49 protein-coding genes (2 of these 49 cut by a window edge) are annotated in these 57671 nt (G+C 29.2%); 22 read left to right on the forward strand and 27 right to left on the reverse strand.

Features of this window, described 5'->3' with window-relative positions:
• The 5 genes in view from ACFOWD_RS07065 to pyrR are tightly spaced (at most 10 nt apart) and all read right to left on the reverse strand, a layout consistent with a single transcriptional unit that may run on beyond the window.
• Window positions 1-897, reverse strand: the 5' portion of a protein-coding gene (locus tag ACFOWD_RS07065) for a ribonuclease Z (protein ID WP_377409248.1). The gene continues 21 nt to the left of window position 1, outside the view; the window shows 897 of its 918 coding nt (coding positions 1-897); its start codon is at window positions 895-897; its stop codon lies beyond the left edge, outside the window.
• Window positions 894-1214: a T9SS type A sorting domain-containing protein gene (locus ACFOWD_RS07070; RefSeq protein ID WP_377409250.1), complete on the reverse strand. Its 321-nt coding sequence runs from the start codon at window positions 1212-1214 to the stop codon at window positions 894-896. The genes ACFOWD_RS07065 and ACFOWD_RS07070 overlap by 4 nt, the downstream gene beginning before the upstream one ends.
• A gap of 10 nt (window positions 1215-1224) precedes the next feature.
• Window positions 1225-1557, reverse strand: a complete 333-nt coding sequence (locus ACFOWD_RS07075) for a hypothetical protein (protein ID WP_377409252.1) — start codon at window positions 1555-1557, stop codon at window positions 1225-1227.
• A 4-nt stretch (window positions 1558-1561) separates the two neighbouring features.
• Window positions 1562-2491: an aspartate carbamoyltransferase catalytic subunit gene (locus tag ACFOWD_RS07080; RefSeq protein ID WP_298992457.1), complete on the reverse strand. Its 930-nt coding sequence runs from the start codon at window positions 2489-2491 to the stop codon at window positions 1562-1564.
• Between the two features lie 2 nt (window positions 2492-2493).
• Window positions 2494-3033, reverse strand: a complete 540-nt coding sequence (pyrR, locus tag ACFOWD_RS07085) for a bifunctional pyr operon transcriptional regulator/uracil phosphoribosyltransferase PyrR (protein WP_377409254.1) — start codon at window positions 3031-3033, stop codon at window positions 2494-2496.
• A gap of 192 nt (window positions 3034-3225) precedes the next feature.
• Between pyrR and ACFOWD_RS07090 the strand changes: the two genes are divergently transcribed.
• A complete protein-coding gene (locus ACFOWD_RS07090; RefSeq protein ID WP_377409256.1) occupies window positions 3226-4596 on the forward strand; it encodes a tetratricopeptide repeat protein in 1371 nt (456 codons plus the stop codon).
• Window positions 4597-4633: 37 nt separating this feature from the next.
• Here the strand turns inward: ACFOWD_RS07090 and ACFOWD_RS07095 are convergent, their stop codons facing one another.
• Both ACFOWD_RS07095 and ACFOWD_RS07100 read right to left on the reverse strand, forming a co-directional pair.
• Window positions 4634-5155 (reverse strand): superoxide dismutase family protein, encoded by a 522-nt coding sequence (locus ACFOWD_RS07095; protein WP_377409258.1) that lies wholly within the window; start codon window positions 5153-5155, stop codon window positions 4634-4636.
• A gap of 6 nt (window positions 5156-5161) precedes the next feature.
• Window positions 5162-5941, reverse strand: a complete 780-nt coding sequence (locus ACFOWD_RS07100; RefSeq protein WP_377409260.1) for an MBL fold metallo-hydrolase — start codon at window positions 5939-5941, stop codon at window positions 5162-5164.
• Between the two features lie 94 nt (window positions 5942-6035).
• Between ACFOWD_RS07100 and ACFOWD_RS07105 the strand changes: the two genes are divergently transcribed.
• The 4 genes from ACFOWD_RS07105 to ACFOWD_RS07120 all read left to right on the forward strand — a co-directional run bounded on the left by ACFOWD_RS07105 (window position 6036) and on the right by ACFOWD_RS07120 (window position 10686).
• Entirely contained in the window at window positions 6036-6959 is a 924-nt protein-coding gene (locus ACFOWD_RS07105; protein ID WP_377409262.1) for a DUF368 domain-containing protein, read from the forward strand.
• Window positions 6960-7970, forward strand: coding sequence for a DUF368 domain-containing protein (locus tag ACFOWD_RS07110; protein WP_377409264.1), 1011 nt, complete (start codon window positions 6960-6962; stop codon window positions 7968-7970).
• Entirely contained in the window at window positions 7948-8703 is a 756-nt protein-coding gene (locus ACFOWD_RS07115; protein WP_377409266.1) for a shikimate dehydrogenase family protein, read from the forward strand. The genes ACFOWD_RS07110 and ACFOWD_RS07115 overlap by 23 nt, the downstream gene beginning before the upstream one ends.
• Window positions 8704-8814: 111 nt before the next feature.
• A complete protein-coding gene (locus ACFOWD_RS07120) occupies window positions 8815-10686 on the forward strand; it encodes a DUF349 domain-containing protein (protein ID WP_377409268.1) in 1872 nt (623 codons plus the stop codon).
• A gap of 50 nt (window positions 10687-10736) precedes the next feature.
• Here ACFOWD_RS07120 and ACFOWD_RS07125 read toward each other — a convergent pair whose 3' ends face one another.
• Complete coding sequence (locus ACFOWD_RS07125) at window positions 10737-11510, reverse strand: zinc ribbon domain-containing protein (RefSeq protein ID WP_377409270.1); 774 nt, start codon at window positions 11508-11510, stop codon at window positions 10737-10739.
• Between the two features lie 2 nt (window positions 11511-11512).
• On the reverse strand, window positions 11513-12607 hold the full coding sequence (locus ACFOWD_RS07130; RefSeq protein ID WP_377409272.1) for a Nif3-like dinuclear metal center hexameric protein: 1095 nt from the start codon (window positions 12605-12607) through the stop codon (window positions 11513-11515).
• Between the two features lie 52 nt (window positions 12608-12659).
• Between ACFOWD_RS07130 and lpxK the strand changes: the two genes are divergently transcribed.
• Together lpxK and ACFOWD_RS07140 are read left to right on the forward strand one after the other, a co-directional pair.
• Window positions 12660-13688: a tetraacyldisaccharide 4'-kinase gene (gene lpxK, locus ACFOWD_RS07135; protein WP_377409274.1), complete on the forward strand. Its 1029-nt coding sequence runs from the start codon at window positions 12660-12662 to the stop codon at window positions 13686-13688.
• A gap of 88 nt (window positions 13689-13776) precedes the next feature.
• The gene (locus ACFOWD_RS07140; protein ID WP_377409276.1) at window positions 13777-14292 is read left to right on the forward strand and encodes a thioredoxin family protein; all 516 of its coding nucleotides are present in this window, start codon (window positions 13777-13779) and stop codon (window positions 14290-14292) included.
• A gap of 54 nt (window positions 14293-14346) precedes the next feature.
• Here ACFOWD_RS07140 and ACFOWD_RS07145 read toward each other — a convergent pair whose 3' ends face one another.
• The 6 genes from ACFOWD_RS07145 to ACFOWD_RS07170 form a co-directional block, all read right to left on the reverse strand.
• Window positions 14347-15447, reverse strand: coding sequence for an OmpA family protein (locus ACFOWD_RS07145; protein WP_377409278.1), 1101 nt, complete (start codon window positions 15445-15447; stop codon window positions 14347-14349).
• Between the two features lie 94 nt (window positions 15448-15541).
• Complete coding sequence (locus tag ACFOWD_RS07150; RefSeq protein ID WP_298992495.1) at window positions 15542-16438, reverse strand: Ppx/GppA phosphatase family protein; 897 nt, start codon at window positions 16436-16438, stop codon at window positions 15542-15544.
• Between the two features lie 6 nt (window positions 16439-16444).
• Window positions 16445-16933: a SixA phosphatase family protein gene (locus tag ACFOWD_RS07155; protein WP_298992497.1), complete on the reverse strand. Its 489-nt coding sequence runs from the start codon at window positions 16931-16933 to the stop codon at window positions 16445-16447.
• Between the two features lie 34 nt (window positions 16934-16967).
• On the reverse strand, window positions 16968-17615 hold the full coding sequence (pdxH, locus tag ACFOWD_RS07160) for a pyridoxamine 5'-phosphate oxidase (RefSeq protein ID WP_377409280.1): 648 nt from the start codon (window positions 17613-17615) through the stop codon (window positions 16968-16970).
• Window positions 17616-17763: 148 nt separating this feature from the next.
• Complete coding sequence (locus ACFOWD_RS07165; RefSeq protein WP_377409282.1) at window positions 17764-25161, reverse strand: SdrD B-like domain-containing protein; 7398 nt, start codon at window positions 25159-25161, stop codon at window positions 17764-17766.
• Window positions 25162-25716: 555 nt separating this feature from the next.
• Entirely contained in the window at window positions 25717-27156 is a 1440-nt protein-coding gene (locus tag ACFOWD_RS07170) for a sodium:solute symporter (protein ID WP_377409284.1), read from the reverse strand.
• Window positions 27157-27256: 100 nt separating this feature from the next.
• On the opposite strand from ACFOWD_RS07170, the gene recR reads away from it, so the two are divergent.
• Entirely contained in the window at window positions 27257-27874 is a 618-nt protein-coding gene (recR, locus tag ACFOWD_RS07175; protein WP_298995013.1) for a recombination mediator RecR, read from the forward strand.
• A 7-nt stretch (window positions 27875-27881) separates the two neighbouring features.
• Window positions 27882-28583 carry an SOS response-associated peptidase gene (locus ACFOWD_RS07180; RefSeq protein ID WP_377409286.1) on the forward strand — a complete coding sequence of 234 codons (702 nt, stop codon included), beginning with the start codon at window positions 27882-27884 and terminating at the stop codon, window positions 28581-28583.
• Here ACFOWD_RS07180 and ACFOWD_RS07185 read toward each other — a convergent pair.
• Genes ACFOWD_RS07185 through ACFOWD_RS07205 form a run of 5 tightly spaced genes read right to left on the reverse strand, consistent with a single transcriptional unit; the run spans window position 28580 to window position 33006 of the window.
• Entirely contained in the window at window positions 28580-29836 is a 1257-nt protein-coding gene (locus tag ACFOWD_RS07185) for a TCR/Tet family MFS transporter (protein ID WP_377409288.1), read from the reverse strand. The two genes, ACFOWD_RS07180 and ACFOWD_RS07185, sit on opposite strands and share 4 nt — an antisense overlap.
• A gap of 31 nt (window positions 29837-29867) precedes the next feature.
• Window positions 29868-30482: a CopD family protein gene (locus ACFOWD_RS07190; RefSeq protein ID WP_377409290.1), complete on the reverse strand. Its 615-nt coding sequence runs from the start codon at window positions 30480-30482 to the stop codon at window positions 29868-29870.
• Between the two features lie 45 nt (window positions 30483-30527).
• The gene (gene hemH / locus ACFOWD_RS07195) at window positions 30528-31553 is read right to left on the reverse strand and encodes a ferrochelatase (RefSeq protein WP_377409292.1); all 1026 of its coding nucleotides are present in this window, start codon (window positions 31551-31553) and stop codon (window positions 30528-30530) included.
• Window positions 31554-31594: 41 nt separating this feature from the next.
• Window positions 31595-32113: a TrmH family RNA methyltransferase gene (locus ACFOWD_RS07200; RefSeq protein WP_377409294.1), complete on the reverse strand. Its 519-nt coding sequence runs from the start codon at window positions 32111-32113 to the stop codon at window positions 31595-31597.
• An 8-nt stretch (window positions 32114-32121) separates the two neighbouring features.
• Window positions 32122-33006 carry a helix-turn-helix transcriptional regulator gene (locus ACFOWD_RS07205; RefSeq protein WP_298995029.1) on the reverse strand — a complete coding sequence of 295 codons (885 nt, stop codon included), beginning with the start codon at window positions 33004-33006 and terminating at the stop codon, window positions 32122-32124.
• Between the two features lie 203 nt (window positions 33007-33209).
• Here ACFOWD_RS07205 and hemA point away from each other — a divergent pair, with 203 nt between their 5' ends.
• Genes hemA through hemF form a run of 9 tightly spaced genes read left to right on the forward strand, consistent with a single transcriptional unit; the run spans window position 33210 to window position 41905 of the window.
• The gene (hemA, locus tag ACFOWD_RS07210) at window positions 33210-34445 is read left to right on the forward strand and encodes a glutamyl-tRNA reductase (RefSeq protein WP_298995031.1); all 1236 of its coding nucleotides are present in this window, start codon (window positions 33210-33212) and stop codon (window positions 34443-34445) included.
• A gap of 9 nt (window positions 34446-34454) precedes the next feature.
• Window positions 34455-36044: a hydroxymethylbilane synthase gene (gene hemC / locus ACFOWD_RS07215; protein WP_377409296.1), complete on the forward strand. Its 1590-nt coding sequence runs from the start codon at window positions 34455-34457 to the stop codon at window positions 36042-36044.
• A 3-nt stretch (window positions 36045-36047) separates the two neighbouring features.
• The gene (gene hemB / locus ACFOWD_RS07220) at window positions 36048-37016 is read left to right on the forward strand and encodes a porphobilinogen synthase (RefSeq protein WP_377409299.1); all 969 of its coding nucleotides are present in this window, start codon (window positions 36048-36050) and stop codon (window positions 37014-37016) included.
• A gap of 20 nt (window positions 37017-37036) precedes the next feature.
• On the forward strand, window positions 37037-38329 hold the full coding sequence (hemL, locus tag ACFOWD_RS07225; RefSeq protein ID WP_377409300.1) for a glutamate-1-semialdehyde 2,1-aminomutase: 1293 nt from the start codon (window positions 37037-37039) through the stop codon (window positions 38327-38329).
• 23 nt (window positions 38330-38352) lie between these two features.
• The gene (locus tag ACFOWD_RS07230) at window positions 38353-38712 is read left to right on the forward strand and encodes a four helix bundle protein (protein WP_377409302.1); all 360 of its coding nucleotides are present in this window, start codon (window positions 38353-38355) and stop codon (window positions 38710-38712) included.
• The gene (hemE, locus tag ACFOWD_RS07235; RefSeq protein ID WP_377409304.1) at window positions 38712-39752 is read left to right on the forward strand and encodes a uroporphyrinogen decarboxylase; all 1041 of its coding nucleotides are present in this window, start codon (window positions 38712-38714) and stop codon (window positions 39750-39752) included. Before ACFOWD_RS07230 ends, hemE begins: the two co-directional genes overlap by 1 nt.
• A gap of 4 nt (window positions 39753-39756) precedes the next feature.
• The gene (locus ACFOWD_RS07240) at window positions 39757-40242 is read left to right on the forward strand and encodes a DUF6973 domain-containing protein (protein WP_377409306.1); all 486 of its coding nucleotides are present in this window, start codon (window positions 39757-39759) and stop codon (window positions 40240-40242) included.
• Between the two features lie 12 nt (window positions 40243-40254).
• Window positions 40255-41013, forward strand: coding sequence for an EI24 domain-containing protein (locus tag ACFOWD_RS07245; RefSeq protein ID WP_298995050.1), 759 nt, complete (start codon window positions 40255-40257; stop codon window positions 41011-41013).
• On the forward strand, window positions 41003-41905 hold the full coding sequence (hemF, locus tag ACFOWD_RS07250) for an oxygen-dependent coproporphyrinogen oxidase (protein ID WP_377409308.1): 903 nt from the start codon (window positions 41003-41005) through the stop codon (window positions 41903-41905). Before ACFOWD_RS07245 ends, hemF begins: the two co-directional genes overlap by 11 nt.
• 46 nt (window positions 41906-41951) lie before the next feature.
• Here hemF and ACFOWD_RS07255 read toward each other — a convergent pair whose 3' ends face one another.
• Complete coding sequence (locus ACFOWD_RS07255; RefSeq protein ID WP_377409310.1) at window positions 41952-43289, reverse strand: hypothetical protein; 1338 nt, start codon at window positions 43287-43289, stop codon at window positions 41952-41954.
• 44 nt (window positions 43290-43333) lie between these two features.
• A complete protein-coding gene (locus ACFOWD_RS07260) occupies window positions 43334-43912 on the reverse strand; it encodes a YceI family protein (protein WP_377409312.1) in 579 nt (192 codons plus the stop codon).
• Between the two features lie 378 nt (window positions 43913-44290).
• On the opposite strand from ACFOWD_RS07260, the gene ACFOWD_RS07265 reads away from it, so the two are divergent.
• A complete protein-coding gene (locus tag ACFOWD_RS07265) occupies window positions 44291-45634 on the forward strand; it encodes a dihydrolipoamide acetyltransferase family protein (protein WP_377409314.1) in 1344 nt (447 codons plus the stop codon).
• 157 nt (window positions 45635-45791) lie between these two features.
• Here ACFOWD_RS07265 and ACFOWD_RS07270 read toward each other — a convergent pair whose 3' ends face one another.
• Window positions 45792-48356: an ATP-dependent Clp protease ATP-binding subunit gene (locus ACFOWD_RS07270; RefSeq protein ID WP_377409316.1), complete on the reverse strand. Its 2565-nt coding sequence runs from the start codon at window positions 48354-48356 to the stop codon at window positions 45792-45794.
• Window positions 48357-48619: 263 nt separating this feature from the next.
• On the opposite strand from ACFOWD_RS07270, the gene gyrA reads away from it, so the two are divergent.
• Window positions 48620-51124: a DNA gyrase subunit A gene (gene gyrA, locus ACFOWD_RS07275; RefSeq protein WP_377409318.1), complete on the forward strand. Its 2505-nt coding sequence runs from the start codon at window positions 48620-48622 to the stop codon at window positions 51122-51124.
• 30 nt (window positions 51125-51154) lie between these two features.
• On the forward strand, window positions 51155-52405 hold the full coding sequence (locus ACFOWD_RS07280; protein WP_377409320.1) for a tetratricopeptide repeat protein: 1251 nt from the start codon (window positions 51155-51157) through the stop codon (window positions 52403-52405).
• Window positions 52406-52476: 71 nt separating this feature from the next.
• On the opposite strand, the gene ACFOWD_RS07285 is transcribed toward ACFOWD_RS07280, so the two are convergent.
• From ACFOWD_RS07285 to ACFOWD_RS07300, 4 genes are read right to left on the reverse strand one after another with little or no spacing between them, the layout of a single operon-like run.
• Window positions 52477-53259 (reverse strand): hypothetical protein, encoded by a 783-nt coding sequence (locus ACFOWD_RS07285; protein WP_377409322.1) that lies wholly within the window; start codon window positions 53257-53259, stop codon window positions 52477-52479.
• The gene (locus tag ACFOWD_RS07290) at window positions 53238-54383 is read right to left on the reverse strand and encodes a CHASE2 domain-containing protein (protein ID WP_377409324.1); all 1146 of its coding nucleotides are present in this window, start codon (window positions 54381-54383) and stop codon (window positions 53238-53240) included. Before ACFOWD_RS07290 ends, ACFOWD_RS07285 begins: the two co-directional genes overlap by 22 nt.
• Window position 54384: 1 nt before the next feature.
• Window positions 54385-55155 carry a C40 family peptidase gene (locus ACFOWD_RS07295; RefSeq protein WP_377409326.1) on the reverse strand — a complete coding sequence of 257 codons (771 nt, stop codon included), beginning with the start codon at window positions 55153-55155 and terminating at the stop codon, window positions 54385-54387.
• A gap of 10 nt (window positions 55156-55165) precedes the next feature.
• Complete coding sequence (locus tag ACFOWD_RS07300) at window positions 55166-56341, reverse strand: acetyl-CoA C-acyltransferase (protein ID WP_377409328.1); 1176 nt, start codon at window positions 56339-56341, stop codon at window positions 55166-55168.
• A 138-nt stretch (window positions 56342-56479) separates the two neighbouring features.
• Between ACFOWD_RS07300 and ACFOWD_RS07305 the strand changes: the two genes are divergently transcribed.
• Window positions 56480-57671, forward strand: partial view of an HD family phosphohydrolase gene (locus ACFOWD_RS07305; RefSeq protein ID WP_377409330.1) — the 5' portion only. It continues 872 nt past the right edge of the window; the window shows 1192 of its 2064 coding nt (coding positions 1-1192); the start codon lies at window positions 56480-56482; its stop codon lies beyond the right edge, outside the window.

The following is a 57671-nucleotide window of genomic DNA, read 5'->3' on the forward strand; positions in this document are numbered from 1 at the left end:
ACCTGGTTCAGCTAAATGTGAGTTTGTAAAAACACTCTGTGCTTCTTCTTTAAATTCGCTAATATCTTTATATCTTCCAGAATAATGCCCTAAAATGAGTTGCTTTACATTAGCGTCTTTAGCAATAGTTGCAGCTTGTTTAGTTGTAGCGTGCATCGTTTTTTTTGCTAAATCTTTTCTATCGTCTAAAAAAGTTGCTTCATGGTATAGTAAATCTACATCTCTTAATAAAGGTACTATATTGGGTTTGTAGGCAGTATCACTACAAAAAGCAAAACGCAATGGTTTTTTTGGAGGTAAGGTTAGTTCTGAATTAGGTACAACTTCACCAGAAGGTAATAATATATCTTTACCAGCTTTAATATTTAAATAATCGGCTCTATCAATTTCTGGATAGTTTTTAATATTATCTATATGAAGGTTTTTCGGTTTTTCTTTCTCTATAAATAAATATCCATTCGTATAAATTCTATGTTTTAGAGGTATGGTTTTTACGGTTACTTTATCATCATCTAAGATAACTTCACTTTCTTTAGAGGATAGCTCATGAAATTGAATTGGAAATTTAGCATGCGATTGCGTAATTTTGAGTTGCATTAAAGTCATTTTTTTAATGTCTTTTGGACCAAAAATATGCAGTTCACGTTCTCTACCTAATAAACCTAAAGTAGAGATTAATCCTATTAATCCAAAAAAATGATCTCCATGTAAATGAGATATAAAAATGTGATTTATTTTAGAAAAACCTACCTTATATTTTCGCATTTGACGTTGAGTACCTTCTCCACAATCGATTAAAAAATGATGATTATTAATTTCTAAATATTGTGATGTAGGGTAAGCTTTAGCACGTGGAGTAGCAGAATGGCAGCCTAAAATAGTTAAACGTATACTCATTTAATAACAAAACGTTTAGAAATAATTCTTTTTTCGTTCTGTATGGAATAAATATAAATACCTGTACTTAAATCTCCTTTAGAAAAAGGAATACTATTAGTACCTGTTTTTGCCTTAAAAACTTCTTTGTGTATGGTTTTGCCAAGCACATTTTTTACTACAAAAAACACATTGGTATTTTTAGAGGCTTTAAAAGTTATTTTGGTGGTTGATGTAAAAGGGTTAGGTGCAGCCGATAAATTATCAATAGATTTTTCTTGTGAAAAAACATTGATGGTAAAAACAAAAAATAAAAAAACAAGTATTTTTTTTATCATTCTTTTGGGGTTAAAATCCTAACTCTCTTTCTATGGCTTCCATTTCTAAGATGTCTTCTGCTTCAATAATTGTGGGTACAATATTAAAATCTTCAGGAAAATCTTCAATATTAGCCTTTGCATTTACAATAACAAATGATGTGCCATTGTTCTTTTTTTCTTGAGCTATATCCAAAAATAGTAAAAAATCTTCTTTTTTATAGTTAATAAAATTAGAAAGTTCAAGTATTAGATTTTCATTTTTAAAATTATCTGCCTGTTTATCAAAGTATTTATAAAATTCTTGGATTGAATTTTCTTTTGTAGAAATAAGGGAATATGTTTCTTTTTTCTCTACAATCACAATATTATCTTTTAATTTGTTGTGCTAATAAATAAATTACAGCCATTCTTATAGCAACTCCGTTTTCTACTTGGTTTAAAATAATAGATTGGTTAGAATCTGCAACATCACTAGTAATTTCTACACCTCTGTTTATTGGTCCTGGGTGCATGATTACAATTTTTTTATCTAGGTTATCTAGTATCTCTTTATTTATACCAAAAAGCTGTGTATATTCTCTTGTAGATGGAAAGTATTTAATATCCATACGTTCATGCTGTACACGTAAAACGTTAGCAACATCACACCACTCAAGTGCTTTTTTAAGATTGGTTTCTACTGTAACTCCTAAACTAGAAATATACTTAGGTATAAGTGTAGTAGGACCACAAACTTTTACTTCTGCTCCTTGTAATTGTAGAGCAAAGATATTTGATAAGGCAACTCTTGAATGTAAAATATCACCTACAATCACCACTTTTTTTCCTTTTACAGAGCCTAGTTTTTCTCTTATAGAATAAGAGTCTAATAAAGCTTGTGTGGGATGTTCGTGAGTACCATCTCCAGCATTTATAATTTTAGCATTTACATGCTTAGATAAGAAAACACCAGCACCAACATTTCCATGACGCATAACAACAATATCTACTTTCATAGATAAAATATTGTTTACAGTATCTATAAGCGTTTCTCCTTTTTTAACAGAGGATTGGCTAGCAGAAAAGTTAATTACATCTGCAGAGAGTCTTTTTTCTGCAAGTTCAAAAGATAATTTTGTTCTTGTACTATTTTCAAAAAACAAGTTAGCAATAGTAATGTCTCGTAAAGAAGGAACCTTTTTAATAGGTCTATTAATAACCTCTTTAAAACCATCTGCTGTTTTAAATATGAGATCAATATCATTTTTATTTAGATATTTTATGCCTAGTAAATGTTCTACACTTAGTTGATCCATATTTATCGTTGTTCTATATAAACTGCGTCTTTTTTATTAGTTTCTTTCCAAGAAACTAATACTTTTTCTTGATTTATAGCATCTACTTGTCTACCTCTATAATTCGGTTGTATAGGTAAATGTCTACTAAAACGTCTATCAATTAGTACTAAAAGTTCAATATTTTTTGGTCTACCATAAGACTCTAAAGCAGTTAAAGCTGCTCTTACACTTCTACCAGAATATAAAACATCATCAATAATCACTACTTTTTTATCTTCTATTAAAAAGTCAATTTCTGTTGATTTGGCAGACAAAGGTTCGTCTCTTCTTCTAAAATCATCTCTGTAAAAAGTAATGTCTAATAAACCAAATTCTAAGTTCTTTATTTGGTATTCATTTTTTAATAAATCTACTAGTCTATTGGCTAAATAAGAACCTCTAGGTTGTAAACCTATCAATACAGAATTAGAAAAATCATTATGATTTTCGATTAACTGACAAGCTAATCTGTGTAAAATAATTTCAATATCTTTTGAGTTAAGAAGTGTTTTTTTGCTCATAAGAAACCTATCAAATTTTAGTTGATAGTTATTGAAAATCAAAATTAACGTAAATAAATGTATATGCAAAATTTATAGTAGCTAAATGCATTAATGATTTTGTTAATTAAATTGTTGAAAACAAAAACCTGATTTTAAAAAGAAAGCAAAGACTTATAGTACATTTAAAATAACAAATCTTATCTCTTAGCTATGTCTTTAGTGAAATTTGAAAAAATGCTCAAAACCAATAATATCTACTTTTTTGATTTGGTTGAGTTCGAAGAAATAATCATTCATTATTTAGATGTTGGTAAACATGCTTTAGCTAAAAAAGCAGTTAAGTTAGGTTTAGAACAACACCCACAATCAGTAGATTTAAAATTATTACAAGTAGAGCTATTTATTTTTGAAGACGATTTAGAAAAAGCAACTACGTTGTTAAAGGTAATTGAAAACTTAGAACCTAATAACGACGAAGTTTTCATTCAAAAAGCAACCATTTCATCAAAATCAGGTAATCACAAAGAGGCCATAGAAAATTTGAAGAAAGCATTACAGTTTACTAGTGATAAAGTAGATGTTTGGTCATTAATGGGTATGGAGTATCTTTATTTAGATGATTTTGAAAATGCTCGATTAAATTTTGCCAAGTGTATAGATGTAGATTACGAAGATTATTCTGCACTTTATAATATTGTCTATTGTTTTGACATGGAAAAAGAGCACGAATCTGCTATTAAATATTTAAACAGTTACATAGATAGAAACCCTTATTGTGAAGTAGCTTGGCATCAACTAGGGAGACAGTATTTTATGTTAGATATGTTTAAAGAAGCTTTAACTGCTTTTGATTATGCTGTTTTAATTGACGAATCTTTTATAGGAGGATATTTAGAAAAAGCAAAAACTTTAGAAGAGTTAGGTAACTATAAAGAAGCTATAGAAAATTATTCTGTAACTCTTGAGTTAGATGACCCAACTGCTTTTGCTTTTGTTAGAATAGGGGAATGTTACCAAAAGTTGAATGATTTTGATAATGCTATTATTTTTTATAAAAAAGCAGTTCATGAAGATCCATTATTAGATAGAGGTTGGATTTTATTGACCAATCTTTACTATGATGTTAAAAATTATCAAAAAGCATCTTATTATATTTCAAAAGCTTTAAAGATAGATGAAGATAATTCTTTGTACTGGAGACGTTATTCAGAAATACAGATTAAACTAAACTTTTATGAAGAAGCAATTGAAGGATTTAGAAAATGTTTACAATTAAACGATCATGCTTTAGAAGTATATATTGCTTTAGTAGATGTATTATGTTTTGTAGGTGAATTTAATGATGCTGTTGCAGTATTGTTTAAAGCTCAAAAAATTTACAAAGATTTTGCAGAAATTGAATATAGATTAGCAGGTTTGTTTTTTTTACTAAATAAAATAAAGTATGCTAAAAACCACTTAATTGCAGGTATGAAAATAGATTATGATTATCACATAATTCTATCAGAAATGTATCCTGTGGTTTATGAAAACCAAGAAATACAAAAATTACTTATAAACTTTAAAAAAGCATTAGAATAAAAAAAAACCTGAAGTTTACTTCAGGTTTTTTTACTTTTTATTTTAAGGTTATCACCCCACAACCAACTCTGGCACCTGCAGCTCCTGAAGGTTGAGATTTAAAATCATCTGCACTTGCATGTACAATAATAGCATGGTTTAATATATTTTTATTTTCATCTTCACAACCAATACACCAGAAATCACTTTCTTTTTCTATAGTAGCTACTCCATTTTCATCAGCCTCTAAATTTCCAATATCCCCACTATGAAACTCGCCATGTTTCCATTTTCCATGATTGTCTTTAGTAGGATTCCAATGACCACCTGCAGATTTTCCATCATCTGAAGAACAATCTCCATTTTCGTGAATATGAATAGCATGTGTACCAGGTGTTAACCCATTTATTTTTGCTGACATCATTATTTTACCATCTTTCTCTGTAAATGTTACAGTTCCATTAACATTGCTATTACTTTTAGCAGTTATAGTAGCAATGGCTTGTTTCTGTTCTGTTTTACAAGATGTAAAAAACATTATACTTACAAATACAATACAAAGTGTTTTTAAAATTTTCATATACTTTTATTTTCTGTTAGGGTACCAATTTAATTGTACTACTTCAATCTCATTGTTACCATTATTAATTAGTTCTTTAAATTTAGATACATCACTTAACCCATTAGTACCTCTGTAATGATAAGGATAAACTTGTTTTGGCTTAAATTCTAAAACTGCGCTTGCAGCACTCTCAACTGTCATTGTGTAAGGTAGATTCATACAAACAAAAGCTTTGTCTATGTTTTTTAGTTTTCTCATTTCAGGGATATCTTCTGTATCTCCAGAAAAATAAATTCTTTCATTATCAATGGTAAAAACATATCCATTTCCTCTTCCTTTTGAGTGAAATTTAAGCGCCTCTTCTCTTAAATTGTACATAGGTATAGCTTCAACACTAAAATTATTTATTGTTTTAGATTCCCCATTATTTATAACAATAATTTCTTTTGCATTTATAGCTTGTAGTTGTTTTGCTACAGCATCTGGGGTAACAATAGTTGTGTTAGCTAAGTCAAGTTCATTAAGTGTTTTTTTATTCATATGATCTCCGTGAATATCTGTAATAAAAATATAATTAGGAGTTTTAAAACCTTCAAAAGCTTTAGCACCACCTGTTGGGTCTATATAAATAACTGTTTCACCAAATTCTAAAACTGCTGTTGCATGTGAAATAGGAGTGATTTTTGTATCACTTATTTTTACTTCTGTTTTTTCAGAAATCAAGTTATTGTTTTTTTGTTCTTCAGCTTTTTTACAAGAAAAAATTGATGCTGAAATGACTAAAAAAGTTAGGATAGTTTTCATAGTAAATAGTTTGTTTCTCAAAGATATGAATATTAATATTTGAGGGTTGTTAAGGTTTCTTTAAAATCTATTATCTTCGTTTTTAAAATAAGATATGAGTAGAAAAATTAAAGATTATATTATAATTGGTTTTAAAGGAATGGCTATGGGTGCTGCAGATGTTGTGCCTGGTGTTTCAGGAGGCACTATTGCCTTTATTTCTGGTATTTATGAAGAATTATTAGGTTCTATAAGTAATGTAAATCTTAAGCTTTTTAAAACTTTAAAAAAAGAAGGCTTAAAGGCGGCTTGGAAACAAGTAAATGGTAACTTTTTACTTTCTCTCTTTTTAGGAATATTTATTAGTGTTGTAACTTTAGCTAAAGCTATAAAATATTTATTAGAAAATGAACCTATACTTTTATGGTCTTTCTTTTTTGGTTTAGTTTTAGCAAGTATAATTTATGTAGCAAAACAAATTACAAAATGGAATTTTGTTAGTGTTTTACTTTTACTTTTATCTTCTTTTCTTGCTTATTATGTAACTACCTTAAACCCTTTGGTAAATGAAAATTCTTCTTTATTATTTTTGTTTTTGGCTGGTGCTATTGCAATTTGTGCAATGATATTACCTGGTATTTCAGGGGCATTTATTTTAGTTTTGTTAGGTGCTTATAAAACCATTTTAACAGCAGTAGATGATAGAGATTTAAAAACAATAGCTACTGTTGGTTTAGGTGCAATTGTAGGTTTATTAAGTTTTTCTAAAATTTTAAAATGGTTATTTTCTAATTATAAAAATTATACACTTGCTGCATTAACAGGGTTTATTATTGGTTCTTTAAATAAGATTTGGCCATGGAAAGAAACCTTAACTTGGCGCACAAATTCTCATGGTGTAAAAGTACCTTTTAATCAAGTTAGTGTTTCACCATTTTCTTTTGAAGGAGACCCTCAAATTCCCTTCGCAGTTTTACTTGCATTAATTGGTTTTTTATTAATTTTATTGATGGAAAAGTTAGCTGTTAAAAAACAATAAATGCAAAAAGACAGAAGTTTTTTAGATAAAATTTACCTTTTTATAAAAGGTATTGCAATGGGAGCTGCTAACAAAGTTCCTGGTGTTTCTGGAGGAACTGTGTCTTATGTTTTTGATTTTTATGAAGAGTTAATTTATTCTTTTAGAAGAATAAACATAGATGCTTTTAAATTACTATTTACAGGTAAATTTAAAAGTTTTTATAAATATACCAATGGGCAGTTTTTAACCTTGGTTATGGGAGGTAGTATCTTTAGTTACTTTAGTGTTTCTTTAATTCTTGATTATTTTTTAAAGCACTATGAACTTTATGTTTGGAGCTGTTTTTTTGGGATGATAATCGGCTCTATTTATTACATAGGTAAAGATTTTGGAAAATGGTCTAGAGTAAGTTTTGTGTTTTTGTTGATTGGCATTTCTTTAGGCTTAGCCATAAGTTTTTTAAAACCAGCCACAGAAAATGATAATCTTTGGTTTGTGTTTTTTTGTGGAATTATTGGTGTATCTGGTATGACTTTACCTGGCTTATCTGGCTCTTTTATATTAATTCTATTAGGTAATTATGTGTTATTGTTGGTAGATTCTGTTAATGTATTTTTTAATATCATTACAAATGTATTAACAGGTAATTTTGAAGTGCTTTCAGATCCTATTAAAATTAGATATTTAAAAATCATTTCTGTTTTTACAGCAGGCTCTGCTTTTGGTTTAGTAACAATTTCTCATGTTTTAGGGTATGTGCTAAGTAAATGGAATAAATTAGTAAATGCTATAATTATTGGATTTATTGCAGGTTCTTTAGGAATTGTTTGGCCTTGGAAAAAAACGATTTATGTTAAAAAAGATAATATTTTTCAAACAGATATAGCTGGCAATAAAATTGTAGAAAATTACGAACGATACCTGCCAGAATTTTATAGTGTTGAAACTTTTACAGCTATCTTTTTTATCTTTTTGGGGGTTGGGTTAGTATTGGCTTTAGATTATTATGACAAAAAATACAGAAATTAAATTATTTGGACTTTTAGGAAAAAATATATCTTATTCTTTTTCTAGAGGTTATTTTAAAGACAAGTTTAAACAATTAGGTTTAGATAACTTTAAATACTTAAATTTTGATTTAAATGAAATTAAAGATTTTAAAGACGTTTTAGAAAACAATCCAAATATTAAAGGCTTAAATATTACAATTCCTTATAAAGAAGAAATTTTTCCATTCTTAGATAAAATAGATGCAACTGCAAAAAAAATAGGTGCAGTTAATACTATTAAATTTACAAAGAGGGGTAATTTAAAAGGATTTAACACAGACGCTTTTGGTTTCGAAAATTCATTATTGCCTTTACTAAAATCAAATCATAAAAAAGCAGTAATATTGGGTACAGGAGGTGCATCTAAGGCAATTGCTTTTGTTTTAAAAAAGAATAATATAAAATTTAAGTTTGTTTCAAGAAATCCAACTAAGAAAAAAGAAATTTCTTATTCAGATATAAATAAAGAACTTCTATTAGAGACACATCTTATTGTAAATTGTACTCCTTTAGGAACTTCACCTAATGTAGAACTTTGCCCAAAATTACCTTATCAATATCTTTCTAAAAATCATTTACTTTATGATTTAATTTATAATCCAGAAGTCACTACTTTTTTATCTAAAGGAAAAGAAAAAGGGGCTACAATAAAAAATGGATTAGAAATGTTGCAACTTCAAGCAGAAGAATCCTGGAGAATATGGAATTCTTAATTCGATAATAAATATTACTTATAAATAACTATTGCTATTTATGTAAGTTGTTGTTATTTTTGATGACTATATAATTATAGTATTATATAAAGACCTTTAAACATTGTAGATATGTTAGAAAATGATGACAATAAAGCTGTCAATAAAGAAGAAGAAGCTTTAGAAACAAACAACAATCAAGAAGTAAATGAACAAGTAGATGCAACTGAAGCAATAGATGAGATTGAAAAATCTGTTGCAGAAGAAGCAGAAAAAGAAGATGAAAAAGAGGACGATTCATTACCACAGATTGACTACAGTAAACTATCTCTTGAAGAGTTAGTAGATGCATTAAAAAAGTTACTTAATGATAATGCAGCTCATAAAATTAAGTCTCAAGTAGAAAAAATAAGAAGTAGTTTTAATAAAAAATTTGGAAAACTTTTAGCAGAAAAAAAAGCCCAGTTTTTAGAAGCTGGTGGTAATACTATTGATTTTAAATTTAATAGTCCTGTAAAAGAAGAATATAATAAACTACTATCTGAATATAAAAGAACTAGAGACGCTTACTATAGTGAACTAGAGAATCGTTTAAACGAAAATTTAGAAAAAAGGTTATTAGTTATAGAGCGATTAAAAGCTTTAATTGATGAAGCAGATCCTAAAACTATGTATACCGTTTTTAAAGAAATTCAAGATTCTTGGAGACAAATTGGGCCAGTTCCAAAAACCAGATACAATGATACTTGGAAAACATATCACTTTCATGTAGAGAGATTTTATGACCTATTACATTTAAGTAAAGACTACAGAGACTTAGATTTTAAAAATAATTTAGAAGAAAAATTAAAAATTATAGCAGAAGCAGAAGCTTTAACTTTAGAAAAAGATGTGAATTATGCTGCAAAAAAATTGCAAGATTTACATAAAGCTTGGAAAGAAGATATTGGACCTGTGGCTTCTGAAATGAGAGAAGAAATTTGGAAAAAGTTTAGCAACGCTACAAAAAAAATACATGATAGAAGGCATGAGCATTACAAAGAAATGCGTTCTAAGGTTCAAGAAATTATTGAGAAAAAATTAGAAGTAATTCAAGAATTAAATAATTACGATTTCTCTAAGAATGATTCTCATAACGATTGGCAAAAAAGTATTAAAGAAATAGAAAAATTAAGGCAAAAGTATTTTGATGCTGGTAAGTTGCCTTATGCAAAAAGTGAAGAAGTTTGGCAAAAGTTTAAAGCAGCAACAAAACGCTTTAATGCAGCAAAAAATGCTTTTTATAAGCAAGAAAAAAGTGGTCAGCAAGATAACTTAAAAAAGAAATTAGCCTTAATTAAAATAGCTGAATCTTTTAAAGATAGTGAAGATTGGGAAGAAGCAACAAATACCATGAAGAAAATTCAATCTGATTGGAAAAAAATTGGGCACGTACCACGTAAATTCTCAGACGATATTTGGAAAAAATTTAAAGCAGCTTGTAATCATTATTTTGATAGGTATCATCAACAAAAAAATGCAATTAGTAAAGAACAGCAAGTTATTGTAGATGCTAAAAAAGAGTTTTTAGAGAAATTAAAAGAAACTAAAAAGGCTACTAAAGATTCTTTAACAAAAGCAATTAATGATTGGAATGATTTAGGTAGATTGCCAAGAAAATTTAGACACTTAGATGGTAAATTTAATAAACAATTAGATTTACTATTAGATAAATTATCTGTTGACAAAACAGAGTTTACAATGCTTAAATTTACGAATACAATAGATGGTCTTGCAGATGATAATGAATCAAGAAAATTAGAATCTGAAGAAATCTTTATTAGAAAGAAGATCGATGAAATTAAAAGAGAAATTCAACAATTAGAAAATAATTTAGGATTTTTCCAAAATGCAGACGAAAAGAACCCTTTAGTTGTTAATGTAAAAAATCAAGTGAAAGATTTTAAAGAAAACTTAGACGTTTGGAAACAAAAACTAAGCTACATTAAAAAGAAAGATTATTAAATAAAAAATGCCAAACTTAATGTTTGGCATTTTTTTTATTTATAATTCTATTAAGAGAAAATCTTATCTATTTTTTCTTTTTCTTCTTCTGCTAAAGCAGCATCTACAAGAATTCTTCCACTATATTCGTCTATAGTAATTTTCTTTCTATTAGCAATTTCTAATTGTACTTGAGGTGGTATAGTAAAATAAGAACCTCCAGAAGCACCTCTTTCTATAGCTACAACTGCTAAACCGTTTTTTACTTTTTTACGAATTCTTGAATAAGCAGAAAATAAATGCTCATCTAAAGACTTAGAAAACTCTTCAGATTTTTCTAAAAGTAACTTTTCTTCTTTTTCAGTTTCTTTTAAAATAGCATCTAATTCAGCTTTTTTATGACCTAAATGCTTTTCTTGTTTTTCTAATCTTTCTTTAGTAGCATCAATTACTTCATTCTTCTGAGCAATTTTTGCTTTAAATTCATTTATTCTTTTTTCAGCTAATTGAATTTCTAAATCTTGGTATTCGATTTCTTTAGATAAAGAATCAAACTCTCTATTGTTACGAACCTTCTTTTGTTGCTCATCATACTTCTTCATTAACCCTTTAGATTCTTCAATTGCTAACTTTTTGTTATTAATATCTGTTTCTAAATTGGCAACATCTTCGTTTAGATTAGAAATTCTTTTTTGTAAACCAGCTACTTCATCTTCTAAGTCTTCTACTTCTAAAGGAAGTTCCCCTCTTACATTTCTAATTTCATCTATTCTAGAGTCAATTAATTGTAAGTCATATAAAGCTCTTAATTTTTCTTCAACCGAAACTTCTTTCTTCTTTGCCATGTTTATATATAATAAATTGGATTTGTACTTTTTTCTGATAAAACGATTGCAAAATTACTAAATTTTTTTGTAAGATAATCAACTAAAAGTCTTTTTGTAAACTGCTCACTCTCATAATGTCCAATATCTGCCAAAAGAATTTTATTTTCTGCTTTAAAAAAGTCATGATATTTAAAATCAGCACTTACATAAGCATCTGCTTTTTCTTTAATTGCATTAGAAATTGCAAAGCTACCTGAACCACCTAATACAGCTACTCTATGTATTTTTTTATGCAATAAATTAGAATAGCGAACACAGTCAGTTTGCATTGTTTTTTTTAAATAAACTAAAAAGTCTTTTTCTTCTAAAGGTTTTTCTAGTTCACCAATCATTCCCATACCAATATTTTGATGCACATTTTCTGTAGTCGTAATTTCATAAGCTACTTCTTCATAAGGATGATTTTCAAATAAGGCTTCTAGAATTGCAGCTTCATTTTTTTGCTCAAAAGTGATTGTTAGTTGAATTTCTTCTTCTTTTTGTAATTCCCCTTTTTTACCTAATACAGGGTTAGAATTTTCATTCCCTTTAAATGTACCTTCTCCAATATTAGTAAAAGAGCAATGATCATAATTACCAATATTTCCTGCTTTTGCTTCAAATAGAGCTTGCCTTACTTTTTCTAAGTAATCTTTTGGTATATAGGTTGTTAGCTTTTTTACTATTCCTTTTTTTGGTATTAAAACCTTGGTGTTTTGTAATCCTAAAACTTCACAAATTTTTGCAGAAACTCCTTTGTTAGAATTGTCTAAAGCTGTGTGAGTTGCATAAATAGCAATATCATTTTTTATTGCTTTTAAAACTGCTTTTTCTACATATGAGTTACCATTTAACTTCTTTAATCCACTAAAAATTATAGGATGAAAGCTTATAATTAAATTACAATTTTTTGCAATAGCTTCATCTACAGTTTCTTCTAAAGTATCTAAAGTAACTAATACGCCTTTAACTTTGGTTTGGTAGTTACCAACTAATAAACCTACGTTGTCAAAGTCTTCTGCATAGGCTAAAGGTGCTAATTCTTCAATATAATTTGTTACGTCTTTAATTTTCATTTTATGAATTTAACAAAATCAAAGTTAACATTTTTAATGTATTTTTACCCTAATGAAATATCTAAGGTTTTTATTATTTCCGTTTTCATTTATTTATTATTTGATTACCTCAATACGTAACTTTTTGTATGATAATCAAATTTTAAAATCATATTCATTTTCTATACCTATTATTACTGTTGGAAATTTAAGTGTTGGTGGAACAGGAAAAACACCCCAAATTGAATATTTAATTGCATTATTAAAAGATACTTATAAAACAGCTGTATTAAGTAGAGGTTACAAGCGAAAAACAAGTGGTTTTTTATTGATTAGTAAAGATAATACTTATGTAGATTCTGGTGATGAACCTATGCAGTACTTTAAAAAGTTTAGTAATATTTCTGTGGCAGTTGATGAAAAAAGAGTCAGAGGAATACAGAGTTTACTACGTTTAAAAGAATCTGATGTAGTTCTTTTAGATGACGCATTTCAACATAGAAAAGTAAAAGGAAGTTATGCTATACTCCTTACTAATTATAATGATTTATTTATAAATGATTTTATTTTACCAGTTGGAAATTTAAGAGAAAGTAGGAGAGGGGCACAAAGAGCTAATGCTATTGTTGTCACTAAATGCCCAGAAAATTTACCATTAAAAGAACAAGAAGCTATAAGTAAGTTATTTAACACCTATAATGCAGCTGTTTTCTTTTCTAAAATTTCATATGCTTCAAGTATAAGAGGGATAAATGAAATAGCAATTAATGAGTTATCTAATTATAAAGTATTATTAATTACTGGTATTGCTAACCCAACATCATTATTAAGTTTTTTAAAGAGCAATAATGTCGATTTTGATCATTTAGAATATCCAGATCACCACAATTTTATTGAAAAAGATATCTTAAAAATTAAAAAAAGATATCAAGAAATTGCAACAAAGAATAAATTGATTTTAACCACAGAAAAAGATTTTGTAAGGTTAGAATTAAAACTTAATAATCTTTATTATTTACCTATTAAAACAGCTTTTTTAGAAGAGAAACAGCAAATAAATTTTGATGATTTAATTCTATCTCACATAAAAAATTTTAAATAAAAATACCAGAAATTTTAAAGAGATTAAAAAAATCTTTTAATAATGGTATATTTTTTGATATTTTTGAAACAACTTAAAACCCCCACTTATGAAAAAAACAATAATTAAAGCCACCTGGCTTTTTACTTTAATTGCTTCACTAAACGCACAAGAAGTGCGAAAGGATTCTGTTCTAGACAGCTTACACATTAAAAGTAAAAAATTAGAATTAGTAGATTCAATAAAACTGAATTGGATTTCTACTTACGATGAGGCTTTAGAAATTTCTAAAAAAGAAAAAAAACCAGTTTTGATTTATTTTACAGGTTCTGATTGGTGTGGACCTTGTAAAGTTTTAGATGAAAAATTGTTTCACACAGAAAAATTTAAAAATTTATCTGACAAAGAATTAGTATTGTTAGAGGTAGACATACCTAGAAGACAAGATTTATTATCAGATGAAAAAATTAGTGAAAATCTGTATTTACAAAAGAAATATAAAGTTAATTCTTTTCCAACTTTATTATTTGTGAATCACAGAGGAAAAAAAGTTTCTGAAAAACGTGGTTATGTATTAACAGAATATTACTATCCATATATTCAATCTGTTATTTATAATTATTAAATAAAAAAAAGAGCAATTTTAAAATTGCTCTTTTTTTTTAATATATTTTGAAAGTTATCTTTGATTCACAACTCTAAAAGTAGTTCTTCTGTTTACAGCATGTTCAGCTTCAGAACACACAACACCATCAGAACATTTGTTTAATAATCTGCTTTCTCCAAAACCTTTAGCATATAATTGTGTTGGATTAATACCTTTAGATATTAAATAATCTGTAACTGCTTTAGCTCTTCTATCAGATAAATCTTGATTATCTCTTTTGGTACCTCTCATATCTGTATGAGATTCTATAAACACAGCAACTCCATCTCTTAATATTGGTAATAATCTAGCATCAATTATTTGTTTTGCACCTTCATTTAAATTTGCACTAGCAAAATCCCAGTTGATTGGTAATGGAGTATTGTCAATTAAAGAACAGTCTACAGCTTTCCAAGAAGATAAACCTCCTTTTTTAACTAATACTTGTTTAGTAACAGATCTATATACAGCTGGCACAACAACTTCTTCTGTTCTTGCATCTCTTACTAAAACAGTTTTTGTAATTGTTAGATATTCAGGTGGAGTTTGCACTGTAGTAGTTGTAGCTTTTTTTACCATTACTTTTCTAGTGTAAGTCTTTCTAACACCAGGTACAGGAATTTTTACAACTCTAGCATCACTTGCTAATTTTTCTACTGGCATAGTTTTAAACTCAGCAGGTACTGGTTTATAACACCAATATCTACAATCATCAGGATTTGTAGATTCACAATCTGGTAATTTTTCACTCATTTCCCAGCTTGCAGTAGCAGCTCTTGTTTCAACTGTTTCAAAACCTTGTAAAAACTGAGCTTCTTCAATCTCTATTTTTGTTCCATCTTCTCTTTCGTAATAAGTAACTTCTTGAGTACCCCAAACAGCAGGAATAATTCTTATTTCTTCTCCAGCTTCTTTTATTAAAACTTTTTCTTGTATGGTTTTATATTCTGCAGGATAAGCAACTATTTTTCTGTATTCAGGTGAAACTGCCACTTGTACAGATTCGTTTTTATAAACATCTGGTGTCTTACAACGAACATAACACTTCCCAGGTTCAGGATTTTCTGGTAAATCTTGACCAAAACTTACTGATGCTGTTAATGTTATTAATAAAAAGAATAAAATTTTTTTCATGGCTTTAGACATAAAGTAATATCTATATTTAATATATATAATAAGATTCAAAAGTAATAAAAACATTTAAAAATTTCTGCTAAATAGCGATAAATTATAGCTTATTATAGAATAAACTCTTAATAATACCATCTGATAGACCAATTTTAGGAACGTATATTTTTCTAGCCCCACTCCATTTCATTGCAGATAAGTAAATTTTTGTTGCAGGAATAATAACGTCAGCTCTATCTGGGTTAAGGCTTAGCTCAGAAATTCTGTCTTGATAGCTCATTTTTTTTAAGAATTGATATTGAGCATTTAAGTAGATGTAAGAAATAGGTTTACCCTCAGTTCTACCAGACATTTTAAAAAGTTTATTAATGTTACCACCAGAACCAATAAGAGATAATCTTTTTAAATCTTTGGTATTTTTTTTAATCCACTTTTCTACGTTAGCAAAAATAATTTTGTTTTCTGATTTTTTATTATTTAGTAACCTAACTGTACCCATTTTAAAAGATTTAGAGGTTATAATTTTGCCTCCAGAAAAAATGGTAAATTCTGTACTACCACCACCAACATCTACATATAAGTAAGAATTGTCTCCCTCTATTAGAGTGTTTAAATCTGTAAAAGATATAATTGCTGCTTCTTCTTTACCACCAATGATATCTATATCTACACCAGTTTCTTCTTTTATTTTTGCAATAACTTCTTTACCATTTTTAGATTCTCTCATAGCAGAAGTTGCGCAAGCTTTATATTTTTCTACATGATGAACTTTCATCAATAATTTAAATGCTTGCATTGCATCAATCATTCTTGTAACGTTTTCATCAGAAATAATACCAGATACAAAAGCGTCTGCACCTAATCTAATTGGCACACGAACTAAAGATGATTTTTTAAATTGAGGTTCTGCATTTTCTCTAACAATAACATTAGAAACCAATAATCTAATTGCGTTAGAACCAATATCAATTGCACCGTATTTTTTAATTTCTAACACCTTAAATTATTTGTGGTTTTTAGGAAATTCAACCATAAATGTTTTTCCTTTTTTAATATTTTTCCAGTGTTTTTCATCAAACTTAAGACCAACTATACCACATGTGGTAACATGTGCAATTGGCTTATTACCAAACTTATTTACAAAAGTATTAATACCATGATCATGACTAAAAACCATAGCTGAATTAAAACCATCATCTAAAGCAAGAACTGTTTTTACTAAATAACCATCACTAAAACTGTATAACTGCTTGTTAATTTGAAGATTTGCTAAAGGATAACCTAAGTTTTCACAAAAAATAACAGCAGTATGCAATGCTCTATTTGCACTACTAGATAAAAGTAAATCTGGTCTTTGTATATTCTTAGACAAAAATTTAGACATTAAATGGGCATCATTAATTCCTCTTTTTTTAAGAGGCCTGTCTATATCATCTATACCTGAATATTCCCAAGAAGATTTTGCGTGGCGAACAATATATAAGGTTTTCATTTTAAGTTTGATGTTAGTTTTGTAAATATAAAATTTATGGAGCTAATCTTTCTAATTTCCAAGAAAAATCTTCTTGTAATGTAAATCTTATTCTATCATGAAGTCTATTGGGTCTACCTTGCCAAAACTCCATAGATATAGGTTTTACAAGGTACCCTCCCCAATGTTTTGGTCTAGGTATTTCTTTATTCTGAAACTTATTTTCGTATAATTTTAAGTTTTCTTCTAACTCTTTTCTAGAGTTTACTGTACTACTTTGATTAGAAGCCCAAGCACCTAGTTTACTTCCATCTGGTCTAGATTCAAAATAACCATCAGATAAATTTTCAGATAATTTTTCTGCTTGTCCTTTAATTATAATTTGTTGCTCTAGTGCAGGCCAAAAAAACGAAATACATAATTGATTGTTATTTGCTATTGCTTTTCCTTTTTCAGATTCATAATTGGTGTAAAAGATAAAGCCTTCCCAAGTGTATTTTTTTAGCAAAACTACTCTACTTTTTGGGAAGCCATCTAAACCTATTGTAGAAACAGTCATTGCATTTGTTTCTTCTACAGTATCTGATTCATCAGCATTAATAAACCACTTTTGAAATAACTCCATTGGGTTTTCTGGACAATTGCTTTCTAATAATTCTTCTTTTTCGTAAGATTTTCTGTAGTTACTTAGATCTTTAGCCATATCAAAATTTATATTGTAAAAATACAAATGTTTTAGATATGAATATACAAAAAAAAAGAGCTGATTTCTCAGCTCTCTTTGCACAATAGTTCTAAATTAATACCCCTAAAAATTATTTAAACTATTGATTTATTATTATACTTTTTCTTTATCTTCTAAAAAGAATTTTAGAGGTTCCGTAATTACTTTCTTTACTCGCTACTTTAAGTAAGTACATACCAGTTTTTAATGAGTTAAAGCTAAATGATAATTCATTTTTACCAGTGGTTAACTCATTCTTACCTTTATAGATTACTTTACCTGTCATGTCTGTTAAAGTAACTTCTGCTTGTGTATCTGTTTTACTAAATAATAACAAGTTTACATTTCCTTTTGATGGGTTTGGATAAGCTACAAATTCATTTTCAAATTTCTCTACTTTGTTTACAATTAACTCTTCAACTGCAACTTTAGTGAATTTTACATCAGAGATAAATAAATCTAATTTTGTGGTATTAGCTTCTACTGGTAAGAATGTAAAAGTTAAAGTAGTTAAATCGTCTGCTGTAATTGTTTCTTGAGTACCTACAGAGGTAAATGCTTCAAAAGGAATGTAATATGTTTGTTCTTCTTCTGATAAATCTACCATAATTCTGTATTGCTCTTTCCAATCTTGAATTGATGATTTTATTAAACCTAATTCCATTACTCCACTTCCTTTAGCAGTAAAAGCTAAATACTTATACTCACTGTAATCAGCAGAGATTGTTCCAGGAAGTAATGATTTATATATTGTTAAATAATCATAATCACTTTCAGCTTTAATTTCAACACTTCTATTAATAGTGTATTCATCATCTTTATACTCTCTATCAAAATCATTCCAAACAAAATATTCTTGAATAGTAGTGTATCTTTTATCATAATCTAATCCCCAGTTTCCGTCTGCGTGATAGAAAGCATCTTCTACTTCGTTGTCAACTTTAATTAAGGCATCATATTCATATCCATCTGCAATATCAAATCTTAAATCTTGTTGAATTTTAGTTGCAACAGCGCTATTTCTATGCTTAATATTATTAGCAGTCTCAGAATATAATTCTACCATATCAACATTAGCAGTATTGCCGTTTTTAGTACTTCTTAGTTGAACTACTAATTCACCTTTATCTCTAAATATTTTTGAAGCATATGTTTCTGGGAATTTTCGCTTCTCAGTTTGTGTTACAGGTATAAATGATGTTAAGTTTTTAATAATATCTGCAACTAACTTTTGAGTATCTTTTGGATTAGTAGACCAAACTTGGAAGTTATACATGTCATTAAACTTTGTGTAGTCATTTACATACCAGTTTGTTTGAATACTATATTTATCATCATTATTATTCTTAGCAGCTGCAAATGAAATTGCATATTCTACTACACCATTTCTTTGCTTGATACCTTGCATTAAGAAATCGTAACCAGCTACTTTAATTTTTTGGATGTTTAAAATCTCAGCTCCTCTTAATCTATCACAAGAGGCTTTTGTATGGTTGTATACTTTATCTGAAGTTTTAATTCCTAAAACAACACCTTTAGTTTCGCCATTTAAAGAAAAATCTACAGATAAAACTTCGTCAGCAATAGTATAATCTAAAATATCTGTTGGAGAAGTTACATTAGCTACATTACCCGCAATTAATTCTGTTGGGAACATGTCTAACATAGTTTGTCCTTTTCCTTGATAAGGTTGTTTAGCTTGTAATAATGATTTATTAAATAAGTTAGACTTATCTTTTACAAATACAGTAGGCTCTGAGTTTTTCTTTCTACCTACATAAATTTTAGAAATTGCATCACCTAAAGATTCAGATTCAACTCCACCATCATTACCTCCTGTAGTGCCTCCACCTGTTGAAAGAGAATAAGCAAAGTCTTGATCTAAGTTACTTTCTCCTTGAGCTATACTAACTGTACTAGTATTTGGAGTTCCTACACTGTCGAAATCAAAAGTTTGAATTAAATCAGCAGGAGTTTTTCCAGATGGAATTCCGTTTGTAATCGTAGTTACATCTACAGTGATTGTATATGTACCAGCAGGTAAATCAGTAAATAAGTAAAAACCATTTGCATCTGTTGTTGTTGTAACATCATCACTCGAATTTCCAGGAGTTCCAGGATCTAAAGTAACTGTAGCTCCTTCTAATCTAGGCTCTCCAGTATCTAGAATAGCATCTCCATCTGTATCAAACCAAACAGTATCTCCAATTGACCCTAAACCATTATTAGCTTTGTATCCAAAGTCTTGGTCTAAGTTATCTTCTGCTTGTGCTAAGTTTATTGCACTATAATTTTGAGTACCAACACTATCATAATCATAAGTTTGAATTAAGTCTGCAGGAGTTTTTCCAGCAGGTAATCCACCAGTTACTGTACTTACATCTACACTTATAATATAATGCCCCATAACTAAATTAGTAAATAAATAATTACCATTAGCATCTGTAGTCGTAGTTAAATCATCAGATGAATCATTTGGAGTTCCTGGGTCTAATGTAACAGTTGCTCCTTCTAGGCCTTGCTCATTTGAATCTATATTTCCATCTCCATTCTCATCAAACCAAACAGTATCTCCTATAGAGCCTAAATTGCTGTTCTCTTTATAACCAAAATCTTGATCTAAATTATCTTCTGCAAGTCCTAAGGTTAAGCTACTTGTATTTGCAGAAGTTGTTCCATCATTATCATATGTTTGAAATAAGCTGCCAATAGAAACACCAGATGGTAAACCATTACTTATTGTATTAATATTAACAGTTACTGTATAGTTACCTTGTGGTAGATTTTCAAATAAATAATTACCATTTACATCAGTAGTAGTAGTTACATCATCAGATGAATCACTAGGTGTACCTGGATCTAAAGTAACAGTTGCACCTTGTAATCTTGGTTCATTTGAATCAATTACTCCGTCTTCGTTTTCATCATACCAAACAGTATCACCAATAGAACCTAATGGAATTACAGTAAACGTTATATCATCTGAAGTTGCAGCACAGTCACCATCAGCAGCAATAGTATAACGAATTACAACAGTTGTATTCGTATTGATGTTGTCTGGAGTATAAACTCCATTAGTAATAGAACCACCACCAGAAACAATTGTAAAAGTACCTCCAGCAGGAGCTCCTGTTAACGTTTTTGTTTCGTTCTCATTAATAGAAGCAGTAGAAGTTGTATTATCAGCAACTACATCACAAACAGGTGTTACTGTAAAAGTCACATCATCAGAAGTTGAAGCACAGTCACCATCAGCAGCAATAGTATAACGAATTACCACAGTAGTATCTGTATTGATATTATCAGGAGTATAAACTCCATTAGTAATAGAACCACCACCAGAAACAATTGTAAAAGTACCTCCAACAGGAGCTCCTGTTAACGTTTTTGTTTCGTTCTCTGTAATAGAAGCAGTAGTTGTTGTATTATCAGCAATTACATCACAAACAGGAGTAACTGTAAAAGTCACATCATCAGTTGTTGCAACACAGTCACCATCAGCAGCAATAGTATAACGAATTACCACAGTAGTTTCTGTATTGATATTATCAGGAGTATAAACTCCATTTGTAATAGAACCACCACCAGAAACGATAGACCAAGTACCTCCAGCAGGAGCTCCTGTTAACGTTTTTGTTTCGTTCTCTGTAATAGAAGCAGTAGTTGTTGTATTATCAGCAACAACATCACAAACAGGTGTAACTGTAAATGTAATATCGTCAGAAGTTTCTGAACAAGTTCCATCAGCAGCAACTGTATATCTAATAGTTACATCAGTATTCGTATTGATGTTATCAGGAGTATAAACTCCATTTGTAATAGAACCACCACCAGAAACGATAGACCAAGTACCTCCAGCAGGAGCACCTGTTAACGTTTTTGTTTCATTTTCAGTAATAGAAGCTGTAGACGTTGTGTTATCAGCTATTTCACAATTTTGAGTTACTGTTATGTTAAAAGAATCTACATCAGTTAAAAAACAAGTGTTAGTAGATGTCATTATAAAAGTATCAATCCCATAAAAACCTGGATTTGGAGTATATGTTAAAGTGCTTAAGTGTGAATTAATTACTCTTGCAGTACCTGTGATTGTTATATCACCAGGTCCATTAACTGTTACAGGATTTCTTCCACTACTAATTCTAACTACAACATTTAATGTACCATTAGAAACTCTTAATCTTAAATCTTTTATTTCATCATCATCATCACTTACACTTATATTTTGAATACTTAATTCAGTATCTTCTTGTGTAGTTAAATTACCAGGAACAGTATTTATAGGATTTGTACAAATAGAAGTTACTGAAAATGTAATTTCATCAGAAGTTGCAGCACAGTCACCATCAGCAGCAATTGTATATCTAATTATTACAGTAGTATCTGTGTTGATGTTGTCTGGAGTATAAACTCCATTATTGATAGAACCACCACCAGAAACGATAGTAAAAGTACCTCCAGCAGGAGCACCTGTTAAGGTTTTTGTTTCGTTTTCAGTAATTGAAGCAGTAGAAGTTGTATTATCAGCAACTACATCACAAACAGGAGTAACAGTAAAAGTCACATCATCAGAAGTTTCAGCACAATCACCATCTGCAGCAACTGTATATCTAATAGTTACATCAGTATTTGTATTAATGTTATCAGGAGTATAAACTCCATTATTGATAGAACCACCACCAGAAACGATTGTAAAAGTTCCTCCAGCAGGTGCACCAGTTAATGTTTTTGTTTCATTTTCTAATATTGTAGCTGTAGAAGTTGTATTATCAGCAACAACATCACAAACAGGAGTTACACTGAATGAAACTAAAGAACTTGTTGAAGCACAATCGCCATCAGCAGGAAGCGTGTATTTTAATTGTACAGTTTCATTTGTATTTATATCATCTGGGGTATAAGTATCATTATTAGAAATTACACCACTACCAGAAACAATAGACCATGTACCTCCAGCAGGAGTGCCTACTAAAGTTTTTGTTTCGTTCTCATTAATTGAAGCTGTTGATGTTGAATTTGAAGCAACAGTACAAACAGGAATTACAGTAAAAATAACGTCCTCTGAAATTGCTGAACAAGTTCCATTTTCAGGAATAGTATATCTTATTTTTACAGTTGTATTTGTATTGATATTATCAGGAGTATAAACTCCATTATTGATTATACCACCACCAGAAATAATAGCCCAATTACCACCTGAAGGAGTAGCTGAAAGTGTTTTTGTTTCACCTTCATTAATAGTAGCAGTAGAAGTAGTAATATTTACAACAACTTCTGCTGGTTCTGTTATTTCTAAATCTGTTCCTAAATCTATTGGATAATCATTATTACCCCATCTTGCCCAAACATCATATGTACCTGGAGCTAAATTAGAATAAGTTACACTACCAGAATCATCTGAAACATTATTTTGGTAAGTATTACCACCATCTAAACTAAATTCGATATGAGTTCTACCAGTATTATCAGAAAAACTAAATGTTATAGAACCATCATTTAATCCAAAACAAGTAACATCAGTTTTAACAACACTAACAGTTGGTAATGCTCTAACGTTAAATGTTACATCATCTGAAGTTTCTGCACAATCACCATCTTCTGCTATTGTATATCTTAAAGTTACATTTTCATCTGATATTAAATCATTTGGAGTATATGTATTTCCATTAATTGTTCCATTACCTGAAATAATAGACCAAGTACCTCCTGATGGAGAACCTAAAAGAGTTTTAGTTTCATTTTCTACTATTGTAGCTGTAGATGTTGTATTATCAGCAACAACATCACAAACAGGAGTAACTGTAAACGTAATATCTTCAGAAGTTTCAACACATGAACCATCTGCAGCAATTGTGTATTTAATAGTTACATCAGTATTTGTGTTTATGTTATCAGGTGTATAAACTCCATTTGTTATAGAACCACCCCCAGAAACAATTGTAAAAGTACCTCCAGCAGGAGTTCCTGTTAATGTTTTTGTTTCGTTTTCAGTAATTGAAGCAGTAGAAGTTGTATTATCTGCTGTTTCACATGGAGGAGTAATACAGTCTTTAACATCTCCAAAATCCTTAGCCTCAAAAATAGCTATTTGAGAATAATCATTTCCAGCTTTTGCTAAGAATTGCTGATCTTGTAATTTATCTAAAGTATAAGAAATTTTAAAAGAACCAGCTTCACCATCACCTATATTACTTACATCATCTAATTTGAAACCTCTTTTATCAAAAGGATCATTTCTACCTGTCCCATTTTTCATTGTACCAGTTACATTACCAGAAACTTTTTCCCAACTAATATTTGAATACGTATTATCTGGTACATCTATTGAAAAATGACTTAATTCTTTACAACTACCATTGCCAGAATAAGTAACCAAAATTTCAATATCAAATTTTCCATTATTTTCTAAAACAGATGTTATTTCTGTTGTCCAACAACTACCTGCATGTACTCTAGATATTCCACAATTCTGACCAGGAGGCACTGTAATAGTATAATCTATAAAGCATCCATCTATGTTAGTAAAAATTCTTACTATATAAGTTCCTCCATTTGAAGGAGCATTGTTAAGAATGGTTGCAGGTAATGAATTTGGAATTAAGTTAGCTGCTGCTATAGTAGTAGGCCCATCATAACTACTTGAGTTTAAAGAACTAACACCATAAAATTGCCCATTTGAATTAGTGTCTAATATGATTTCTCCATTACTAGAGCTTGTTGCAGCTTCTGTACTAAAAGTAGCAGAAGGAGGTGTTGGACAACAGTCTGAGTTCGTATTTTGATTAAGCAAAACTTCTGGCTGTCTGCTATTATTTTCAGGAACTAACCAAATAACGTCTGAAGTTTGTAAAGACCCATTGTTTACCCAACCTTTTAAATCATTTGGAGAATATGTATTTCCATTTTTACCTGTCCATGTGTAGTTGTTATAGCTACTAACGTTTAAATTATCTGTATAATGCCAAACAACTATAGCTATTGCTCTGTAAAAATTACTATTAAGACTTTGTGGTAGAGTGTTTGGTGCATATGAAGAATGCTTAATTACAGACATTGTTCTTTGAACTTTATTTATAATCTGTGCATTAGTATAATTGTTATTATTAAAGCTAATGTCTGTTAAAGGTGTTAATGTTGTATTGAATATATCATCTTCTTTAGGTGCATCGTCTTGTAAACTTAAACAAAAAGAAGGTGCTCCACTATTGTTTATGGTAGATCTAGTTATACCCCATCCACTTTCTTCTGTTATTATTAATGAAGATTCTGGAGAACAAACATTGGTTCTGTTAAACGAATTATATTTATCTAATAATGATAAATCACTTAAAGGATTTTTGCTGGTTTTAGCTCTTAAACCACTTGAGTTTCTAATGCTTTCTTTGTCTGGTAAGTTTCCAGTTGATTGAGCAAAACTATTAAATGAAAATAAAACTAAAATTAATAGAAATAATTTGTTAGTTTTTTTAATTAATGATTTAGAATTAACCATTAAATTATTAGGTTGAGTAATTGTTGTTTTCATACGACTTAAAAAGTTTTAGGGCTTAACTTTTATACTCCATATAAAGGCAATAGGGGTTTATGTCTTTAGGGTACAATATCTTTGTTAGATTCTTCTATTTGTAAAATATTACAAATAGAAAAAAACTATAACTTAAGCTTTAAAGCAGTTAGTTTAAATCTAATTCAGATTTGGTTAAAAAATAATTTTGATGTTTGTTCACTAAAGGAATTAGTGAATTTTGTAGGTTTAGGGTTCTTTTTTTCATTATTGAAAAAGTTTTTAATTAGGGTTAAATACTTACTTTCAAGAACAAATATATTTTATATAGGTCTTAGGGGTTGTTGTTTTTCGATTAAAGGAAGCTTAGCTTCGATGATTAACAATAATCTAAATACAACTTACTTATTACAATTTTTTTGAGGGAAGAAAACATTAATTTGTTAAAAATCAATGAAATAAAAATACTCTAATAAGCACACAAAGCTAATAATTTATATTAAAAAAACTAATAAAAGTTGTTGAAATGATGTGTTTTTTTAATTTTTAATTATTAAGTAACTGATATTCAGTTAATTATATTTTTTTAATTTTTAGTAAGAAAAGTCCTAAAAATGTTAATAATCCATTAACAATTAATAAAGCAAAACCAAAATCAAAATTAAAATATTTAAGTAATGAAGTGTTTAATACATAAGTAGCAATAGGTGAAAAAACACAAACTAAAGGCACCCATTTATCTTTTAATTGGTATTTAGTAAATAATCCAAAAGCATATAATCCTAATAAAGGTCCATAAGTATAATTTGCGAAGGTGAATATTTTTGCTATAACACTTTCGTCTGCAATAAAATATTTAAAAATTAAAATAGTTGCAATTAAAATAAAAGAAAAAAGAACATGAATTTTCTTTCTTGTTTTTTCTTGTACTTGTTGATCTTTCTTTTTGTTAATCTCTAAAATATCTATACTAAAAGAAGTGGTTAAAGATGTTAAAGCAGAATCTGCACTTGAATATGCTGCAGCAATTAAACCTAATAAAAAGAAAATAGCTGTTGCCAGACCTAAATTGCCTTTAGTTGCAATAATAGGAAAGAGTTCATCTTTATGTGCATCTATTCCATTTTTTTGAGCATAATCTGTAAGTAAAACTCCTAATGCCAAAAAGAAAAAGTTTACAATTACTAAAACAATAGTAAACCAAAACATATTTTTTTGAGCATCTTTTAGATTTCTACACGTTAGATTTTTTTGCATCATATCTTGGTCTAAGCCTGTCATAACAATGGCAACAAAAGCGCCTGCTAAGAAACGTTTCCAGAAATAATCTCCTGTTTTTACATCATCAAAAAAGAATGTTTTAGATAGTTCACTATCTGCTACGTAAGAAAAAATATTACTGATTTGCATTTCATTTGAAATTGTATAAATACAAATGCCAACTGCAAGTAGCATAAATAAAGTTTGTAAAGTGTCTGTCCAAACAATTGTTTTAATTCCGCCTTTAAACGTATAAAGCCATATTAATAAAATAGTAATAGTTACAGTTACCCAAAATGGGATGCCAAATTCATCAAACAATAATAATTGCAAAACATTAGCAACTAAAAATAAACGAAATGCAGCACCAATAGTTCTAGATAAAAGAAAAAAACTAGCTCCTGTCTTATAAGAATTTTTACCAAACCTGTCTTCTAAATAGGTGTAAATAGAAGTCAAATTTAAGCGATAATAGAGTGGAAGTAAAACTAAACCTATAACTGCATAACCTACAACATAACCTAACACCATCTGCATATAGCTCATACTTTGTGCTTCTACCCAACCAGGAACTGATATAAAAGTAACTCCAGAAAGCGAAGCCCCAATCATGCCAAAAGCAACTAAATACCAAGGAGAAGAGTTGTTTGCTTTAAAAAAAGTTTGATTATTAGCAGATTTTCCTGTGATGTAAGAAATAAAAATCAGTACAGAAAAATAAGCAACTATTAGTAAGACAATATGAAGTGGTTGCATGTTTGTAAATTACGAATTACGATTTTTAAATTACGAATATAGGCTGTTTTTAGAGATAAAAAAATCTGTAATCTAAAAACTAAAATTGTAATTTTGCTTTATGGATTTTTCTTCAAAACTTTTAGAAAATGCAGTAAATGAAGTATCACGTTTACCAGGAATTGGTAAGCGAACAGCTTTACGTTTAGTACTTCATTTATTAAAGCAACCTAAAGAGCATACTTCTTATTTATCAAACGCTTTATTAAGTTTAAGAAACGAAGTGAAAACCTGTGAGAAATGCCATAATATTTCTGATACTGTTTTGTGTGATATTTGCCAAAATCCAAAAAGAAATCCAGAAATTGTATGTGTGGTAGAAGATATTAGAGATGTCATGGCTATAGAAAGTACAGCTCAATTTCAGGGTTTGTATCATGTTTTAGGAGGTAAAATTTCACCTATAGAAGGTATTGGACCTCAAAATTTACAAATAGATTCTTTGGTAGATAAGGTTTCTAAAGGAGAAATTAAAGAGCTTATTTTTGCCTTAAGTTCTACAATGGAAGGTGATACCACTAACTTTTATATTTTTAAACAAATCGAAAAGTTTGGAATTACGACTTCTACAATTGCAAGGGGAATAGCAGTAGGTGATGAATTAGAATATGCAGACGAAGTTACTTTAGGAAGAAGTATTTTAAATAGAATACCTTTTGAGAATAGTTTAAGAAATTAATTGATTTATGTGCTATCATGTTTCTTTAACCAAATCAAAGCCAGAAATTCAGAATAGATTTAAAACTACATTTAAAAATCCAGATTTATTTGAGCCTTACTATCACTTAAATGGATTTAGCAATGCAAATGGGTTTATAATAACTTCAGAAAACCATCAAATAGATAAAGCCAAATGGGGTTTAAAACCAGAAAATTTTACTGAACATCAGGTATTTAATTTAAATACTTTAAATGCTAAATCTGAAACTGTTTTTCAAAGCCCTTTATTTAGTGAGCCCATCATTAAAAGGAGATGTTTGGTTTTGGCAGATGGTTTTTTTGAAAGTAAACATATTAATGGTAAAAAATTTCCACATTATATTTATTTAGAAAATAATAGTCTTTTTGCATTTGCAGGCATTTATAATTATGAAAATAATGGAGCTATAAATTTTTCTATACTTACTAAAAGTGCTAATCCATTTATGGCAAATATTCATAATTCAAAAAAAAGAATGCCAATTATTATAGATGATGATTTTGAAAAAGATTGGTTAAATCATTCACTAAAAGAAAATGAAGTGAAAGAGCTAGTTACTAGTTGCTTTACTAAAAAAGAACTTAAAGCACATTCAGTTTCTAAAGATTTGCACAGAAAAAGAGAAACTAATAGTAAAGAGATTTTAAAGCCTGTGTATTATCAAGAATTAAACACTTTATTTGATTAGTTTTCTTTAATAGATACTTCTGTTAACTTATGTGTTTTGGTTATTTTCTTCTTAAACGAGTAAAAAGCCATAAAAGCACTTATTATCATCAAAATTGCAGCTAATAAAAAAGGAGCACCAGCAAACTCAAAAGGAGCATCGTCTTTGGTAAAGTAATAGAAAATTCCTGTCATTACTGGTGGGCCAACAATAGCAGAAGCACTCATTAAGCTTGTTAGTGTGCCTTGTATTTCACCTTGTTCTGTATTAGGTACTTGTATAGAAATAACAGCTTGTAAAGCTGGGCCTGCTATACCACCCAAACAATAAGGAATTAGAAAGATAAACATCATCCAACTATCTGTTGCAAATGCAAATAACAACATACCTAAACTATATAAAAAGAAACCTAAGTAAATGCTTTTTTCATTTCCTAATCTTGGGTTTATCCAACGAATTAAAACACCTTGAACTAATGCAACACAAAGTCCAATCATTCCTAAAGATAGCCCCACCATTTTTTCATCCCATTTAAATTTATACATGGTAAAATAACTCCAGTTACTTTGTATGGCATGTGATGCTACATATAAAATAAACATAGATAAAACCAAGCCAATTAATGTTGGGTATTTCTTTAATCCAATAAAACTTCCTATTGGATTTGCTCTTTTAATATCGAAAGCTCTTCTATTTTCTTTGGGTAAAGATTCTGGTAAAATAAAATAGCCATATAAAAAGTTTATAAAACATAAAACAGCTGTAGCATAAAATGGAACTCTAGCTCCATATTGTCCTAATAAACCACCAATTACAGGACCAATGATAAATCCTAAGCCAAAAGCAGCACCAATCATTCCAAAGTTTTTAGCTCTATTTTCTGGAGTGCTAATGTCTGCTATGTAAGCAGAGGCTGTAGTAATACTGGCACCAGTAATACCTGCAATAATTCTACCAATAAATAGCCATAAAATAGTTGGTGCAAAGGCTAGTAAAATATAATCTAAGGTAAATCCAAAAAGAGAGATTAATATAATAGGTCTTCGTCCATATTTATCGCTTAAATTCCCTATTAATGGAGCAAATATAAATTGAGTAATCGCATATGCAAAAGTAAGCCAGCCTCCAATTTTTGCAGCTTCACTTATGTCTCCATTAATAAGTTCTTCTATTAAACCTGGTATTACAGGAATAATAATTCCCCAGCCAATAACATCTATTAGCATGGTTATAAAAATGAAACCTAAAGCTGCTTGCTTTTTATTTTTTCTCATGGATAAAAATGAGTGGCAAAGAAAAGAAAAATTACTCGTTATTTTCTTCGAGAGAAGAATTATCATGAGTTTTCACTTCCTCTAAAACTTCTTTTTCAGCTTTGTCCCAAGATTTTTTTTCACGAATTCTTTTATATAATTTTATAGAAAGCATTAATAAAATACCAAAAAGTACAATGCCAACAACGCCCCAAACCCAACTTATTGCGTTTTTTACAGTTACTAAAAACACTACAGCAAATAAAATGATAGTAGATACTTCATTAAATAACCTCAATTTAAAAGCAGAGTATTTTATAATATCATTTTGTAATTTTTTGTAAATATTATGACAAAATCCATGATAAAAATATAAACCAAAGACAAAAGCTAGCTTTACTAGCATCCAAGATTCAGATAAGTAAAATGGTGATTCGTAGAGCATCCAAAAAGCAAAAAAACTAGCTAAAATGGCAGATGGCCAAGTTATTATATACCATAATCTTTTACTCATCAATTTATATTGTGTTTGTAAAATTGACTTTGCTGGTTCTAATTTAGTTTCTGCTTCTGTATGGTAAATAAATAATCGGACTATATAAAACAAACCAGCAAACCAAGTCACTACAAAAATGATGTGTAAAGCTTTTATGTAAAGGAAGTCCATAGTTGTTAGTTTTTGGTTTAAAAGTGTATTTAATTTTGTTAATTGTTAATTGTTTTTCCATTCATCTATCCAAGAAACCATCACATCTACCCAATCATTATTGTCATTTAAACAAGGTATTGCATAAAAGTTTTTTCCTCCTGCTTCTACAAATTCTTCTCCACCTTCCATAGCTATTTCTTCTAAAGTTTCTAAACAATCAGAAACAAAGGCAGGTGTAACTACAGCTAAATTTTCAACACCATTTTCTGCAAATTTTTCAATGGTTTTATCTGTATAGGGTTGTAACCAAGGATCATTACCTAATCTAGATTGAAAGGTAGTAAAATATTGTTCTGGTTTTAAATCTAAATACTCAACTACCTGTCTTGTAGTTTCATAGCACTGATGTTTATAACAAAATTGATGTGCTTCAGATTTGGTTTTGCAACAAATAAAATTTTGGTCTGATGGATTACAATGACTTTTTGTTACATCAGATTTTCTGATATGTCTCTCAGGTACTCCATGATAAGAGAACATAATTTTATCCCATTCTTTATCAGCCAAATAATCTTTGATACTATTCGCAAGAACTTTTATATATTCTTCTTTATGATAAAATGCTGGAATATCTGTAAACCTCATTTCTGGGAAATGTTTTTGCCTTAATTCTTCTGCTAAAACCAATATAGTTTCTGTGGTTGCCATAGCAAATTGAGGGTATAAAGGCACAATTAAAACATCTGTAACACCTTTATCTTTTAATTCTTGTAAACCACTTTTTATTGATGGATTTCCATAACGCATTGCTAATGCAACTGGTATATCTTCTTTGTGTTGTATTTTTTCTTGTAATCTTTCAGATAAAACAATTAAAGGAGAACCTTCATCCCACCAGATTTTCTTGTAAGCTTTTGCAGATTTTTTTGGTCTAAAGTTTAAAATGATTCCTTTTACTAAAATCCAACGTAAAAAATATGGAACGTCAATAACACGTTCGTCCATTAAAAATTCTCCTAAATATTTTTTTACATCCTTTGTTGATGTTGAATCTGGTGACCCTAAATTTACTAGTAAAACTCCTTTCATTTTTAAAAATTCAAGATTTATAAATTAAACTGCTTGTTGGTTTATAATTGATATTTGCTAACTGTTAACTGATTTGTAACTTCATACAAAGTTATGGCTAAACTATGAATTACGTTCATGCTAGAATTACGACCATACATGGGTATTGCAATAGTTTCATCAACTAAAGAAATATTTGCAATTCCATTTCTTTCACTACCCAAAAGTAAAACGATTTTTTCATGATTTTTAAAATCAAAATCTTGAATATTGATGCTTTTATCAGTTATTTCTATGCCAATAATTGTATTGCCTTCTTCTTTTAAATTTTTGACTACATCATTAAAATCAGAATACATTTCATAATGAATTTGTGGTATTGTATTTCTTGCTGTTTTAATTACTTTTCTATTCTCTAAACTTGGCGAATTTTTATGAAAATAAATTTTTTGAACTCCAAAACTTTCAGCAATTCTAAAACACATCCCTATGTTTTCTGGGGTTCTAATAGCATCACATACAATAGTTATAGGAAACTTTTGTTGGGTGTTTTCAATATCATAATGTGTAAGTTGTTTCAAACCTTAACTTATTTATTTAAACTCATTACATATTTTTTTGGTGTAGTACCAAACTTCTTTTTAAAAGCAGCTATAAAATGACTAGCAGTACTGTACCCAATTTGTACACCAACTTCGTTAACATTAAATTTATTAGATTCTAATAACCTTCTTGCATGCTCCATTTTATAATCAAACAAAAAACTATAGACAGTATCTCCGTAAATTTGCTTAAAACCTTCTTTTAGCTTTTTTAGATTTAAGCCAATTTCATTTGCTAATTCTTGTAAACTAGGAGGCTCTGCCATTCTTGAGATAATAATTTCTTTGGCTCTTCTAATTTTTAAGACATTGTCTTCATCAACTAAAAAAGGACAATATTCACCTTCTGTAGCTTCATCTTTTTGAAAATGTAAACTCAACAATTCATAAACCTTACCTTTTACATATAATTCTCTTATAGAACTGTTTATATTAGAGTTTATAATTTGTTGTAAAACAATAGCTACAGTTGGTTTTATTTCTGCATCATCATAATATTTTCTGTTACTATTTTCGTTACTTAAAAAAGGAATATATCCTGATTCTTTTGAGAATAAAGAGTGAAACTTTTCTATAGATATCAATAATGATATTAATGTTGTTTTAGGTTGTATTTCTAAATGAATTGGCAAGGTTCTTTGTGGGTTGTATAATAAAATGCATCTATTGTCTAAAACGTCAAATGAGTAGTTGCCATTATTAAATAAAAACTTAGAATTACCTCTAATACAAAAATGCATTTGAATAAAGGTGCTATCTATATCTCTTTCAAAAACTTCTACATCTTTACTTTCGTTCTGAAAATGAAGCACATAAAACCCTTTTTCTAATGTAATTTCATCTAAAGTACTTTCTCCGACATTTTTAAACATATTAAAATAACTTTTTTAAGTTGTTTTTATTTAGAATGATTCTATATAAAATCAATCAAAAACCTTGTTAATACAGCAAAAATAAGACTTTTTGCAAATTTTATCTTAAAATAAACCTTAAAAAACATATACCGTTATAAAAAGTACTTTTAGCGATATTTTTTTATTTATTAAGTTTTTACTTTTGACCGTTCTTAAAAACTATGCAAGAAAAAAAGCAATTAGATTTTTACAACATTGGAGTTAGCTACAAAAAAGCTGACGCAAAAACTCGTGGTAAATTTTCTTTATCTAAAGAAAGTCAAGTAGCACTTTTAGAATTAGCTAAAGAAAAATCATTTACTGGTGTTTTTGTTTTATCTACTTGCAATAGAACAGAAATATCTGGTTTTGCAGAAAGACCATGTCAGCTCATAGAGTTGCTATGCGAATTTTCTGAAGGTACAATTCAAGAATTCTCAAAAATTTCTTTTGTCTACAAAAATCAAGAAGCTATAGATCATCTATTTAGAATTGGTACAGGTATAGAAAGTCAAATTTTAGGAGATTATGAAATCGTAGGTCAATTAAGACAATCTTTTAAAATTGCTAAAAAAGTAGGCACTACAAATGCCTATTCAGAACGTTTAGTTAATAGTGTTTTGCAAGCTAGTAAAAAAGTTAAAAACGAAACAAAGATTAGTTCTGGTACAACTTCTGTTTCTTATGCTGCTGTGCAATATTTAATTAATAATTTACCTGACTATAATTCAAAAAACATTTTAGTTTTTGGTTTAGGTAAAATGGGTAAGCACACTTGTAAAAACTTAGCAGAATATACCCAAAATAAACAAGTTTCATTAATCAATAGAACTGAAGAAAAAGCTTCAGAATTTGTAAAAGAACATGCAACTATTCGTAAATCTGTTATAGAAAATTTATCTGAAGAAATAGCAAACTCAGATGTTCTAATTGTTTCTACTGGAGCAGAAAATCCTACAGTAACTTTAAATCACGTCGCTAAAGATAAAAAGTTATTAATACTTGATTTATCAATGCCAGAAAATGTTGATAAAAAAGTAGGAGAACTTGAAAATGTGACTATTATTAATGTAGATGAACTTTCTAAAATAACAGATGAAACTTTAAGTATTCGTCAACAAGAAATACCTTTAGTAGAAGCTATTATTGATACTCATAAACAAGAGTTTAACAATTGGTTAAATATTAGAAGATTTACTCCTACAATTGCTGCTTTAAAAGAGTCTTTAGAAAATATAAAGAATGATGAAATTAATTTTCAAAAAAAGAAAATTAATAATTTTGATGAAGATCAAGCAGAAATTTTAACTTCACGCATTATTCAAAAAATTACAACACAGTTTGTAAAACATTTAAAAGCTGATGATACTGAAGTTTCAGAAAGTATTCAGGTGATTAATAAAGTGTTTCAACACTAAAATAAATTCATGCAAAAAATTATTAGAATAGGAACTCGCGAAAGCCAATTGGCTCTTTGGCAAGCCAATAAAGTGCGCAAAGAATTAGCAGAATTAGGTTACGAATCAGAGATTGTTCCTATTAAATCTACAGGAGATATTATTCTAGATAAACCGCTTTATGAGCTAGGGATTACTGGAGTTTTTACAAAGAATTTAGACATTGCAATGTTAAATGGCGATATTGATATTGCTGTACATTCTCTCAAAGATGTACCAACAGTTTTGCCTGAAGGTATAGTGCAAGGTGCTGTTTTAAAACGTGCTAATTATAATGATATTTTAGTTTTAAAAGATACAGAGGAGTTTTTTGGGCAACCAAATGGAGTTATTGCAACTGGTAGTTTAAGAAGAAAAGCGATGTGGTTAAATCGTTATCCTACCCATAAGGTTGTAGATTTAAGGGGTAATGTAAATACAAGGTTACAAAAACTACAAGATAATGATTGGAATGGAGCTGTTTTTGCAGCTGCTGGCTTAGAAAGAATTGGTAAACGTCCAAAAGGAGCTATCAATTTATCTTGGATGATTCCTGCTCCAGCACAAGGCGCAATAATGGTCGCTTGTTTAGAGAAAGACCAATATGTAAAAGATGCTTGTGAGCAACTAAACCATTATGAAACTCAGGTTTGTGTTGGTATAGAAAGAGAGTTTTTAAATTTATTAGAAGGTGGTTGTACAGCTCCAATAGGTGCTTTAGCTTATGTTGATGAAAAGACAGAGGAAATCAACTTTAAAGGAGTTTTACTTAAAAAAGACGGCTCTAAAAAAATTACAGTTACCAAAACTGCAAAAATGGGACGTCACAGATATTTGGCAAAAGATTGTGCAGATTATGTGATTAATAGAGGAGGTAAAGAAATGATGTTAGCAGATATGGAAGGTGAGTCTAACATCAACCATAAAATATTTTCTACAAAAAAATTATCTGAAGCTCAAAAAGATATTTTACCAAATACTATTGGAGTAGAGGATAGCGATTTTATAAAAATTCGATTTAATAGAATAGCTCCTAAGGTTATGAAAGATGAAATTGAAAATGTCATTGTCACTAGCCAAAATGGAGTAGAAGCTATCTTAAATTCTTTTACTAAAAATGAGATTAAATTCAAAGATATTTATTGTGTTGGAAGAAGAACAAAGAAACTAATTGAAAGTAGAATAGGGAAGGTAACTCACGTTGCTAAAAACGCCAAAAAATTAGCAGAATACCTATCAGAAAATCTTAAAAACAAAGAAGTAACCTATTTTTGTTCAGACCTGCGTTTAGATATTTTACCTGCGTATTTACAAATGAAAGATATTGTTGTAAATGAGATTGAAGCCTACAAAACAATGTTAAGTCCAGAAAAAATAGATGATGAAGTATCTGGAGTATTATTTTACAGTCCTTCTGGAATTGATAGTTATTTAAAAGAAAATAATACAGATAAAACTGCTTTTTGTATAGGAGAAACTACAGCAAAAGCTGCAAGAAATCATTTTGAAGATGTACAAGTTGCAAACTTACCAAGTGTTGAAAGCTTATTAGAACTTGTAAAAACACATTATAATTCTTAAAAAATGTTTAGAACAAGAAGATTAAGAAAATCAGAAGGAATCAGAAGATTGGTTAGAGAAACCAAATTATCTGTAGATGATTTTATTTATCCTCTTTTTATTGAAGAAGGAGAAAATATTAAAACAGAAATTGTTTCTATGCCTGGAATTCATCGTTTTTCTTTAGATAGAATTTCTGAAGAGTTAGATGAGGTTGTAGCTCTAAATATTCCTGCTGTTTTGTTATTTGGTATTCCATCAACTAAAGATGATGAAGGCACAGAAACTTGGAATGATAATGGCATCATGCAACAAGCAATTCGATTTATTAAAAAGAATTACCCAGGTTTATATGTGATTACTGATGTTTGTTTTTGCGAATATACTTCACATGGGCATTGTGGAATTATTCACGACAATGACGTAGATAATGATGCAACTTTAGTAAATATTGCAAAACAAGTCATCTCACATGCAAAAGCAGGTGTAGATATGGTTGCTCCATCAGGAATGATGGATGGCACTATAGATATGATTCGTCAATCTTTAGATAATACAGGTTTTCCAAATTTACCAATAATGGCATATTCAGTAAAATATGCCTCTGCTTTTTATGGTCCTTTTAGAGATGCAGCAGATTCAGCACCTACTTTTGGTGACAGAAGAACTTATCAAATGGATCCATCTAATAGAGATGAAGGAATGCGTGAAGCTAATTTTGATGATCAAGAAGGAGCAGATATTTTAATGGTAAAACCAGCCTTATCTTATTTAGATATTATTAGAGATTTAAAAAATAATTTTGATAGACCTATAGCATGTTATAATGTAAGTGGAGAATATGCAATGGTTAAAGCAGCTTCAGAAAAAGGTTGGATTGATGGTGAAAAAGTAATGATGGAAAGTTTGCTTTCAATGAAAAGAGCAGGAGCAGACATCATCATCACCTATTTTGCAAAAGAAGCTGCAAGAGTACTAAAGACTAAAAACTAAAGAATAACAACTAGCGAAGAATGAGCTTTAAAAAATCAGAAAAACTATATCAAAAAGGATTAACACATTTAGTTGGTGCTGTAAATTCACCTGTTAGAGCATTTGCTTCTGTGGGTGGAAATCCGTTGTTTATTAAAAAAGCAAAAGGTAGTAAGATTATAGATGTAGATGGTAATGAATATGTAGATTTAGTCTTGTCTTATGGGCCAATGATTTTAGGTCACAGACATAAATCTGTAGAAAAAGCAGCAAAAAAAGCTTTAAAAAATGGCTATTCTTTTGGGGCTTCTACAGAAAATGAAATTACACTTGCAGAAATAGTATGTGATGCTTTTCCAGGAATGGATAAAGTTCGTTTTGTAAACTCAGGAACAGAAGCTGTTTTAAGTGGAATACGTTTGGCAAGAGCTTTTACAGGAAAAGATAAAATTATTAAGTTTTCAGGTTGTTATCATGGTCATCAAGATGCATTATTGGTGGCAGCTGGTTCTGGTTTAGCTACTTTAAGTTTGCCTGGTTCTAAAGGCGTTCCTGAAGGTGCTGTAAAAAATACCTTAATAGCAGAGTATAATAACTTAGATAGTGTACAAGCGCATTTTGATAAATACGATGACATTGCAGGAGTAATTATTGAACCAGTAGGTGGAAATATGGGAGTTGTGATTCCTCAAAATAATTTCTTAAAAGATTTAAAAGAATTATGTAAAAAAAATGGAGCTGTTTTAATTGCTGATGAAGTAATGACAGGTTTTCGTTCTAAATTTGGAGGAGCACAAGAAGTACTTGGAGTAGAAGCAGATATTACATGTTTAGGTAAAGTGATTGGTGGAGGTTTTCCTGTTGGGGCTTATGGAGCAAGAAATGAAATTATGGAAAATGTGGCTCCATTAGGAGGAATGTATCAAGCAGGAACTTTATCTGGAAATCCTATAGCAATGGCTGGAGGAATATCAACATTAACAGAGTTAAAAAGACAAAATCCTTATGAGTTTTTTGATGAAATGGGATCTAAAATTGAAACGATTCTTTTAGATGCAGCAAAAAAATACAATGTTGATTTGTCTGTAAATAGATTTGGTTCTATGATGAATCCATTTTTCACGAAAGTTAAGGTTACAAATTTTGAACAAGCACAAACTTCTGATACAGAAAAATTTGCCGTTTTCTTTTGGGAGATGATTAAAAACGGAGTGTTTTTACCTCCAAGTCAATTTGAAGCTTGGTTTTTATCATCAGCATTAAGTAAAAAGGATATAAAAATATTTGAAAAGGCAACAAATAAAGCAATGCAAAAAGTTGCTTCTAGCTTTTAGCTATTTGCTTTTAGAATAATATTATGAGGAATTTTAGAAAGTTAAAAATTTGGGAACAAGGTATAGAAATTGTTAAGGCAATATACTTACTTTCTGAAAATTTGCCTTCTGAAGAAAAATTTGGATTAAGAAGTCAAATTACTAGAGCTGCTGTTTCAATTCCTTCAAATATAGCTGAAGGTTGCAGTAGAAATAGTGAGATTGAATTTAAGCGATTTTTAGAAATTGCGATGGGTTCACTTTTTGAAGTTGAAACCCAGTTAGTAATCATTCAAGAATTGAATTTGATACAAAAGAAAGAGTTAAAAATAATTTTTGAATTATTAAATAATGAAGCAAAAATGATTAACGGACTAATAACTATACTAAAAGCTAACAACTAATGGCTAATAGCAATAATATAAAAAACGATTTATTTTTAAGAGCGTTAAAAGGAGAAACAGTAGATAGACCTCCTGTTTGGATGATGAGGCAAGCAGGTCGTTATTTGCCTGAATTTATGGAGATTAAAGAAAAATACGATTTCTTTACACGTTGTCAAACTCCTGAGTTAGCATCAGAAATTACAGTGCAGCCAATTCGTAGATATGGAATGGATGCAGCTATTTTATTTTCAGATATTTTGGTTATTCCACAAGCCATGAATATTGAAGTGGAAATGAAACCAAATTTTGGGCCTTATTTGCCAAATCCTATTCGTAATCAAAAAGATTTAGATTCAGTTATCATTCCAGATATACAAGATTCTTTGGGTTATGTGATGGATGCTATTAAAGCAACCAAAGAAAAGCTAAATGATGAAATTCCTTTAATTGGCTTTGCTGGATCACCTTGGACAATTTTATGTTATTGTGTGCAAGGTCAAGGTTCTAAGAATTTTGATAAAGCAAAACAACTATGTTTTACAAATCCGATTGTAGCACATTCATTATTGCAAAAAATTACAGACACAACTATTGCTTATTTAAAAGAAAAAGTAAAAGCAGGAGTTAATGCAGTTCAGGTTTTTGATTCTTGGGGAGGTATGCTGTCTCCAACAGATTATCAAGAATTTTCTTGGCAATACATTCAGCAGATTATTAATGCATTAAAAGATGAAACTCCAGTAATTGCTTTTGGTAAAGGGTGTTGGTTTGCACTCAATGAAATGTCTAAATCTGGTGCATCTGCTTTAGGCGTAGATTGGACTTGTTCTGCAAGAAATGCGCGTTATTTATCAGGAGGGAAAATTACACTACAAGGTAATTTTGATCCATCAAGATTATTTTCATCACCAAAAGAAATTAAAAAAATGGTGACACAAATGATAAATGAGTTTGGTAAAGATAGATACATTGTTAATCTTGGTCATGGAATTTTACCAAATATTCCTGTTGAAAATGCGAAAGCATTCGTAGATGCTGTAAAAGAATATAAAGTCTAAATTCATGTCTTTTAAGGATTTGATAAAAACCATAAAAATTGGTCAAGTAAAACAATTGATCATTTGGTTTTTTAAACATCCTTTCTTTTTACTAGCTACTGTTTATGCTACTTTAATAACGATAAGAATTGCTCAGAGAGAGTTTCCAGGTATACATGGTAAACATAATAAAGCAAATGCTTTTAGACATGCTTTATGGAATGTACTCATAGCAAAAAAGTGTAGAAGATTTAGTAATCATTTACCAAAAGTGATGAATTGGACTACAACTTTTACAAATTGGCATGAAGATTTTGTGATAAACAAAGATCTACCAAGATTTATGGATTTACATAATAATGCAATTGGTAGAAAGTTATTTGTAGCTTGGAAAGATCAAAATACTGAAAGTCTGATAAAACTGTTAAAAGTAGAATTGTCTAATGCAAAGAAAATATCTAAGCTTAATAATCTTAATCAAATTGAGAATTTGGTATTTTTGGAAGACTAATTCAATAATAGTATGATTAAAAATATCATTTTAGGAATAAAAGAATATAGTGGAGTTTTTGGTTTAATTTCTAAACTTAAACTTTGGAAATACTTTTTTATTCCTATGATAATAAGTCTTGTAACCGCAATTTTAATTGGTGTAGAAGCTTATGCTTTATCAGATAATGTTGGCAGTTTTATTTCAAAAGCATGGATTTGGGAATGGGGTAAAGAAACTTTTACAAGTATTAGTAACTTTATTGGAGGTGTCATTGTTTTAATTATTGGTTTAATTTTATATAAGCATATTGTAATGGGTTTATCTGCACCTTTTATGAGTCCTGTTTCAGAAAAAATCGAAAAACATTTTTATGGAGATGTTTCTTATAAGCACAGAAATACAACTAATACAGAACAATTAATAAGAGGTTTAAGATTAAATATTAGAAACTTAATTAAAGAATTACTTATTTCTTTACCTATTTTATTATTAAAATTTATACCAATTGTAAATATATTTTCTACTCTTCTATTGTTTTTAGTACAAGCTTATTATGCAGGTTTTGGAAATATAGATTATACTTTAGAGCGCCATTTAAAGTATAAAGAAAGTATAGAATTTGTTTCTAAAAATAAAGGATTTGCAATTGGTAATGGAATTGTTTTTATGTTGTTTTTGTTAATACCTATTGTGGGTATCATCATTGTTTTACCACTTTCTGTAACAGCTGCATCTACTAAGACATTAAAATTAATTCATGGAAAAACAGAACTAGTTTATGAAAAATAAATTTTATTCATATATAGAAAGTCTTCAAGATACCATAACCTCAACATTAGAAAAAGTAGATGGTAAAGCAACTTTTCAAGAAGATATTTGGAAAAGAACAGAAGGTGGTGGAGGTAGAACTAGAGTCATAGAAAATGGAGAAGTTTTTGAAAAAGGAGGTGTAAATATATCAAAGGTTTTTGGAGAATTACCTGAACCATTAAGAAAACAATTTGGGGTAAAAGAAGGCGACTTTTTTGCTTGTGGTTTAAGTTTAGTTTTGCATCCTAAAAATCCTTTTGTACCCACAGTTCATGCAAATTGGCGTTATTTTGAAATGTATGATGAAGCAGGAAATATTGTTACACAATGGTTTGGTGGTGGTCAAGATTTAACACCTTATTATTTGTTTGATGAAGATGCAATTCATTTTCATACAGTTTGTAAAAATGCTTGTGATAAACATCATTCAGAATTTTATCCAAAATTTAAAGAAACTTGTGATAACTATTTTTGGAATACACATAGAAATGAAGCTCGTGGAATTGGAGGTTTGTTTTTTGATTATTTAAAAGAAACTGAAGATTTTTCTATAGAAGATAGATATAATTTTGTTACAGAAGTTGGTAATAGTTTTTTAGAAAGTTATGTTCCTATTGTTGAAAAAAGAAAAGACAATTCTTTTAGCAAAAAAAATAAAGATTGGCAAGAAGTAAGAAGAGGTAGGTATGTAGAATTTAATTTGGTTCATGATAGAGGTACTTTATTTGGTTTAAAAACTAATGGAAGAATAGAAAGTATCTTAATGAGTTTACCACCAATTGTACAATGGAAATACAATCATCATCCAGAAGAAAATTCTGAAGAAGTAAAACTTATACAAGTGCTTAAAAAACCAAAAGTTTGGATATAAAAAAAGGCTACAATAATGTAGCCTTTTTCTTTTATTATGAAATAGATTAAAAACTAATAACAGCTTCTAAAACATAACCACTTACATCTGCACCAGATAAAACTGCAGGTGTCCAAGCATTTGGAGACCAAGCACCCATGTCAGAATTGTAAGATTGATTCATCATTTCAAATTTCATTAATATATTCTTTGTCATAAACCAACCTGCACCAAAATTAGTTCTATTTATTTTTTGTGTATTTGGCTGATTTGCTCCAGAAGCATAATCTCTATTTCCTTTTACAGAATTGAATCTACCTCCTAAATAAAATTGATTGTTTGTACCAAATCTATAGATAACTTCTGTTCCAAATTGTGTAAACTTTCCGTCATTATTTCCTTCAGCTTTACTTCCTTTACTTACCTCATAAATACCAAATAATTCAAAATTATTGTACTTAATAAATGGGTTAAATTGATACGAGAAATTTTTATTAAATCCAGGATTAAAACGTCCAGCAAAGTCTCCGCCTTCAACTAAATTACCATTATTGTTGTAGTTAAATAAATTATAATATCTACTTCCAGCTCTGTCTCCATTATATAAATGGTTACCATTACCAAAACCTGGTTCATTAATAAAAGATCCTGTAAATCTAACTCTTAAAGATTCACTTATTTGTTTGTCAATACCAAGTTTACCATAAAAAGTAGCTTTTAAATCTTTTTCTCCAACAATGGTAGATTGTCCCCAAGGAGTAACAACTTTATCTACTGTAGGGTTTAGTAAACCATTAGAAATACCTGCAACTAAAATAAAATCTTTAGGTTGAAAAACAAATTCAATAAATGGTTCTACAGTAAAAGAGTCCATTAAATAATTACCTACAAATGGGTTGTAAATAGCCATTGCATTATCTGATCTTCTAAAATGAGCATCACCATAATTTAATTGGTCTACACCAACTCTAATTGTAGCAATATCCATCATCCCTTTCCAAAAATCTTCTTTAATAAAGTTTAGTTTATCTATTTGAATATAACCACCTTTTACCCAAGTTTCATTATGGTGTTTAGAAGACAGGTAGGTTCTTAAATGCATTCTAACACCATCTGCAAGTTGCACATCAAAATTTAAGTTTGCTGTTGGTAAGTTTACATTGCTACCTATAGCAGTAAGGTTGTTCATGTCATTTGAGTGATCTAAACCTTGAAATTGTATCGCAAAATCACCACCAACTTTTATTTTTAATTTTTTAAATTCTACATCATTAGATTTTTTTGTTTCAAATACATTTAATCCATCAAAACCAGCTTGTCTAAAATACTGTATGTCTTGAGAATTAGCACTATAACCTAATAATACTAATAGTGCAATAAATAAAGTTCTTTTAATTGATTTCATAATTTTACATTTTTTAGTTTGATTTTTATATTATTTAAGGGGTTTTAAAATTTTAGGCTAAAATCTATTGTAATTTCATCACCAGTTTTAATAGTTCCCAGCAATGCTTTTGGTGGTGTTATACCATAAGTTGTCATTTTAAGTTTATGCTTACCAGTTAAGTGAACATCATTTCCTTTTTTATTAACTTTTGTAATGACAGTAACATTTTTTGTAACACCAGCAATTGTTAAATCTCCATTAAGTTCTAGGTTTAAAAAGTTTTCGTCTTGTGTAATAACTTTTGCATTTTTAAACACAAAATTTATTGTTGGATATTCTTCTGCTTTTAAGGCTTTATAGGTAAGTCTATCCATTGTCTTTTTTCCACTTTTTATGCTATACACATCTACAACAACATTTAAAGTTTCGATTTTTGTTTTTGTATTGTCTGTAAATGTTAAAGCTGCATCTGTTTTTTCTACATCACTTTCCCAATCATGTAAAGTAGATGTTCCAATAATCTTAACTATACTAGGTAGTTTTATATCTAAAGTTTCTAGATCTCTTTGTTTTTCTTGTGAATTAGTATTACAGAAAATACCTAAGAAAAAAAGTAAAAGAATTAATTTTAAAGTTTTCATTTTCTTGTTGTAGTTTATTTTAAAGTAAAATTAATAAGCATTGTAAGCTTAGCTTATGACATTTGTCATAATTCTGTTTTATAAAGAAGTTTAGAGAATTATATCATTTTAAAATAATGATATTGAGTAATTTATATTTTTATGAGTTTTAGAAATAATCAATTTTTATATTTTAAAGTTTTAAGACTTATTTCTATTGAATAATTCATAATAATTTTACCATATGAGTAAATTAGAATGTGATTATGATAATAAAAAACCCTTATATTTATTGATAATGTAAATCTGTAGTGTTTTAATTTTGTTAAAAAAAACACTTAAATAACTAAATGAGGCTAAATTTTAGTATTTTTGCATTTCAAAAAAATCGACTGTAAAATGGCAAGATTTGAATTAAAGTTACCTAAAATGGGTGAAAGTGTTGCTGAAGCAACTATAACTTCTTGGTTAAAAGAAGTTGGAGACTCTATAGAATTAGATGAGGCTGTTGTAGAAATTGCAACAGATAAAGTAGATTCTGAAGTACCTAGTGAAGTAGAAGGAACTTTAGTAGAAATTTTGTTTGAAAAAGATGCAGTTGTTGGTGTAGGTGAAACCATTGCAATTATAGAGACAGAAGGTGAAGGAAGTCCAGAAGATAATGTGCAAGAAAAGGTAGCAGAGACTAAAGGTACTGTTGAGGTTAGTGATATCCAAGAAGTAGAAAAAACTATTGAAAAAGCTGTAGAAGTAAAAGCGACTCCAATAGCTAAAACTTCTGACTCTGGTAAATTTTATTCACCTCTTGTTAGAAATATTGCTGAAACAGAAGGTGTTTCTATGGATGAGCTTGAAGCTATAGTTGGTTCTGGTAAAGATGGCAGAGTTACTAAAGATGATATTTTAGGTTATTTAGAGAATAGAGGTTCTTCTACAAAGACTCCAACAACTCAACAAGAGAAGCCTAAAGTTGTTGAGGCTAAGAAAAATGAACAAAAACCAGTTGCTAAAGCTGCACCTGTATCTGTTAATGGTGGTGATGAAATCATAGAAATGAGCAGAATGGGTAAATTAATTGCTAAGCATATGGTTGATTCTGTTCAGACTTCTGCACACGTACAATCATTTATAGAAATTGATGTTACTAATATTGTTAAATGGAGAAATAAGGTAAAAGATGCTTTCTTTAAAAGAGAAGGAGAAAAATTAACTTTTACTCCGATTTTAATGCAAGCTGTTGCTTCTACTATCAAGAAGTATCCATTAATTAATATTCAGGTTAAAGGCGATAGTATTGTTAAAAAGAAGAATATAAATTTAGGAATGGCAGCTGCTTTACCAGATGGAAATTTAATAGTACCTGTAATAAAAAATGCAGATCAGCTAAATTTAGTGGGTATGACTAAATCTGTTAACGATTTAGCAAATAGAGCAAGAAATAATGCTTTAAAACCAGACGAAATTCAAGAAGGTACTTATACTGTAACTAATGTAGGTAGTTTTGGTTCTGTTATGGGTACTCCAATTATTAATCAACCACAAGTAGCTATTTTAGCTTTAGGTGCTATTAGAAAAGTACCAGCTGTTATCGAAACTCCAGAAGGAGATTTTATTGGAATTAGACAAAAAATGTTTGTATCTCATTCTTATGACCATAGAGTAGTAAATGGAGCATTAGGAGGTATGTTTATAAAAACATTAAAAGAAACTTTAGAAGCTTGGGATGTAAACCAAGATTTTTAAATAATAATCATTTGAATTAATAAAAAAAAAGCTCAGATTTATCTGAGCTTTTTTATTTTCAAATCAAATTCAGGTTCGATTTTAATAAATATTTAAAGCTAAGCTAGCTTTAAATAGATAAGAAAAAACCCAAACAATTTAGTTTGGGTTTTTATTTTTAAGATTCTGTTTCAGTTCTAGTTTCAGGTTTTTTTTCACCTTTTTTAATTTTTATGGTGAGTTCGTCTTTCTTGGTATCGAAATCCATAAATATACTATCTCCTTCAGATAAATTAGAGTTTACAATCTCTTCAGCAAGGGCATCTTCAATATATTTTTGAATAGCTCTTTTTAAAGGTCTTGCACCATACTTTTTATCAAAACCTTTATCAGCAATATAATCTTTTGCTTCATCAGTTAAATTTAGTGTATAACCTAAATCTAAGATTCGTTTTAATAGTTTGTCTAATTCTATATCAATAATAGAGTGTATGTCTTGTCTTTCTAGTGCATTAAATACAATTACATCATCTATTCTGTTTAAAAATTCTGGTGCAAAAGATTTCTTTAAAGCGCCTTCGATTACAGATTTTGCATGAGCATCTGCTTGTGCTGCTTTAGAAGATGTACCAAAACCAACTCCACCACCAAAGTCTTTTAATTGACGAGCACCAATATTAGAAGTCATAATTATTATGGTATTTCTAAAGTCAATTTTACGTCCAAGACTATCTGTAATATAACCATCATCTAAAATCTGTAATAACATATTAAACACATCTGGATGTGCTTTTTCTATCTCATCTAACAAAACAACAGAATATGGTTTTCTACGAACCTTTTCAGTTAATTGTCCTCCTTCTTCATAACCTACATATCCTGGAGGTGCACCAATTAAACGAGATATAGCAAATTTCTCCATATACTCACTCATGTCAATTCTTATTAAAGAATCTTCTGAGTCAAATAATTCTTTTGCTAATACCTTTGCTAATTGTGTTTTACCTACTCCTGTTTGACCTAAAAAGATAAATGATCCAATTGGTTTGTTTGGGTCTTTTAATCCAACTCTGTTTCTTTGAATAGCCTTTACAACTTTGCTAACAGCTTCATCTTGCCCAATTACTTTACCTTTAATCATGCTAGGTAGTTCATGTAATCTATGGCTTTCTGCTTCTGCAACTCTGTTTACAGGTATTCCTGTCATCATAGAAACAACTTCTGCAACATTATCTTCAGTTACAATTTCTCTATTTAGTTTAGAATCATCTTCCCATTGTTTTTGAGCAGAATTTAATGCTGCTTCCATATTTTTTTCATCATCTCGTAACTTAGCAGCTTCTTCATATTTTTGACCATTTACTGCTTTGGTTTTTTTATCTCTTATGATTTCTAATTGAGCTTCTAACTCTAAAACTTGTTTTGGAACAACAATATTTGTGATATGAATTCTAGAACCAGCTTCATCTAAAGCATCAATAGCTTTGTCTGGCAGGTATCTGTCTGTCATGTATCTATTCGTTAATTTTACACAAGCTTCAATAGCATCATCTGTAAAATTAACATGATGATGTTCTTCGTATTTACCTTTAATATTATGTAAAATTTGAATAGTTTCTTCTACTGTAGTTGGGTCAACAATTACTTTTTGAAAACGACGCTCTAAAGCACCATCTTTTTCGATATTTGTTCTAAACTCATCTAATGTAGTAGCGCCTATACATTGTATTTCTCCTCTTGCTAAAGCTGGTTTTAACATGTTAGATGCGTCTAAAGAACCAGTGGCACCACCTGCACCAACTATAGTATGAATTTCATCTATAAAAAGAATGATATCATCATTCTTTTCAAGTTCATTCATTAAAGCTTTCATACGTTCTTCAAACTGACCTCTATATTTTGTACCAGCAACCAAACTTGCTAAGTCTAGAGAAACAATTCGTTTGTCAAATAAAATTCTTGATACTTTTCTATCAACTATTCTAAGAGCTAAGCCTTCAGCAATGGCAGATTTTCCAACACCAGGTTCACCAATTAACATTGGATTGTTCTTTTTTCTTCTACTTAAAATTTGAGAAACACGCTCTATTTCTTTTTGACGACCAACAACAGGGTCTAACTTATCTAATTCAGCAAGTGCTGTTAAATCACGTCCAAAATTGTCTAAAACAGGAGTTTTAGATTTTTTATTGGCTTTAGATTTTGGAGTTTGCTCAAAAGGATTTTGCTTGTCTGATGCATACTCATCATCAGATGGTGTTTCTGCAATTGGGTTTGAAGGTAAATCTACATTTGGATCATCTACATGTAACTGTTTGTATAAAGCCTTAGCTTCATCATAATTTACATGATATTTCTGAATTAACTTTGTGGTTGGGTCATTCTCATTTCTTAACACACATAATAATAGATGTGCAGTATCAATAGATTCACTCTGATATAGTTTTGCTTCTAAAAAAGTAGTTTTTAAAGCCTTTTCTGCTTGTCTAGTTAAATGCAAACTTTTTTTACCAGCGCTCTCTGATATTGATGGGTTTGCAGGATTTAACTGTTCTAGTTTTTTACGCAACAAAGCTAAATCAACATCAAATGCTGTCAATATTTCTATTGCTTTTCCTTCGCCTTTTCTAATTAATCCTAATAATAAATGCTCAGTACCAATAAACTCATGTCCTAATCGTAATGCTTCTTCTTTACTAAAAGTTATTACATCTCTTACTTTTGGTGAAAAATTATCGTCCATATTTCTTTCTATAATGCTATAAATTTAGTCCTTTTTTCTTCATAATAATTACAAAAAAAGTGCCAAGCTTAAAACCTGACAGTTTGACTACCATTACAAGGTAGAAAACTCTATGAAATCAAACAAATAATTTGCTGTTAAAAATTATTAAAAAATGTTAATAACTATAAGGCTTTACTTAAGGTAAAACCTTTGTAAAAAGTACTAGAAATAGTATCTTGCCTTGTTTTAAAAAAATCAATTAATTCAAATAGAGAATATATATGGCAGATGGAGAAAAGTTAATTCCAATTAACATTGAAGAGCAGATGAAATCTGCTTACATCGATTATTCGATGTCAGTGATAGTATCAAGAGCATTACCTGATGTAAGAGATGGTTTAAAACCAGTTCACAGAAGAGTTTTATATGGTATGCACGAATTAGGAATTAAAGCTACTGGAGCGTATAAAAAATCAGCAAGAATTGTAGGTGAAGTATTAGGTAAGTATCATCCTCATGGAGATACATCTGTTTACGATTCTATGGTACGTATGGCTCAAGATTGGAGTGTACGTTATATGATGGTAGATGGTCAAGGTAATTTTGGTTCTGTAGATGGAGATTCACCAGCAGCAATGCGTTATACTGAGGTGAGAATGCAGAAAATATCTGAAGAAATGTTAGCAGATATTGAAAAAGAAACTGTAGATCATACCTTAAATTTTGATGATACATTACATGAACCTACTGTATTGCCAACAAGAATACCAAATCTATTGGTAAATGGAGCTTCAGGTATTGCAGTAGGTATGGCTACAAATATGGCACCTCATAACTTAACAGAAGTTATAGATGGTACAGTTGCCTATATTGATAATAGAGATATTGAGATTGATGAGTTAATGCAACACGTAAAAGCACCAGATTTTCCAACTGGTGGTATTATCTATGGTTATGATGGTGTTAGAGATGCTTTTCATACAGGTAGAGGTCGTATTGTAATGCGAGCAAAAGCCAATATAGAAGAGGTAAAAGGACGTGAATGTATCATCGTTACAGAAATACCTTATCAAGTTAACAAAGCAGATATGATTAAGAAAACTGCTGACTTAGTTAATGAGAAAAAAATAGTAGGTATTGCAAATATTAGAGATGAGTCAGATAGAAATGGAATGCGTATAGTTTATATTTTAAAACGTGATGCGATTCCTAATATCGTTTTAAATAAACTTTTTAAATACACGCAGCTTCAGACTTCTTTTAGTGTAAATAATATTGCATTAGTTAAAGGTAAACCAGAGCAATTAAATTTAAAACAACTTATACATTATTTTGTAGAACATAGACACGAGGTAGTTGTAAGAAGAACTGAATACGAGCTTAAAAAAGCAGAGGCTAGAGCTCATATTTTAGAAGGTTTAATTATAGCATCTGACAATATAGATGAAGTAATTGCTTTAATAAGAGGTTCTAAAAATGCAGATGAAGCTCGTGAAAAATTAATAGAACGTTTTGAGCTTACAGAAATTCAAGCAAAAGCGATTGTAGAAATGCGTTTACGTCAGTTAACAGGTCTAGAACAAGACAAGTTAAGAGCTGAGTTTGAAGAAATCATGAAGACGATTGCTGATTTAAAAGATATTTTAGAAAATGAGCCAAGACGTTACCAAATTATAAAAGACGAACTTTTACATATTAAAGAAAAATATGGTGATGAAAGAAGATCTACAATAGAATATGCTGGTGGTGATATGAGAATCGAAGATATGATTCCTAATCATAAAGTTGTAGTTACAATTTCTAATGCTGGTTATCTAAAACGTACAAATCTTGATGAATATAAAGTTCAAAATAGAGGGGGTAGAGGTCAAAAAGGGGCTACAACAAGAAACGAAGATTTCTTAGAGCACTTGTTTGTGGGTACAAACCACCAATACATGTTGTTCTTTACTCAAAAAGGTAAAGTATTCTGGATGCGTGTTTATGAAATTCCTGAAGGTGGTAAAAACACTAAAGGAAGAGCAATGCAGAACTTGATTAATATTGAACAAGATGATAAGGTAAAAGCATTCTTAGTAACGCAAGACCTAAAAGACGAAGATTATATTAATAGCCATTATGTGATTATGGCTACTAAAAAAGGTCAAGTTAAAAAGACTTCTTTAAAGCAATATTCTAGACCAAGAACTAATGGTATTAATGCTATTACAATTAAAGAAGGTGATGAGCTGTTAGAAGCTAAACTAACAACAGGAGATAGCCAAGTAATGTTAGCCTTAAAGTCTGGTAAAGCAATTCGTTTCGAAGAAGAGAAAACTAGACCAATGGGAAGAACAGCTTCAGGTGTAAGAGGTATTACTTTACAACACGAAAATGATGAGGTAATTGGTATGGTTTCTGTAAATGATTTTGAAAGTGATATTCTTGTTGTTTCTGAAAAAGGATATGGAAAACGTTCAAGTTTAGAGGATTATAGAATTACTAACAGAGGAGGTAAAGGTGTAAAGACTTTGAATATCTCAGAAAAAACGGGTAATTTAGTAGCCATTAAAAATGTAGATGATAATAACGATTTAATGATTATTAATAAGTCTGGAATTGTTATTAGAATGTCTGTAGAAGATTTAAGAGTTATGGGACGTGCAACTCAAGGGGTTCGTTTAATTAACATTAAAGATGATGATAGTATTGCTGCTGTTGCTAAAGTAGTTAATGAAGAAGGAGATAATGACACTGATGAAACAGAAAATGGCACGGAAATTGAAAACAGTAATAACGAAAACTAAAAATTAGAATTAAATTAATAAACAAATAAAATGAAGAAACAAATATTAGCGCTTGCTGTTGGATTTATGTCGGTTGTAACGTTTGCGCAAAAAAAAGAACTAAGAGCAGCTGAAAAAGCTTTAAGTAAAAGTGATTACAAAACTGCTATGGCTAGTTTAGAGTCTGTTAAGGGAATGCTTGCAGATATGGAAGAAAAATATAAATCGCAATATTATTTTTTAAATGCTCAAGTATTAAGTGGTAAAAATGATTTACAAGGAGCTGCAGAAGCATTTAATCAATTATTTGATTACGAAAAACAAACAGGTAAAAAAAGGTATTCTAAAGAAGCTGAACCAATGTTAATGTCTGTTATTCAAAAAGTTTCTCAAAGAGCCATTAACTTGTATAACAATGATAAAGATTTTAAAAATGCAGCTAAAGATTTTTATTTAACTTATAAGTTAAGTCCAAAGGATACAAGTTTTTTATATAATGCAGCTGTAAGTGCTTCATTAGCTAAAGAATATGATACTTCTTTAGAATATTATAAAGAGTTACAAAAACTTGGTTATACAGGTATTACTACAGAATATTACGCTACTAATAAAGAAACAGGTGTTGTAGAAAATTTAGGTTCTAAAGATCAAAGAGATTTTATGATTAAATCTGGTCAATACATGAAGCCAGAAGATAAAAGTACTGAGTCTAAACAAGGTGATATTATAAAAAATATAGGTTACATATATATTAGCCAAGGTAAAACGCAAGAAGCTATTTCTGCAATAACAGAAGCTAGAAAAACAAACCCTAAAGACTTAAACTTAATTCTTAATGAAGCTCAATTATACATTAAATTAGAGAAGATGGATAAGTTTGCTCAGTTAATGGAAGAAGCTATTGAGTTAGATCCAAATAACCCAACTTTATTTTTTAATCTTGGTGTTGTTAACCAAAATGAAAATAAAACAGAAGAGGCTATTGGGTATTACAAAAAAGCAATCGAATTAAAGCCAGATTATGGTGATGCTTATATGAATTTAGCTGTAGCTATCTTATCTGGAGAAAAAGCAATTGTTGATGAAATGAACAAAAACTTATCTAACTTTAAAAAATATGAAGAGTTAGAAGAGAAACAAAAAGCATTATATAGAAGAGCTTTACCTTACTTAGAAAAAGCAGATGAAATAAAAAGATCAGAAGATACTGTAAAGTCTCTTTTAAACATTTATGATATTCTATTAATGGAAGATAAAGCAGATAAATTAAGACCTATCTATAAAAAAATGAGAGGCCAATAAGCTTATCAAATAATATAAAAAAACCGAAACTTAAGAGTTTCGGTTTTTTTTTATGAGAATAAAAAAGTTAGTTAATACTGAATAGTAAACTTCTCAGCTATTAATTTATTTATTTCATTTTCTTTAAAATCTAGGTTTATTAATTCCTTTTTAAAAACTTTTATGTCTTGTTTAAGGTTTGTTATTTGTATATCTGTTAAAATACTAAAATTAGTACTATCTGATTGATGATTAGCGTCTGATAAAGACCATGTGTAATTACCTCCTTTTCTTAAGAAAATACCATCTACATTTAGAGTCAAAAAGCTACCATTTGTTTCTATTTCTTTACTTTTTTTTGTTTTAGAATCAATTATTTTTAAAGTCAAATTAATGTGGTTATCATTAACCCACTCAAAATAAATTTTTTCTTTAATAATTTGAGTATTAGCTAAAGGTTGTAAAATACTTCCTACTGGTTTGGTTCTGTATACTACTCCAGCATTTGAGTTTTTTTCAACATCGTTCATCATCTTTTTAAACAAGTAGTTAAAGTACTTTTTGGTTACACTTGCTTTTTCATTTATTTTTTTATGTTCTAATACTTTGTCTAGGGTATAGCTTCCAGGTGCATCAAGTTGATATAGCTCACCTTTTTCATCTATTAGTTTTATAGCTTCAGCATTCTCTAATTGTAAAATTAAATTTTTATTAAAAACATCTCCTTTATTAATGCTTTTGTATTCACTTTTATTTTGAATATGAGGGTTTCCTGTAGTTTCTATAACGCAAAGTTTATCTTGACTGTAAGTAAGTATAGAAATAAATAATAATAAATAAAATAAATTGGTTTTTAATCTAAATAACTTTTCCATATTCTTTTAGTTTTAATAAATTTTATCAAATGCACATAAAAAATAAATAAATTAGAAGATATAACAGTAATACCAGTTATATAAAAAACATTTAAATATATGTCATAATTGTACAATAACAAATGAAAGTACAGCAACACAACTGTATAAATAAATAGTACTAACCACTTAAAAGTTCTATTATAAATTTCTCCTTTTCTCTCTAATTTTAATAAGAATATCATAAAAATAAAAACAGAAATAAAAGTAAATGTATATAACCAAAAAGAAGATACTTCAGTTATAAAACCATCTTCTATTAACATTTTTAAAATATTAGCATGTACAACTACACCAAACATATCTGGATAAGATTTACCTGATGTCTTAAGATTTAAAGGTGTAAAAAATTTATCTTCAATATCATTTTTACTTCCTAGTGGTTGACCTAAATAACCAAGTAAAACAATTTTATTTTTAAAAATATCTCTGTTTTTTAAAGTCATAAATTCATCAAATTCAAAATGAATAAATGATTTATAATTTGAAGAATATTTAATTCGTTTTGAAGATTTTAATTCGTTGAAATTTAATTTTTTACCAAATTTAAGCGCTATTTTGGCTGCAAATGATGTGTCTTTTTTATAAATAAAATCTGTAGTTCTTATAACACTACCTCCATTAAAGTTGATGTTTATAAAACCGTTATTTTTGGAGTTAAAAATGGGGTGATTACTAATTATAGAATCTCTATCAAAATTAATTGCGCTTATAATTAATGAATTCGATAAAAATTTCGATAAATATTTATCTTCTTCTTCGTTTTTTAATTCTCTAAAAATTGCGTCTATGCCTATAACTTTTGGCTTAGTTTCTATTAAACTTTCAAGTAAAAAAGCAATTTCTAATCTACTTTTATGTTCAATATTAACTAGGATAATATCTTTATTTACATTATTATCCTGTATTTGTTCAGCATAATAAATATCACTAAAACTAAAGTCTTTAAAAGCTTCTTTAAAAGGGTTTAAAAAGCTTAGATTTAAAATAATTAGTGATAAAAGAAAAGTAAGAAAAAGACAAAAAAGTGTTGATAAAAAAGCATCCTTTAGAATTAGACTATGTTTTTTTATCCACTTTACCATTTTAAATTATTCTTTTAATTATTCTAAGTTTATGAGTGTGTTTTTGTAATTCAGCATTATAAATTCCACTATGGTCTAAAGTATCAATTCTAACTTTACCATGAGCATGAATAATTTGGTAGTTATTTAAAATAATACCAACATGTGTAATTTCTCCTTCATCATTATCAAAAAAAGCTAAATCCCCTGGTTCACTTTCTTCAATAAAACTTAATACTTCACCTTGTGTCGCTTGCTGGTTAGCATCTCTTAAAAGTTTGTAACCACAAAGTTTATATACCATTTGTGAAAAACCAGAGCAATCAATTCCAAAAGGAGTTTTACCACCCCAAAGATAAGGAGTGTTTAAATAAGTAAATGCTTTATGAATTATTTTGTCTTTGTCTAAAGTTCCTTTTGATATTTTGCCTTCAAAATTAAAGATAGAAGTATTAATCTTTAACCTGTTATTCTCATAAAAAGGAAGGTTAGCTCCTAAAGGTATTGTAATTAAATCGTTGTTTGTTGTTGATATAAAATCTATAATTTCATTAGATAGGGTATATTCATCATTTACTATTCTTTCATAAATATCTTCAGAAATTTCTTGAAATTGTAGATGATGAATATAACCTTCAAAATTATCAAAACTTAACTTTATTTTACTCCATTCTTTATCTTTTTCGAGTATTGTAAAATGCTCACCAAATAAAACCTGATTTGTCATTTCTGACTGATGAGAAGGTTCTTTGCGTAAAGGCACAATACCAAGATTACAAATTCCGTAAAACAAATTCTTAGGTTTAAATATTTTCTAAAATCATTGCACTAGCACCACCACCACCATTACAAATAGCAGCTGCTCCAAATTTAGCATTATTTTGTTTTAAAATAGAAGTCAATGCCATAACTATTCTAGCACCTGAAACCCCTAAAGGATGTCCTAATGAAACTGCACCACCATTTACATTTACTTTTGCGCTATCTAAACCTAATATTTTCATATTAGCTAAACCCACCACAGAAAAAGCTTCATTTAACTCAAAATACTCTACATCATTTATAGTTAAATTAGCTTTTGCTAATGCTTTTGGTAATGCTTTAGCAGGAGCTGTAGTAAACCACTTTGGTTCGTGAGCAGCATCTGCATAACTTGTAATTTTAGCAAGAGGTTTTACATTTAATTCTTTTGCTTTTTCTAAAGACATTAATACTAAAGCTGCACCACCATCATTAATAGTTGATGCATTAGCAGCAGTAACAGTTCCATCTTTTGTAAAAGCAGCTCTTAATGAAGGTATTTTCTCCATTTTTACATTTTTATACTCTTCATCTTCAGAGAAAATAATTGGTTCTCCACGTCTTTGAGGTATTTCTACAGGAACTACTTCATCAGCAAATTTTCCTGAAGCCCAAGCCTTTTGAGATCTTTTATAAGATTCTATAGCAAAATTATCTTGGTCTTCTCTAGAGAAATCATATTCAACAGCACATGCATCAGCACAAACACCCATAGCTACTTTGTCATAAGCGTCCACTAATCCGTCTTTTTGCATGCCATCTTCCATGGTAACTGGCCCAAATTTTGTGCCCATTCTTGCATGTTGGTAATGAGGAATACTACTCATGTTTTCCATACCACCTGCAACAACAATGTCTGCATCACCTAAAGCTATTGTTTGGGCAGCTAACATTATAGATTTCATCCCAGAAGCACAAACTTTATTTACTGTTGTACATGGTACACTGTCAGGAATACCTGCATGTATTGCAGCTTGTCTAGCAGGAGCTTGTCCTAAACCAGCAGAAACTACATTTCCCATAAAAACTTCTTGAACTAATTTTGGGTCTAAATTTATTTTTTTAAGTGCACCTTCTATAGCAACAGCACCTAGTTTTGTTGCAGGTATACTAGATAAACTTCCCATAAAACTACCTATTGGTGTTCTAGCAATTGAAACAATTACAACTTCCTTCATCCTTAAATATTATTAATGTTTATTGTGTGTATAGTAGCACAAAAATAACCAAATTATATCAAAAGCTTTTCTTAATAGAATCGTAATTTTAAAGCTTCGTTTTTTTACTGTAAGTTTGTTGTATCTAGATACTTTTTTATGAGTGAGTTTGTAAATAAAATTTATAGAAATAATACCATTATTTATAAGGTAATCTTATTTCTTGTTAGTACAATCGCTATTGTTTATCTGTTTCCAAAAGGTGGTCAATTTAAATATGAATTTAATAATGGTCAATTATGGAGGTATGATAATTTGTATGCGCCTTTTGATTTTGCTATTCAAAAATCTGAAGAAGAAATTACAATAGAAAAAAAAGAAATAGAAGTTAATGCTAAACTATATTTTAAGTATAACAAAGAGGTAGTTGAAAAAGTAAAACAAGATTTTGAAAATAGTTTATCAAAATTTAAAACAAACGATTCTTTAACTATTGATGAAGTTCAAAAGTTTAAAAAATTAGGATCTACAATAATTAGTCAAGTATACAATGATGGTTTTTTAGAATCTGTGAGTGAAAGTAGAATAGATGACCAAAATGACATCATTTCTATTAAAAAAGAAAATGAAGTTCAAGATATACCTTTTAAAAACCTTAATACTTCAAAAGAAGTGTTAAGTATTATAAATTCTAATTTAAAAACAATAAAATCTCAATATAAAAGTAACTTATTACTAGATGAGTTAGCAGGTATTATTAAACCTAATATTACTTTTGATAATGAGCTTACAAATAAAATCATAGAAAAGAGTATTGATGGTATTTCATATACAAAAGGTAAAGTTTCTTCAGGAGAACTTATCATATTGAAAGGTGACATTGTTGAAGGTAAAAAATTAGCCATATTAAATTCACTTAAAAGTGAATCTGAGTCTCAAATTTGGTCTGAGTCTAATTACAATTGGATTGTTTTTGGTTATACCATTTTAGTCTCTTTAGCACTTTTGATGTTATTATTGTTTTTACATAAATATAGAATTGAAATCTATAACAATAACAATAAAGTAACATTTATTTTCTTTAATATTTTTGCTATAATATTTATTCAGACTTTAGTAATAAAATATAACTCTGATTACTTATATATTGTACCATTAAGTATACTTCCAATCATTTTAAAAGCATTTTTTGATGCAAGGTTAGGTTTGTTTGCTCATGTTCTTACAGTATTGCTTTTAGGGTATATTGTACCCAATAGTTTTGAGTTTATATATCTGCACATTATTGCTGGTATTGTTACTATTTTAACGGTTTCAGAACTTTATAAAAGGGCAAATTTATTTATTTCTG

This window comes from Polaribacter marinivivus (assembly GCF_042651285.1).
Taxonomy (GTDB): Bacteria; Bacteroidota; Bacteroidia; order Flavobacteriales; family Flavobacteriaceae; genus Polaribacter; species Polaribacter marinivivus.

Bases quoted from the DNA above. Each gene is read 5' to 3' on its own strand.
- ACFOWD_RS07070 (WP_377409250.1), bottom strand. From the start codon at position 1,214: ATGATAAAAAAAATACTTGTTTTTTTATTTTTTGTTTTTACCATCAAT.
- ACFOWD_RS07080 (WP_298992457.1), bottom strand. From the start codon at position 2,491: ATGGATCAACTAAGTGTAGAACATTTACTAGGCATAAAATATCTAAAT.
- pyrR (WP_377409254.1), bottom strand. From the start codon at position 3,033: ATGAGCAAAAAAACACTTCTTAACTCAAAAGATATTGAAATTATTTTA.
- ACFOWD_RS07090 (WP_377409256.1), top strand. From the start codon at position 3,226: ATGTCTTTAGTGAAATTTGAAAAAATGCTCAAAACCAATAATATCTAC.
- ACFOWD_RS07095 (WP_377409258.1), bottom strand. From the start codon at position 5,155: ATGAAAATTTTAAAAACACTTTGTATTGTATTTGTAAGTATAATGTTT.
- ACFOWD_RS07100 (WP_377409260.1), bottom strand. From the start codon at position 5,941: ATGAAAACTATCCTAACTTTTTTAGTCATTTCAGCATCAATTTTTTCT.
- ACFOWD_RS07105 (WP_377409262.1), top strand. From the start codon at position 6,036: ATGAGTAGAAAAATTAAAGATTATATTATAATTGGTTTTAAAGGAATG.
- ACFOWD_RS07110 (WP_377409264.1), top strand. From the start codon at position 6,960: ATGCAAAAAGACAGAAGTTTTTTAGATAAAATTTACCTTTTTATAAAA.
- ACFOWD_RS07115 (WP_377409266.1), top strand. From the start codon at position 7,948: ATGACAAAAAATACAGAAATTAAATTATTTGGACTTTTAGGAAAAAAT.
- ACFOWD_RS07120 (WP_377409268.1), top strand. From the start codon at position 8,815: ATGTTAGAAAATGATGACAATAAAGCTGTCAATAAAGAAGAAGAAGCT.
- ACFOWD_RS07125 (WP_377409270.1), bottom strand. From the start codon at position 11,510: ATGGCAAAGAAGAAAGAAGTTTCGGTTGAAGAAAAATTAAGAGCTTTA.
- ACFOWD_RS07130 (WP_377409272.1), bottom strand. From the start codon at position 12,607: ATGAAAATTAAAGACGTAACAAATTATATTGAAGAATTAGCACCTTTA.
- lpxK (WP_377409274.1), top strand. From the start codon at position 12,660: ATGAAATATCTAAGGTTTTTATTATTTCCGTTTTCATTTATTTATTAT.
- ACFOWD_RS07140 (WP_377409276.1), top strand. From the start codon at position 13,777: ATGAAAAAAACAATAATTAAAGCCACCTGGCTTTTTACTTTAATTGCT.
- ACFOWD_RS07145 (WP_377409278.1), bottom strand. From the start codon at position 15,447: ATGAAAAAAATTTTATTCTTTTTATTAATAACATTAACAGCATCAGTA.
- ACFOWD_RS07155 (WP_298992497.1), bottom strand. From the start codon at position 16,933: ATGAAAACCTTATATATTGTTCGCCACGCAAAATCTTCTTGGGAATAT.
- pdxH (WP_377409280.1), bottom strand. From the start codon at position 17,615: ATGGCTAAAGATCTAAGTAACTACAGAAAATCTTACGAAAAAGAAGAA.
- ACFOWD_RS07165 (WP_377409282.1), bottom strand. From the start codon at position 25,161: ATGAAAACAACAATTACTCAACCTAATAATTTAATGGTTAATTCTAAA.
- ACFOWD_RS07170 (WP_377409284.1), bottom strand. From the start codon at position 27,156: ATGCAACCACTTCATATTGTCTTACTAATAGTTGCTTATTTTTCTGTA.
- recR (WP_298995013.1), top strand. From the start codon at position 27,257: ATGGATTTTTCTTCAAAACTTTTAGAAAATGCAGTAAATGAAGTATCA.
- ACFOWD_RS07180 (WP_377409286.1), top strand. From the start codon at position 27,882: ATGTGCTATCATGTTTCTTTAACCAAATCAAAGCCAGAAATTCAGAAT.
- ACFOWD_RS07185 (WP_377409288.1), bottom strand. From the start codon at position 29,836: ATGAGAAAAAATAAAAAGCAAGCAGCTTTAGGTTTCATTTTTATAACC.
- ACFOWD_RS07190 (WP_377409290.1), bottom strand. From the start codon at position 30,482: ATGGACTTCCTTTACATAAAAGCTTTACACATCATTTTTGTAGTGACT.
- hemH (WP_377409292.1), bottom strand. From the start codon at position 31,553: ATGAAAGGAGTTTTACTAGTAAATTTAGGGTCACCAGATTCAACATCA.
- ACFOWD_RS07205 (WP_298995029.1), bottom strand. From the start codon at position 33,006: ATGTTTAAAAATGTCGGAGAAAGTACTTTAGATGAAATTACATTAGAA.
- hemA (WP_298995031.1), top strand. From the start codon at position 33,210: ATGCAAGAAAAAAAGCAATTAGATTTTTACAACATTGGAGTTAGCTAC.
- hemC (WP_377409296.1), top strand. From the start codon at position 34,455: ATGCAAAAAATTATTAGAATAGGAACTCGCGAAAGCCAATTGGCTCTT.
- hemB (WP_377409299.1), top strand. From the start codon at position 36,048: ATGTTTAGAACAAGAAGATTAAGAAAATCAGAAGGAATCAGAAGATTG.
- hemL (WP_377409300.1), top strand. From the start codon at position 37,037: ATGAGCTTTAAAAAATCAGAAAAACTATATCAAAAAGGATTAACACAT.
- ACFOWD_RS07230 (WP_377409302.1), top strand. From the start codon at position 38,353: ATGAGGAATTTTAGAAAGTTAAAAATTTGGGAACAAGGTATAGAAATT.
- hemE (WP_377409304.1), top strand. From the start codon at position 38,712: ATGGCTAATAGCAATAATATAAAAAACGATTTATTTTTAAGAGCGTTA.
- ACFOWD_RS07240 (WP_377409306.1), top strand. From the start codon at position 39,757: ATGTCTTTTAAGGATTTGATAAAAACCATAAAAATTGGTCAAGTAAAA.
- ACFOWD_RS07245 (WP_298995050.1), top strand. From the start codon at position 40,255: ATGATTAAAAATATCATTTTAGGAATAAAAGAATATAGTGGAGTTTTT.
- hemF (WP_377409308.1), top strand. From the start codon at position 41,003: ATGAAAAATAAATTTTATTCATATATAGAAAGTCTTCAAGATACCATA.
- ACFOWD_RS07255 (WP_377409310.1), bottom strand. From the start codon at position 43,289: ATGAAATCAATTAAAAGAACTTTATTTATTGCACTATTAGTATTATTA.
- ACFOWD_RS07260 (WP_377409312.1), bottom strand. From the start codon at position 43,912: ATGAAAACTTTAAAATTAATTCTTTTACTTTTTTTCTTAGGTATTTTC.
- ACFOWD_RS07265 (WP_377409314.1), top strand. From the start codon at position 44,291: ATGGCAAGATTTGAATTAAAGTTACCTAAAATGGGTGAAAGTGTTGCT.
- ACFOWD_RS07270 (WP_377409316.1), bottom strand. From the start codon at position 48,356: ATGGACGATAATTTTTCACCAAAAGTAAGAGATGTAATAACTTTTAGT.
- gyrA (WP_377409318.1), top strand. From the start codon at position 48,620: ATGGCAGATGGAGAAAAGTTAATTCCAATTAACATTGAAGAGCAGATG.
- ACFOWD_RS07280 (WP_377409320.1), top strand. From the start codon at position 51,155: ATGAAGAAACAAATATTAGCGCTTGCTGTTGGATTTATGTCGGTTGTA.
- ACFOWD_RS07285 (WP_377409322.1), bottom strand. From the start codon at position 53,259: ATGGAAAAGTTATTTAGATTAAAAACCAATTTATTTTATTTATTATTA.
- ACFOWD_RS07290 (WP_377409324.1), bottom strand. From the start codon at position 54,383: ATGGTAAAGTGGATAAAAAAACATAGTCTAATTCTAAAGGATGCTTTT.
- ACFOWD_RS07300 (WP_377409328.1), bottom strand. From the start codon at position 56,341: ATGAAGGAAGTTGTAATTGTTTCAATTGCTAGAACACCAATAGGTAGT.